We start from the raw sequence: 57671 nt of genomic DNA on the forward strand, positions 1-57671 counted from the left end.
GTGAGAGTGTATATTATTTATTGCACGAAAGCGGTTTAGAAAGTTTTTATGATAAGCTTGGGGACAAGACTCTCCAACCAGCTCAAAAGGTAATAAATAAAAAAGATTTGGCTTTATTTGACACTCCAGCGTTTGCAAAAAAATATATTTATAATAAAGAAGGTTTATGCCAAATTTCTTTAATTTTAGAAGGTATTCATTGTGCTGCATGTGTTTGGCTAAATGAAAAAGTTTTAAATTTTCAAGAAGGTATTTATGAGGCAAGCGTAAATTATACAAATAATCGTGTTAAGATCACTTACGATGATTGTAAGATTTCACCTTCAAAAATTATTTCTTTGATACGTTCTATTGGTTATGATGCTTGTGTGTATGATCCACAAATACAAGAGATGAGATCTAAAAAAGAGCGTAAAACTTACTATATTTCTTTAGTGATTGCTATTTTTTGTACAATGAATATTATGTGGATAGCTGTAGCTCAGTATGCAGGGTATTTTTTGGGTATGGGTAAAGAAATGAAAGGGGTTTTAAATTTAGTTTCTTTTTGTTTGTCGACACCAGTGTTATTTTATACAGGTAGGGTATTTTTTATAGGTGCATATTATGGGCTTAAGAATGGATTTGTTGGGATGGATTTGTTGGTTTGTACAGGAGCAAGCTTAACTTATTTTTATTCTATTTATGCAGCTTTATCAGGCATTGGTGAGACTTATTTTGAATCAGTAGCAATGATTGTTACGATTGTATTTGCAGGGAAGTTTTTAGAGGTAAAATCTAAAAAAACTGCAGGGGATGCTTTGGATAAATTGAATTCAAAAATCCCTAATAATGTTGTTGTTTTGGAAAACAATCAACGAGTTATCAAAACTCCTCAAGAGGTTCAAATAGGAGATATTATTGAAGTATTGCCTGCAGAAGCATTGGCATTAGATGGGTATTTATTAGGTGAGGGTATTTGGTTAGATACGAAATTTGTGAATGGAGAATCTTTGCCTGTTTGGATTTGTGAGGGAGATAGGGTTTTTTCTGGCTATGTGAATGGCAATAAAAGTTTTGTGTATAGGGTTTCAAAAATTTTTGAAGACTCTTTAATGAGCCGGTTGATAAGGATTTTAGAAGATTGTATTGCCCATAAGCCTCATATACAAACATTGGCTAATTCGATATCACAATATTTTTCAAAAGCCGTTTTAGGTATTGGGGCTTTGAGTTTACTCTGGTGGTATTATTTTGGGGGTATTGGGTTTGAACATTCTTTAATCATAGCAATTTCTGTGATTGTGATTTCTTGTCCTTGTGCTTTGGCTTTAGCCACACCCATAGCAACTGTAATTGGTTTGGGAGAGGCTTATAAAAATGGATTAGTCTTTAAGGAAGCTTCTTTTTTGGAAAGAATGGCTAAAGCAGATGTGGTACTTTTAGACAAAACTGGTACATTGACGCTTGGACAACCTGATGTAGTTGAAGTCATAAAAATTAAAGAATTTGATAAAAAGATTTTAAGTGCGTTTGTTTCTTGCAGTAAGCACCCTATTTCTCAAGGTATCCTTAGGTATTTAGGAGAGGTAAATTTTCCTATCAGTGGATTTTGTGAGGTTCCTGCTAGAGGCATTTGTGGGTTTGGAGATTCTAAGAGGCTTTTAGGTGGGAGCTTAGAGTATCTACGTTCTGAAGGAGTAACAGTTTTTGAGCCAAAAATGATTGAAGATACAGCTTTTGCTTATGCTGTAGATGGAGAGTTGGTAGCAATATTTTTACTAAGAGATGTTTTGAAAGAAGATGCAAAAGAATTTATAAATAATATATCACAAAAAAATATTGAAGTAAAAATCCTTAGTGGGGATAAAGAGCCTGTAGTGAAAAAAATAGCTCAAGAGCTTGGTATCAAACATTATAAAGCAGCTTTAATGCCTGAAGAAAAAGTTGGGATTGTGGATTCTTATCACAAGGAAGGCAAGGTTGTTGTGATGATAGGGGATGGGATTAATGATGTTTTAGCTTTAAGCAAAAGCGATGTTGGGATTTCAATGGGTGCTGGCAGTGATATTGCGATTGCTTCTTCAGATATTGTTGTTCTTGATGATAAACTTAAAACACTTTTAAAAGCTTTTGAGATTTCTAAAAAGAGTTATTTAGCTATCAAGCAAAATATTGCACTGAGTATTTTTTATAATATTTTAATGATACCTTTGGCAATGATGGGATTTATTATTCCTCTTTTGGCAGCCTTTAGTATGAGTGTGAGCTCTCTTTTAGTTGTAGGGAATAGTTTACGTATTAAGAGCTGACAGTATTTTTATATAAAATGATAATAATTACTATTTTTATATTATTTTAAGGAAACTTGTTTTAAAATGCTGTTTAATTTAAAAACAAACGCTAAATTATAAATGTCAATATGACATTTTAGAACTAAAGGAACAAAAATGGAAGTAGGAAGTGTGATTGCTCATATGAATGAGCATCATCAAGCAGAATTAGCAGGTCTTTTAAAAAAGTTCGCTCAAATATCAAATCCTCAAAATTCAAAACTTTTGAACGTTGATTCAATGGGGATGGATATAGGTTATGATTCAGATAAGACTTTTAGGATAGATTTTCCCCAAAAAGTTTCTGATATGCAAGATGGCTTGAAGAACGCTATTATAGATCTTTGTAAGAGTGTTCCTAAGACATTGGATATTGATTTAGTGAAGAAGGAAATTGAAGATTTTATCAATGAATTTGGTTCCGTCATTATTTCAAGTATCCATCCTTCAAATCAAGCTATTTGTTCTTATGCCCCTCTTTTGAAGTGTGGAGGAAAATTTTATATCTATATCAGCGAAGTTAGTGAACATTATGAGAGTCTTAGGGCATATCCAAAAAATGTTGAAGTGATGTTCATTGAGGATGAATGCAAAGCAAAATCTGTAATTTTAAGGAAACGATTGAGGTATAAAACTGAAGTCGAATTTATCTCTCGAAACGAAGAATTTGAAAAAGTTTTTGATACTTTTGTAGAGCATACAGGTGGAGCAGGTGGGATTAAAACCATTCGCAATATGATGGATTTTCATCTTGTCCGTTTGAATTTCTCAAAAGGTAGATTTGTGAAAGGTTTTGGACAGGCATATGACATTATTGATGGAAAAATCTCTTATATAGGAGGTGAAGGTAATCCACATAAAATGAAAAATAAATAAATTCCTAATTGTTTAAGTTGTTTTAGCTAAAGGAGAGTTGGTGTGGTTGTGGTGTGGGTCTCCTTTAGTTTGGTTGTTTAGTTTGTAAATCGTGATTTTTAGTTAAAGCAATGAGCCACATTGCTTTAACTTCGCATTATCTTCCTTTTAATAAATGCTGGGTTTTCCCAGTCATTTATTTTATCTTAAATTTTACTACGAGTTTTTTGAATTATTCTTAAAAATATTAAAGAATGAAAATCTATTGAAATCTTATTGATTTATTGAAAATTTAAGGGTGAAAAATCAAAAGTGTTTTATACTTTGAATAAATTTTATCTCAAGGGATAGTAATGAAATATTCCCAAACTGGTTTAGGAATTTTTTATATGGCAGCTTCTTCTTTTAGCTTTGCTTTGATGAATGCTTTTGTAAAAATTCTTTCCCCGCAGCTCTCTCCAATGGAAAATATATTTTTCAGATCCTTTGTAATGGTTATTTTTGTTCTAGGATTGTTTGCATTTTTTCCACCTAATAATTCAAATAAGAAAAAAGGAGGTTGGGGGAAACTTATTTTTAGAGCTGTCATTGGTGGGTTGAGTATGCTTGCTTTGTTTTATAATATTGCCACTATTCCTTTAGGTACAGCGACAGCATTTGCTCAAAGTGTTCCAATTTATACTGTGATTTTTTCAATAATTTTTTTGCGTGAACGACCTAGTATTTCAGTTATTTTTGCTACGATTATTGGGTTTGGTGGTGTGATTTTTATTTCTCATCCAGGCACAGATGGTTTGGGAATGAAAAATGTTTTTGCAGGTATTTTTAGTGGAGTGAGTGCAGCGTTAGCATTTGTTACTTTGAGGAGCTTGCGTGATTATTTTGATGAAAAAAGTGTTGTATTTGCTTTTGGGATTACTATGTCTTTGATAGGAGGTATAGGAATGTTTGTATATATACCACCTCTTTCTGTCGGTTGGAATTTTCCTAATGGGATCGAATGGGTGTATATCTTAGCAATGGGGTTGGCAGGTACTTTTGGGCAACATTTTTTGACTCGTGCTTATATGCTCGCTCCAGCAGGGATTGTCGCACCAATTGATTATAGTCGAATTGTTTGGGGTATAGTGTTGGGATTATTTTTGGGTGATAGTTTTCCTGATTTTATAAGTAGTATAGGGATATTATTGATTTTGATTTCAGGCATTTTGATTGCCTTGCCAGTATTTTTACGTGATATCAAAAGGATAAAAAGTGCATAAAGTGGATCAAATTTTAAAACAAGCTAAAAAAATTGCTATTATAGGTTTGAGTCCAGATATGAGTAAAGACAGCTATATTGTAGGGAAGTATTTGCAAGAAATGGGTTATATTATATTGCCTATTTATCCTAAAGAAGAGTTTATATTAGGGGAAAAGGTTTATAGGGATATTAAAGAAGCCTTAGATGTTCATAAACCTGAAATTGTGGTTGTATTCCGCAAAAGTGAAGCTTGCCAGAGTATTGCTCAAGATGTTTTGTGTGCAAATTTTTTGCCTAAGATTTTTTGGATGCAATTAGGGATATATAATCAGATAGCCAAAGATATGTTGATGTCAAGAGATATTTTTGTAATAGAAAATAAATGTATTAAAATTGAACACCAAAAAATATTAGGAGAAAAAAATGATTGAATTGGAAAAGATACGGCAAGCTCAAAGTAGAATCCAATCAATTATAGAATCAATCCCTCTTTCTTTTGCCCCACGTTTGAGTCAAGAAGTCGGTGCACAAATTTATTTGAAGAAAGAAAACCTCCAAAGAACTGGGGCATTTAAGATACGTGGAGCTTTTAATAAAATTGCAGGGATGAGTGAAATAGAGCGAAAAAATGGAGTCATTGCTTCTTCTGCTGGGAATCATGCTCAAGGAGTGGCGTATTCTGCTAGTCATTTTAGTATTCGTGCGGTTATTGTTATGCCTGAAGCAACTCCTTTGCTTAAAGTCATTGCGACTAAAAGATTTGGTGCAGAAGTGATTTTGGCTGGGGATAACTATGATGAGGCATACGCATATGCTTTGAAATTGTCTTTAGAGCAAAAACTTCATTTTATCCATCCTTTTGCCGATGATGAGGTTATGGCAGGACAGGGAAGTATTGGTCTTGAGATGATTGAAGAACAGCCTGATTTGAATATTATTTTAGTCCCCATTGGCGGGGGTGGCTTGATTGGTGGTATTGCAAGTGTTTACAAGGCACTCAAGCCTAATGTGAAGGTTATAGGTGTTACGGCTAGAGGAGCTAAAGCAATGAGGGAAAGCTTTAAAAAAGGCAAGATACAAAAAATAGAATCTGTTCGTACAATTGCAGATGGGATTGCTGTACGTGATGTGAATGAAAAAAATTATCGCTATATTTGTGATGGTGTGTATGATATTGCTGAAGTTGATGATGAGGAGATAGCAAGTGGGATTTTGTATTTGCTTGAAAATCAAAAACTTGTTGTTGAAGGTGCTGGAGCTACTGGTGTAGCTGCTCTTTTGCATAAAAAAATCAATCTGAAACCTACTGATAAAATAGGTGTCCTTTTGAGTGGGGGTAATATTGATGTGACAATGTTGAATTTGATTATTGAGAAAGGATTGCTTAAATCTGACAGAAAGATGAAATTTAAAGTAATTTTAATAGATAAACCCGGCAGTTTACAAAAGCTTACAGATATTTTGACACAGGTTGGGGCAAATATTGTTCAAATCGACTATGATAGGGTGAGTACAAGTTTGGATTATGGCGATGCAAGTGTTACAATGGCTTTAGAAACCAAGGGTAGAGAGCATAAAGAAGCTATCAGATTTAAGTTATTGGAATATGGATATAGATTCAATGAGATTTTTTAATGGTTACATTTGAAGGGGTTGTTTTATATATAAGATTTTGGCTAGAGAGTCATAGCCATACTAAGAGATCTTTAGATGTTGTTGATATTTTATTTTTCATCATTGCTTGTTTGAGCGTTTCTTTACAATTTTTGATGATAGGACAAATATCAATTAGTTATAAAGAGGCTTATGGTTTTTTTTATGAAAAAAATTTTATATTTGATTTGGTTCGTTTGAGCGTAGAGATTTTTGGTCAGAACGATTATGCTTTGAGGGTTCCTTTTATTTTACTCCATTTTTTTAATATGCTTTTGATTTATGCTATCAGCAGAAATTATCTTAAAAAGCCTACAGATAGTCTTTTTGCCGTTTTGATTTATGCAATGTTGCCGGGTGTTAATTTTAGTGCTATGTTAGTTATTAAAAGTGGATTTATTATTTTCATATCTTTATTGGTTTGTTATATCAATATTCGTTATAAAAAAATTCCTTATATTGTATTATTCTTTAGTATCTTTATTGATAGCAGTTCAAGTGTGTTGTTTTTAGCCGTGACTTTTTATGCTATTAAGAATAAAATGCCAAGAACCATTATTTATTGTCTTTGTGGATTTGCTATCAATATGTATCTATTTAATATGGATATTGGGGGGAGACCTCAAGGGCATTTTTTGGATATTTTGAGTGAGATGGCAATGCTTTTTTCACCTTTTTTATTCATTTATTACAGCTATGCACTTTATTGGGCAATTACAAAGTATGAAGATAATTTGATGATTTATATTAGTGTTACTAGTGTTGTATTTGCACTTTTGCTATCTATCCGACAAAATGTTGATTCTGAGATTTTTATCCCGATGAGTGTGGTAGGGTTGCCATTAATGATTAAGAGTTTTTTTAATGATATGAGGATTCGATTGCCTCGTTTTAGAAGTCGTTATAAGATGCGTTTTTTAATTGTTTTTATCACTTTATTTTTGGAGATATTTATTTTATTTGGCAATAAATGGAGTTATTTTTTTACTTCAAAAGATAATTTTGCTTCAAATTATTATATGGCTAAAGAAATCGCAAAAGCACTAAAACAATATGGTATTGAAGCCATCCATCTCAAAGATGATAAACTTGCATTACGATTAAGATTTTATGGTATCAAAGATAGTAAAGATTTTCGTCTCATCAAGATTCCAAATGGCAGGAAAGGAGATATTGGTATAGAATATATGGGTAGGAATATCCGTTCTTATAATATCATCAAGTTAAAGAAATGAGATCCGCATTCAGTTTATTTGAAATACTTATTGTTGTGGTCATTCTTGGCATACTCGCTTCTTTTGCTTTCTTAAGAAATGATAATACACTCAATCAAGCAGCAAAATCTTTGCTTGAACATATTGCTTATACGCGTCATTTGGCTTTAAATGATGATTTAGTTTTTACAAAATTGAACCAGACAAAAGGACTTGTGAATCGCTTTAGGAGTATCGATCCTAATGGTCTTATACTGCTTAATCCTATGTGGCAGATACAATTTCATTTCACAGGTAAATACACAATGTTTAGTTATAGTATTTATGTAGATACACCTCGTTTTGCACCCACAACACATTATGATGGTCGTCCAATGGATGGAGATATTATTGCCATAGAAGGGAATGATAGGAAATGTTTGAGTGGCTATAATAATAAAAATATTTCTGATATGTGCAAAAACAATTCTAGTGTTTTTGTGAGGTTGCATGAAGCTTATGGATTAGAAAAATTTTATGTACAAGCAGATGAATTTTGCCAAGAGCTTAGGGGAGCTAGGATATATTTTGATCGTTTTGGTAGACCATATTGTGGTAAAAGAGAAGCATTGAGCAGACCTTTTAAAATTATTTTAGAAAAAAATAAGAAAAAAAGAATCATTTGTGTTTTGCCTGTAAGTGGGTATAGTTTTTTGTTGAAATCTGGGGATGATTGTGAAAAGAAAAATAGCTATTCTTTGTGATTTTGATATTGCCAAACGACCGCGACCATTTCGCATGATAAAAATGCTTCAAGAAGAATATAAAATATTTGCCATCAGTAAGGAAGGATCTTTTATACAAGGGATTGAGTGTTTTTCCTTTCCTGCTGCTAAGAGTTCAAAACAACGAACTCAAAAAGAGGATCAAATCATTCAAAGTTATTGTTACAATAGAGAATTTGATAAATTGATTTATACTCCAAATCGTAGGGTTATAACAGATATTTTAACTTCTATACCGGTGTTAGATTTGATTATAGTTGAAGATATTACGCTCTTACCTTTTGCTTCAGATTATGTTTTGAGGCATCCAAATACAAAAATTTTAATTGACTTGAGGGAATATTATCCTCTTGAGTATGAAAATGATTTTTTGTGGTTAGAGACTTTTGGGGTATTTTTTAAATATTTATGTACGCAGTATTTACCTTGTGTTGATTTTGCTATCACTGTGAGTGAGGGCATTGCTATGAGATATCAAAAAGATTTTGGAATTGCTTGTGAAATTTTTTATTCTTTGCCGCCATTTTTTGACCTTGTGCCTTCTAAGCTTTCTTGTCGATTTGAAATCATCTATCATGGATTTTTGAGTCCTGATAGGCATTCAAAAAATTTACTTCAGATTGCCCATTTATTGGATGAAAGGTTTTGTTTGAACATAATGGGTTTGAGCAATCAAAAAGGTTTTATTGAAGGAATGCAACAAGAAGCTCAAAATATTTCAAACTTGAAATTTTTAGCCCCCGTGTGCATGGAAGATATTATTCCTTTTTGCAATCGTTTTGATATTGGTTTGATTACTTTACCTAAAAATGGGTTCAATAATACCTATGCTTTACCTAATAAATTTTTTGAATATATCCAATCAAGATTATGCGTGGTTTCTACCCCAATCTTTGAAGTAAAATCTTTGATAGAGGAGTTTAATATTGGTCAGTGTGCAAATGGATTTGAAGCTGAAGATGTTGCGAGGGTTTTGAATGGACTTGATAAAAGATTGTTAGGAGCTTATAAACATAATGCATCTAACATAGCACAAAAATATAGCACCCAAACCAATCATTCAAAAATAATCAGCATCATTGAGGGTATTTTAAATGCTAAAAAATGAGCAAGATTTAAGAGTGATAATTTTTGTTATAATTGTAAGAGTGAAAACCGAAGGAAAAAAATGAAAACATTCATTTCAACCCCTATTTATTATGTGAATGATATCCCACATATTGGACATTCTTATACAACTTTCATTGCTGATATGCTAAAAAAATACCATGAGCTTTTAGGAGAAGAAGTTTTTTTCCTTACAGGCACAGATGAACACGGGCAAAAGATTGAGCAATCAGCTATAATGAAAGGGAAAACACCAAAAAATTATGTAGATGAAATCAGTGCGAAGTTTCAAGGACTTTGGGATGAGCTGGGTATTGATTATGATTATTTTATTAGGACAACTGACAGTCATCATAAAATCAGTGTGCAAAAAGCATTTGAGAGGATGTTTGAAAAAGGTGATATTTATAAAGGAGAGTATGAGGGGCATTATTGCGTGAGCTGTGAGAGTTTTTTTACTCAAATCCAATCAACATCTGGAAAATGTCCAGATTGTGGTAAAGACACTATTTTGCTCAAAGAAGAGAGTTATTTTTTTGCTTTGAGTCGCTATGAAGAAAGGCTTCTTGAATGGTATAACAAATGCCCTGATTGCATTTTGCCTTTGCACAAGAAAAATGAAGTGATGCGTTTTGTTGAAGGAGGACTTAATGATCTTTCTATTACTCGGACAAGTTTTGACTGGGGGATAAAATTACCTCAGAATCTAAAAGATGAAAAACATGTGATGTATGTCTGGTTGGATGCTTTGCTTAATTATGTGAGTGCTTTAGGCTATGGTATTGATGAAAAGAAAATGGATTTTTGGAAAAATGCTATTCATATTGTAGGTAAGGATATTTTAAGATTCCATGCTGTTTACTGGCCTGCATTTTTGATGAGCTTAGGGTTGGATTTGCCCAAGCATATTTACGTACATGGATGGTGGACAATAGAAGGGGTAAAGATGAGCAAAAGTCTAGGGAATGTCATCAACCCTAGAGATATTGTTCAAGTTTGTGGGGTAGATCCATTGAGGTATTTTTTGATGCGTGAAGTACCATTTGGGCAAGATGGTGATTTTTCAAAAAAGGCATTATTTGAAAGGATAAATTCTGATTTGAGTAATGATTTGGGCAATCTTGTGAATCGTTTGATTGGGATGGGTGAAAAATATTTTTCATTGCAGATTAGTTCTGAAAAACTCACCCAATTTTATCAAAATGAACTTAATGAGTTGAATCTGATTTTGGAAAAGTTGCCCATTTTGATGGAGCAAATGCAAGTAAGTAAATACCTTGAAGAACTTTGGAAAACATTTGTGCTTGCAAATGGTCTTATTAGCAGGGATGAACCTTGGAATTTGATGAAGCAAGCATATATTGAAAAAACACAAGCACTTTTATGTTTTATTGCTAATATCCTTGCTAAGGCTATATTTTTTCTTTATCCGATAATGCCAAATACTGCTAAAAAAATGGCTTCTTGCCTGAAGGTAGATATTTCATATAATAATTATAAAGAATTGATCATGAATAAAGGTATCTTAAAAACTTTTAATATACAAAAAATTGATCCATTGTTCCCAAAAATTGAACTCCCAGTAGAGTCTGATGCTCTCAATTTCCCAAAAATTCAAAATTATAATCAGGCTCCTATTGTAGATATTGAAGATTTTGCTAAGCTTGATATTCGTGTAGGCACAATCATACAAGCAGTTAAAATCCCCAAAAGTGATAAATTATTTAAGCTTCAGATAGATTTAGGAGAAGGCAGATTGCGTCAAATTGTTTCAGGAATTGCGAAGTTTTATCAACCAGAGGATTTGATCGGATCTCAGGTATGCGTCCTGGCAAATCTAAAATCAGTTAAATTGATGGGTGAGTTGAGTGAAGGGATGGTGCTTGCAAGTAAAGATAATGAAGGACTTGCTTTGCTTGCCCCAAAAATACATAAAGAAAATGGAAGTAAGGTAAGTTAGTGAGAGTAAATGAAGCAATAGAGATTATCAATGGAGAGCTTTCAAGTCAGCCTGCTATTAGCTCATTTGAGGGGGTGGCTATTCGAATTTCAGAGGTCAAAAGAGGTTGTCTTTTTATAGCAAAAAATCCTGATGAGATTGATGGTGCTATTGCTTTGGGTGCTTATGGGATTGTTTATGACAAATATGTACAAATGGTGGATGGGGAAATTGCTTGGATTAAAGTAAAATCTGTCTACGATGCTATTATTCGTTTGATTCGTTATCAATTTTTGAGCAATCAGATTGCAATTTATTTTGTTTCTGAGATTGAGTATGCCATTGCTTCAGAAATCATTATTGATCCTAAGATCGGATTTTTTGATAATGATTTAGAAGAGCTTTTGAGTTTTATAAATAAGGATGAATATCTTGAAGGGATTTTTATAAAAAATGAGGCACTTTTAGATTTGGTGCTTGAATACAATCAAGCAGTTCTACCTACAGAACAACCTTTTAAAGTCCTTACTGCTACTTTGTTTGAGACTAAAATACATTATAAACTTGCCCAATATGATTTAAAATTACCTAGTTTATTTTTACCCGAATTGAGCAGTATTATTGATTTATGTGTGATGAATAAAATTATTTTTGAGTTGAGGAATTTTTCTCATATTGCTTATATGCAGCCTTATTTTATAAATGCTTATGCCAAGCTTGTTGGCTATGGGCAGACAGATCGGGTTGTGATAACTGAAAGTGATATTGAAAAATTTAAAAAATATGTCGCTTATATTGCCATTAATGCTAAATGGGGAAAATTGATGTTATTTTTGCCAAAAGGCTATGAAGGTGTTTTTGATATGATGGCTCAAAATGAAGTCTATTTAGAAAAATCTGATTTGAATAGTTTACTCAAACAGGAAAATTATAATTTCGGACTTGTTTTGGGGCTTGAAAATAAAGAACTCATAGATATCATCACTACTCCATATGTTGAGCCGGTTTTACCCCTTTTTTGAGTATATAATGAGCGTTATTTTAAATAGTATTCCGAAGGGTTTTCCTAAAACATTGATTTCATTGAAACAAAAGTTGGATGTTTTATCAGATAAATTACCCCTAGATGGGTTTGAATATTACTCCGACCAGGGCATTAGGGTGAATTTTGAAAATCTTTTAGACAAAGAAGCTCTTGATTTGTTAGAAGAAATTGCTATTGGTTTGAAGCCTTGGAGGAAGGGTCCTTTTTATTTAGGAGATTTATTCATTGATACAGAATGGAGGAGTTATATCAAATGGGAATTGATTGCTCCATTTGTCCAATTAGAGGGAAAAGATGTTGTAGATATTGGATGCAACAATGGATATTATTTGTTTGAAATGGCTAAAATGAATCCAAAGAGTCTTTTAGGCTTTGATCCAAGTATTTTTTATAAAATGCAATTTGATTTTATCAATACTTTTTTGAAGCAAAATATTACTTATGAATCTTTAGGTGTTGAGGATATTAGGCACTATCCTAAAAAATTTGATGTTATTTTTTGTTTGGGTGTGTTGTATCATCGAAGCGATCCGATTGCTGGATTGAAATCTCTTTTTGCTGGATTGAATGAAGGTGGGGAATTGATTTTAGATACTTTAATTATTGATAGTAAAGATGAGGTAGCCCTTTGCCCTAAAAAAACTTATGCAAAGATGTCTAATGTGTATTTTATCCCTTCTATATCTACTTTGTTAGGATGGGGAGAAAGGGTTGGTTTTAGAGAAATGCAAATTTTAGGACAACAAGAAACCACCATCTATGAACAGAGAAAAACAAAATGGATAGATGGTTTGAGTTTGGAGTCTTTTTTGGATGTTGAAGATATGAGTAAAACAATTGAAGGGTATCCTGCTCCTAAACGGGCGTATTTTAAGTTCAAAAGGATAAAAAATGGATGAACAGATACAACAAGATGAAAAAAATATCACACTCAAAGACAAGCCTATTATTTATAATAAGATTGATGTTTCTTTATATGGTGAATTGTTGTCTTTATCAAAAAATAAAGCAGAGGTATTTTTTGTCCCAACTGAAACAATGATTTATGATGATGAGAGTATTCATCCAGGTTTTGTTTTTAGTGCTGCTGCTTATACTGCAATGTGTGCTATTAATAAGAAAAATAGCATCATCATTAGCTCAGAAACAAAGTTTTTAGCCCCTATAGAGTATGGACATGAACTTGTTTTTAAAGCGAATGCAATTCAAGGTGAGGCAAAAAAATGTGAGGTGAAAGTTGAGGGTTTTTTGCTTGATATTAAAATTTTTGATGCTATTTTTTATATAGCCATTTTTGATAAAAAGCTTTTTAGACTCAAGCTCAAAGAGGACAAGGAAGCTTAATGATTATAGTGCTTGTTGTAGATAGTTTTGCAGATAAAAGTAATGGAACTTCAATGACTGCATTTAGATTTGCCAATGCTTTGAGTGCTAGAGGGCATGAGGTTAGGGTTATTGCTCCCCATATTAAAGGAAAAGGCTATTATGCTGTAGGTGAACGTTATATTCCTTTGGTTAGTGAGATTTCACGCAGACAGCGGATGATTTTTGGTAAACCTAATGTGAAGATATTTCAAGAAGCGTTTAAAGGGGCAGATATTGTGCATTTGTTTTTGCCTTTTAAGCTTGAGATCGTAGCACTTAGGATTGCTAGATTGATGAATATTCCTTATATGGCAGCTTTTCATCTTCAGCCAGAACACATCACTTATAATATGAGATTGCAATCTTTGGGATTTTTGAATCGATTTATTTTTTGGCTTTTTAAGATGCGATTTTATCGTCATATCAAGCATATACATTGCCCATCAGCTTTGATCGCTGATGAGATCACCAAAGCAGGGTATGAAGCTAAAAAATATATAATTTCTAATGGGTTTGATGAGCTTTATACATCCATTAAAGAGAAAAAAAATAATGATGGATTTATCCATATCACAATGGTAGGCAGGTATTCAAATGAAAAACGTCAAGATATTTTGATTGAGGCTGTGAAGCTTAGTGCTTATGCCTCTAAAATCAAGCTTCATCTAAAAGGGAGTGGTCCTACAGAAAATAGACTTAGAAAAATGGCAGCAACTCTCCAAAATGATGTCGATTTTGGATTTTCTCAGCCAGAGGATTTATTGAAAATCTTGCATATGAGTGATATTTATGTCCATGCTGCAGATGTTGAGGGTGAAGCTATTGCTTGCTTAGAAGCAATAGCCTGTGGTATTGTGCCTATTATTTCTGATAGTAAAATCTCAGCTACAGGACAATTTGCCCTTGATGAGCGTTCTTTATTTGAAGCTAATAATCCAAAAGATTTAGCAAGGAAGATTGATTATTGGATAGAAAACCCTCAAGAACGTGAAAATATGGGGAAAATTTATACCCAAAGTGCTTCAAAATATTCTTTAGAAAAATCCATGCAAAAAGCTGAAAAAATGTATCATGAAGTCATCAAAGATTTCAATCAAGAAAATTATCACTCATAATCTAATTGTAAGTTTCTTGATTGAAATCTTTGATAGATATATTTTTCAAACAAAATAAATATATTTTAAGGTTAAAATTTTTTATAGTTAGAAATGTATTTTTTGTTATATAATTTAAAATCATTTAATTTTATAAAAAAGGTTTTATTATGGATACCAATGGTTATAGAACAGAAATTGATTACAATTATGGTTATTTTAGAGAACAAAGCCCACTCGCATTCAGATTTGCATGTTTATTACAAGGTGTTAAGCCTCCTGAAATAAGAAACGCTTGTGAATTGGGATATGGAAATGGAATGAATATTAATATCAATGCATCTGCATCCAATATTCAATGGTATGGGACAGATTTCAATGTTTCTCAAGCTAATTTTGCTTCTGATTTAGCCAACATTTCAGGTAATAATGCAAAGCTTTTTTCAGATTCTTTTGAGGAATTTTTTCATCGAACTGATTTGCCCGATTTTGATTTTATTTGTTTTCATGGGGTTTATAGTTGGGTGAATGAGAAAAATCGTGATTTGATTTTGAAATTTGTGGATAAAAAGCTTCGAGCTGGGGGTGCAGTGTATGCGAGTTACAATGTTTTTCCAGGTTTTGCAAATTTGATTCCTTTTAGAGGGTTTTTGAAAAATGTTGCTAATTATATGGTCCCCAAAACAAAAAATCCAGTGAGTGGTATAGGTATAGGTTTTGAACTTTTTGATAAGCTTTCTAGTTTAAATGCAAACTTTATAGCAAATAATCCTAGGCTTAAAGGAAAAGTTGAGCAATTTAAGAAAATGAGTGGGGCTTATTTGATCCATGAATTTATGAATGATTCTTGGGACATTATGGATTTTCTAAAGATTTCTGAGTCATTCAAATCTGCTAGATTAAAATTCCTTTCTTCAGCTAATATATTTTCTATTCTTCAAAATACTATAATATTTACACCTGAACAAAATGCTTTATTGAATTCTATAGAAGATATATATTTTAAAGAATACCTTAAAGATCTCATCCATAATACTTCTTTTAGGAAAGACTATTGGCTAAAAGGAGCTCAAAGATTAAGTGTAGAAGAATGTCAAAAAAGGCTCAAAGAAATAAGAGTCATTTTGACTGTTCCCAAAGATGAGGTTAATTTTTCTATAGAGCTTGATATTGGAAAACTTGATTTAAAAAAAGAAGTTTATGAACCCTTGTTGGATATATTGGGTGATCACACTCCAAAAACAATAGGTCAAATTGAGCAAGAGTTAAAAGGAAAATTTGATGAACTGCAGGGGGGGGGGCTTATTGAATCATTGATGGTTTTGAATATGCTGAATATTTTGCGTGAGGTGCAAGATGATAAGATTATCCAATCTTGCTTGCAAAAAACTTATGCAATCAATAAAGAAATTTTACAAAAAGCTAAAATAAGCAATAATATTTCTTACCTTGCTTCTGCAGCTATTGGTGAAGGGATAGAGGTAGCTCATTTTGAGCAGCTTTTCTTATCAAATTATTCAAATCAAATATCAGATCATAAAGAATATGCAAAAATTATTTGGAAAATATTGGATTCTCAAGGAAATAGGATTATAAAAGATGGCAAAACCCTCCAAACTGCAGAAGAAAATCTCAAAGAATTAGAAGAGCTTTGTAAAAATATTAAAAAAAGATTGCCCATTTATAAGAATCTAAAAATACTTGAAGGTATTTAACCTTCAAAAAGTCATTGGATTTATCTTTTTTATTGTTTGATGATGATTCGATTGTTCTTAGGTTGGATGGGTCTGTTATTGGGGTATTGCATGAGGCTTTGGATTTTTTGTAATTGATTTTTTGAAATCTCAAGAGTTTCTTTGAGGACAAACCAACTCACACCTTCTGTGCAAGGAGGGGTTGTTAATGAGCCATTGAAATGGTAATAACCTACCTTTTCTGGTATGAGTTTACTCAGGTCAAAATCTTTTGGATAGGTAATTTCACCTGGTTTTTTGGGCATTTTTTCCCAAATGGGTGATAAGATTTTATTTGTTTTTCCAACTTTGAATTTGATTCCAATGACTAATAGTTTGCCTTCCTTGTTTTTATGGACAATATGCATTGATAGAGGGTATTGTTTCCCCTGAATTAAATTTTCAGCTGGTGAATGGAAATGGAGTTGGAGTAATTCGTAAGTGTCATTATTGATTTTGACATAATTGCCAGGGTTATAATCTAATTGAATCGTGTGTCCATTATCAGTAGCGGATTTTACATTTTTACCATATTTAAAGATGATTTCTTTAGGGTTTTTTATTTCAATATGACGATCAATATCAATAGGTGATTGGTATTGACCAATTTCGCAGCTTATGTATTCATCAGCAATTTTTCCCCAATTTTTAGGACCATTTTTTCCATCGTAGCTCCATTTTGTGTTATCAGCGATTGCAAGACTTGATAAAATGCAGCTAATAGAAATTGAAACGAATGCTTTTTTCATTTTATTTTTCCTAGTTTAAGTTGTTTATTTTGGCTATTGAATTAGACTCAAAAACTATGTGTATTTTATGAATATTTTATAAATAGATTTTTAGAAAATAATTTTGAATGCAAATGCGGTTTTTAATTTTAACTCTGAGGGCATTGTTGTATAATACAAGCTTATATTTTACTATGGAGAAGGAAAATGTTGCTTTTTACTCCTGGTCCTACGCCCGTTTCAGAAGAAATCCGATTGGAGATGGCAAAACCAACTATCCATCATAGAACATCAGAATTTGAAGCTTATTTTGCTCAAGCTCAAAAAAAACTCAAAGAACTTTTAAAAATGCCAGAAGTTTTAATGTTAGCAAGCAGTGGCAGTGGAGCGATGGAAGCTTGTGTATTGGGTTTATGTAGTAAAAAGCTTTTGAGTATCAATAGCGGTAAGTTTGGTGAAAGGTTTGGCAAGATAGCTAAAGCTTATGCAATAGAGAATGTTGAAATCAAAAATAATTGGGATACACCTGTGAGTGTGGAAGAAGTTTTAGATATTCTTCAAAAAAATCCTGAAATTGATGCATTAAGTATACAGGTTTGTGAATCTGCTGGAGGACTTAGGCATCCTGTTGAGGAAGTAGCTAGGGCAGTGAAAAATTTTAATCCTGATATAATGGTGATTGTTGATGCGATTACTGCAATGGGTGTAGAAGAGATCGATGTTATCCATATAGATGCTCTTATTGGTGGTAGTCAAAAAGCCTTTATGCTCCCGCCAGGAATGAGTATCATTGGGTTGAGTCAAAAAGGTATTCAAAAAGTCGAGCAAAGGAATATTGGATTTTATTTCAATCTTAAGACTGAGCTTAAAAATCAGCGAGCAAATACTACAGCTTGGACTGCACCTACAACTCTTGTGATTGGTCTTGTAAAGTATTTTGAGCAGGTTGAATCAATCGGAGGAATACAGACGATATATGCTCATACTAAGAAGCGAGCTATTGCCACGCAATCAGCACTTGTTTCAATTGGGATGAAGATTTATCCTAAAAAACCTGCTTTGGCTATGACAACAATTTTTAATGAGACTTATGCGAGTGATATACGTAAAGTATTGAAAAGTGATTTTGATGTCAATGTAGCTGGTGGGCAGGATGAACTAAAAACTTCTATTCTTCGTATCAATCATATGGGTATTATCGCTATTAATGAGGCTTTGTGGGTAGTGAATGCTATTGAGTTGGCATTGGATAAGCTTGGCATAAGGAAGTTTGATGGGCAAGCAAATATAGTATTTTTGCAGAATTATTTTGCTTAGGGAGGGCAGATGTATTATTCTTATGGTGAATTTTTGAATGATCTTAAAGATTTGCAGGTAATGGTGGAAAAAAAAATAGGGATTCCTGATGGTATTGTTTGTATTGCTAGAGGAGGAATGGTGATGAGTCATATGCTTTCTTTGGCTTGGAATTTAAGGTCAGTTTATACCATCAATGCAATTTCTTATAGCGATACAAATGTCCAAAGTTCTTTAATTATTGAGAATATGCCTAACATCAAATCCCAATGCGAAAAAATTTTGATTATTGATGAGATTGTTGATAGCGGGAGGAGTTTGGGGGAAATTGTTCAAAAATTAACTTTATCCTACCCCAATCAAAAGTTTTTTTCCGCAGTTATTTTTCAAAAACTTACTGCAGAAATATCTGCAGATTTTTACCTCAAAGAACCTCCTGAATGGATTGACTTTTTTTGGGAAGTGGATATGTTAGAGGGTCGCTCTTGAGTAAAAATATATATTTTATTTCTCTGGGTTGTACAAAAAATCTTGTTGATTCTGAAGTGATGCTTGGCAAACTTAGGGATTATAAAATCACAGATTCATTAGAATTGGCAGATGTGATTCTTATCAATACTTGTGGTTTTGTCCAATCTGCAAAAGAAGAGAGTATCCAGACAATTTTACAAGCTTCAGCAGCGAGAAAAAAGGGTGCTTTATTAGTGGTGAGTGGATGTTTGAGCCAACGTTATAAAGAAGAACTCAAAAACCTTATCCCTGAGATTGATATTATTACTGGGGTAGGGGATTATGATAAGATTGATTTGATGGTTTCTCAAAGAAGGGGTCAAATCTCTGATAATGTTTATTTAGTTGATGAAAATATCAATAGGGTCATCACAGGTTCTAAAATACACGCTTATATAAAAATTTCTGAAGGCTGCAATCAAAATTGTAGTTTTTGTGCGATACCTAGCTTTAAAGGTAGGCTTCAAAGCAGGAGTATTGATTCGGTTTTAAGAGAGATTGAGAGATTAAGTGCTGAGGGGTTTTTAGATTTTACCTTGATTGCTCAAGATTCTAGTTCTTATTTGAGGGATAAGCAGAATGATAAAGGTTTGATTGAGCTTATTGGGGCTATTGATGAGCAAAATTTAGCTAAAAGTGCTAGGATTCTTTATCTTTATCCCTCAACCACGACTTTGGAATTGATAGCAAAAATTGCAGATTCAAAAATTTTCCAGAATTATTTTGATATGCCTATCCAGCACATCAGTGATACAATGCTTAAGAAAATGAAACGTGGAGTCAATAAAGCTAAGCATATAGAATTGCTTGAAGCGATGAGAAAGGTAAAGGGAAGTTTTGTAAGGAGTACTGTGATTGTTGGACATCCTCAGGAGAGTGAAGAAGAGTTTTATGAGCTTTATGAGTTTTTGAAAAATTTTGTTTTTGATAGGCTTAATATTTTTGCTTTTTCTTCAGAAGAAGGCACTTTTGCTGATAAAATGGAAGGCAAGATCCAAACCAAAATCATCAACAAACGTATCAATATGATTAATAAAATCATTTTAAATCAACAAAAAAAGCTCCAAAAAGAGATGATTTCAAATATATATCCCATTCTCTTAGAAGGAAAAAGTCAAGTGAGTGAATATCTTTATAGTGCTAGAGATATCAGATGGGCTCCTGAAGTTGATGGAGAGATACTTATCAATGATAGTGAACTGGACGATTTGAGCTTGAAGTCAGGCTATTATGATGCTATGCTGTCTGAGGCTAAAGATGGATTTATATTTGGAAAAGTGATAAGAAAACTTGGATGTTAAAGCTCAAGTTTATTGATAAAATTCAAAACACTAAGAATCTTTTGGGTTTTTCTGGTGGAGTGGATTCAGTTTCATTGTTTTTTGCCTTGCTTAAAAGTAATATTTGTTTTGATATAGCGATTGTGGATTATCAGATCAGGGATTCTAGTAAGGATGAGGTTGCTTATGCACAAAGTTTAGCTAAATTTTATAAAAAAAAATGTTTTGTATGGCAATCCAATAAGATTGATGGTGATTTTGAGAGAAAGGCTAGAGAGATTCGATATGCTTTTTTTGAAAATCTTATCAAGGAATATGGGTATGAATACCTTCTTTTAGCCCATCATCTTAATGATAGATTAGAATGGTTCTTGATGCAATTGAGCAAGGGTTGTGGGCTTAATACTTTGCTTGGTTTTGAAGGGATAGAGGATAGGGGCAGCTATCAAATTATTCGTCCTCTAATGAATGTATCTAAAAATGAAATCTATGAATATGGATGTTCTTATAAATTTTATGAAGATATAAGCAATCAAGATAGCATTTATAAACGCAATGCTTTTCGTTTATCTTATAGCAATGATCTGATTGAAAAATATGGCAATGGCATCTTGAAGTCTTTTGAATATTTGAGGGTTGAAAAATCTTTACTTTACAAGAAGGAAGAAATTTTATTTTGGGCGGGGATTTATTATTTTAAATGCGATTCAGATATAACAAATCTTTATTGGGTAGATAAAATACTTAAAAAAATGGGTTATGTGCTTTCTGCAAAACAAAGAGAAGAAATTTTGAAGACAAATTTTTCTTTAGGGATTGGTGAAAAATATATTATCCAGAACAATCAAATGTGGATTTTTGTCTGTAGAGAAATGATTAACCCTCCAATATTGCCCAAGAGATTTAAAAATATTACACGAGAGAATAAAATACCTAAAAGAATCCGACCTCAAATTTATCTTTATTTTCATGATAATGGGATTGAGTTTAAAGAAATGCAGACATGTTTGAAAAAAAAATTTGCTGAATATCAATAATTTGAGGGTATATCCTTTATTTTTTGTGTGTTTAGTGATTTTTTAAGCTCTAAATTAAGAAAAAAGATTAAAATTAAGGGTTGTTTCTATCTCTAGTAAAAAGTAGAACAAACACAAAAAGGAGAACAGATGCAGAATAGTGCTACTTTAGAGTATGATTACTCTATCGCCAAGTTGTTTTTGTATTCAACAATGGCGTTTGGTTTTATAGGGATGTTGATAGGTGTTGTATTGGCATTCCAATTGGCTTTTCCAGATTTGAACTATATAGCAGGTGAATATAGTATATTTGGAAGACTCAGACCACTTCATACTAATGGTGTGATATATGGTTTTACACTCAGTGGGATTTGGGCAGCTTGGTATTATTTGGGACAGAGGGTGTTAAAGATAACATACCATCAACATCCTTTCCTTAAATTTATAGGCTACTTGCATTTTTGGCTTTATATTGTATTGTTGGTATTGGCTGTTATTAGTTTGTTTGCTGGCTTGACACAGTCTAAAGAATATGCTGAAATGATTTGGCCTCTTGATATTTTAGTTGTGATTGTTTGGGTGTTATGGGGAGTGAGTATGTTTGGTAGTATGGGGGTTAGAAGAGAGAAAACTATTTATATTTCTTTATGGTATTTTATCGCCACATTCACTGCTATAGCAGTTTTGTACATTTTTAATAACCTTGCAGTACCAACTTATTTTGTGGCAGGTGTAGGGAGTTTTTGGCATTCTATTTCAATGTATTCAGGAAGCAATGATGCGATGATTCAATGGTGGTGGGGGCATAATGCGGTCGCTTTTGTTTTAACTTCAGGTATCATAGGGATTATTTATTATTTCTTGCCTAAAGAATCTGGACAACCTATTTTTTCCTATAAATTAACATTATTTTCTTTTTGGAGTTTGATGTTTGTATATATCTGGGCAGGTGGGCATCATGTGATTTATTCTACCGTTCCAGATTGGGTACAAACTTTAGGGTCAGTTTTTTCAGTTATATTGATTTTACCTTCTTGGGGGACTGCTATCAATATGCTTCTTACGATGAGAGGACAATGGCACCAGCTTAAAGAGTCTCCATTGATTAAATTTTTAGTTTTAGCTTCTACATTCTATATGTTGGCTACTCTTGAGGGACCTATTCAAGCTATCAAGTCAGTCAATGCTTTGGCTCACTTTACTGATTGGATTATTGGGCATGTTCATGATGGTGTCCTTGGTTGGGTTGGATTCACTATTATTGCTGCTTGCTATCATATGGTTCCAAGAATGTTCAAAAGAGAGATTTATTCTAAAAAAATCATGGATATTCAATTTTGGATAATGACGATAGGGATTGTGCTTTATTTCTCTAGTATGTGGGTATCAGGTATCACACAAGGGATGATGTGGAGAGATGTAGACCAATATGGTAATCTTACCTATCAATTCATTGACACTGTTAGAGTTTTATTCCCTTATTATGTCATTCGTGGTATTGGGGGTACATTGTATTTGTTAGGATTTATTCTGTTTATTTATAATGTTGTGATGACTATCACTGCGGCAAAAGAGCTGGATCGTGAGCCAAATTATGCCTCACCTATGGCTGCTTGATAAAAAGGGGTAATGTATGTTTAATTGGTTAGAAAAAAATCCATTCTTTTTTACGGTGGCGTTTTTATTTGTATTTTCTATAGCTGGACTTGTAGAAATTTTGCCCGATTTTGTAAAAGGCTCAAGACCTATTGAAGGATTACGCCCATATACAGTACTAGAAACAGCTGGTAGACAAATATATATCAATAATGGGTGCTATAATTGCCATTCCCAACTTATCCGTCCTTTTCAAGCAGAAACAGATAGATACGGTGCATATAGTTTGAGTGGTGAATATGCTTATGACAGACCTTTTTTGTGGGGTTCTAAAAGGACAGGTCCTGATTTGCATAGGGTGGGTGATAGTAGGACTACTGATTGGCACGAAAATCATATGTGGCAACCTACAAGTGTAGTGCCTGATTCAATCATGCCTGCGTATCATTTTTTATTTAAAAAAGATGTTGATTTTGATACAGCTTATGCAGAGGCTTATACGCAAAAAGTTGTTTTTGGTGTGCCTTATGATACTGAAGGAGGGGTTCCTTTGGGGAATATTGAAGATGCTAAAAAAGCATTCATGCAAGAGGCTGGAGATATTGTCAATGATATGAAGAATCAAAACATTAAAGATGCTTATGCTAAGGGCGAGGTTAAAGAAATTGTTGCTTTGATTGCTTATCTCAATAGTCTTGGACAGGCTAGAATAGAAAAATAAGGGAGTAAAGATGAATTTTGAATCTATAGAGATGATTCGAGCTCTGGTGTATTTTATTTCTACTGTTTTGCTTGTTGTATTTTTGTATGCTTATATTGTGAGTATGTATGTCAAGCAAAAAAAAGGGATTGTTGATTATGAGAGGTATGCAGATTTGGCTTTAAAAGATAATTTGAATGATGAGATTATAGAGCCTAGAGAGAGCAAACAAAACAGCTAATTTAAGGAGAAGAGATGGGTTGGTTGAGTGATAATGTAAATTTATTTGGTTTTAGTGCTGCTATTGTTATTTTGATTTTGACAATCAGCATTGCTGGTTCAATGTATAAAAAAATGCGTGATGCTAAAGCAGATGGGGAGCTTACTGATCACAAATGGGATGGAATTGCTGAGTTCAAAAATAATCTACCTATAGGTTGGGCAGTTTGTTTTATTGTATTGATTATCTGGGGATTTTGGTATATCTTTTTTGGTTACCCTCTGAATTCATATTCCCAAATTGGAGATTATAACCAACAAGTTCAAGTTCATAATCAAAAGTTTGAGCAAAAATGGCAAGATTTGAGTAATGCTGATTTGGTTAATATGGGACAAGGAATTTTTTTAGTCCAATGTTCACAATGCCATGGTATTAATGCTGAGGGTATGCATGGAAAAGCACAAAATCTTACCCGATGGGGAAAAGAAGAAGGCATTATGTATACTGTAGAACATGGAAGTGTTGGACTAGGTTATGATGCTGGAGAAATGCCAGTTTTGGGTTTGAGTAAAGAAGATGCTAAGGCTGTAGCTGCTTATATTATGGCTGATGTTTCTGATGTAAAGCACACAAAATTCCCTACAGATGTTGAGCATGGCAAAGAGGTTTATAATACTGCAGGATGTGCAAGTTGTCATGGTCCAGATGGTAAAGGAATGCCTGGAATGGATAATTTTGCTCCAGATTTGAGCAAGTATGGTACTTATGATTTTGTCAAAAGAGTCCTTGAACATGGCAAAAAAGGACATATTGGTAAAATGCCTTCTTTTGCTTATAGGAATTTTAATGATGTTCAAATCAAGGCAATCGCAGCTTATATAGGTTCTTTACAGCCTTTGAATGATGAATAAGGAGTCAATGATGAATGGATTATTTGGAATCAATGGATTGTTGGGTTATATTGTGGCAGTCGTTTTAATTTTAGCCATAGTATTTTGTTTTGGTGCAATTGCTATCAAGATACAAAAAAATCAGGCAACTAATTATTATAAAATTGAAAATCAAAGTATTATCCAGATGAAAAATACTGGAAATGAAAAGCATTATGAGTTGCTACAACAAAAATAAAAGGAGAAAATATGCATTTCACAACTCTTGAAAAAGTCTTAGCATTTTTTATTGTCTTGTCGATTATTATGGCTATTGTAATTCCTTTTGTGCCTAATCTTTTTTTGTATTTGGTTTGAAATGATTGGGAGTTTCAAGAGATTATTTTTTTGTCTTTTTTTGCCAATATTTTTATTTGCAAATTCTTTTGTTTTTGATAATCAAGATAATCTTTTGATACCTAAAAGTGTTGACTTTGTTCAGGCTGTATCAACAGAACTGAAATATAAAACAGGTTTTTCTCTTTATGTGGATGTTTCTACAGATGCTTCTTTGGATTCTAAAGAAACCAGAGAAGAGCATCAAAATATTATACTTACAACACTTAAGCCTCCTTATGGCATTATTTTTTTTTATCGACCAACCAAAAAAATCAACATTATTTTGAGTAGAGATTCTCAGAAGCTTTTTGATGTAGATCAGGTGTTTTTTGATTATATTGCTCCATTGTTACCAGAGAAAGATATAGATCTAACGCCCCAAAGGATTTCAGCTATTATTTTGAATGGGTATTCTGAGATTGCTGATAGGATTGCTGATAGATATGGTGTTACTTTGGAGAATAATTTTCCTTCAGATAATCAAAATTTATTTGTGCGGGTGATTTTATATTTGATGTTGATTATTTTGATTGGTTTGTTTGTGATTGTTTATTTTTTCAAAAGGGGCAAAAAATGAAAAAAAGCAGGAATTTTTGGCCATATGGTATTTTGGCAGTGATTGTTATTGGTGTTATTCTGCTGGTTTGGCTGGTAAAATTGTCTGTGCAATCCCCAGTAATAGATGATAATGCATATTTTGAAAAATATGATGAAGTGGATAAAAATATCAATTCGTTTATGAAAGACACTAAAATATTTCTTAATGATTATTCTGTGTATATTGGTGCAAATCAAACACCTCCTGAGGATTCTATACATGAGCCTTTAGCACCATATTTTATCAAAGGGCATCGAGATAAACTCAAAGAAGCTCCAAAAGTAGAACTGTTTACAAACTCTCCCAATCAAATTTATGTTTTGCTTGTGCCTAAGAAAATATCTTCTGATTTATCAGGTATAAAAATCAATCTTTTTATGGTACGTTATCATATGAAAAAAGAGCATTTAAATTTTAATGATTTGCATTGTGATAGCCATAATCTCTGTAGGACTCCAGAGTTTGATTTGGATATGGATGGAAGATGGAAAGCAATCTTACAAATTGAGTATACTCAAAATAATAAGACCAAAAAGATATATTTTGAAAAAGAGTTTTTTGCCTCCAAGCATTCATAATACTTATATGAGTTTTGAGGCTTTAATTAGTGTGCTGATTTTAGGTATTGCATTAAAAATTTTTTGGCAGATAAACCATGAAATAGCAGAAAATAAAGCCCTTTCAAATAAAAGCACTCAAATGTTTTTAGCCCAAAAATCAATAACTCAAAAGATTGGTTTGACACAAAAAGGAGAGGATTTTACCCTCACTTCTGAGAAAACCTTTGTTTATAATGGAAAACTTATTGAAGCACTGGATAAAGAGGGATTGATCTATTATCGTTATTTTTATCCGCAGAGATTGGATAAGTATGCAAAATAGAGCTGCTTTTGCTTTGTTTGACTTCCTTATGAGTGTCGTTGTGATGAGTGTGATAGGTATAGTAGGGAGCAAAATGCTTTTGAATGTGCAAAAACAAAATCACATCCACAATCACTTGGCACAAAAAGCTTTATCATTTCAAAATACACTTGATATGATGAGGAATTATTTACTTGAAGCCCAAAAAGAAAGCATCGTTTATAAAGATTATTCACTATCTTGGAAAGATAAGATAAATAATGAGAAAATTCATAATATATCTTTGAGGCAAGATATATTGTATTTGGATGGGTTTTTAGCATTGGTAGGGGTGAAAGAATTTAGGGTTTTTGAGGATGAAAGTGGGTTTGAAATAGTTTTATGTGATTATGGTTCTTTTTGTGCCAAAGGATTGGTTAGGTTATGGGATATATGAGGAATGCATCAGGGATTTTTTATACACTTGGTGTTCTTTTGGGGGTATCTTATATTGGTATGAATACCTTACATCATAGCAGTGTTGGACTTGATTGGGTGAGTAATGCCCATTTGAGGTTTCAATCCTCGCTCCATATCCTTAGTATCGCTAAAATGGCAAGTTTATGTTTAGATAAGTATGGTTTTGAAGAGTGTTCTGCAGATAGATTTATTTTCAATGGGTATGAGGGTGGTTATGATTTGGATACTGATAGTGAAGGTCAATATTGGGCAGATATTTATATTGAAGGTAAAAATCTTAGAACTTCACAGATTTTAAGGACAAGGGCTAAGATTTTATTGAGGAGTGAGGGTGTAAATGCAGGATCATAAGTTTGAAAAGATTTTATCTGAGGCTATAACTTTAAAAGCTTCAGATATTCATATTTTGGCGAATGGAGAAGTATTTTTTAGGGTTACTGGGAGTGTTATTGCTTTTGGAGTTTTGAGCATAGAAGATTTAGAAAATATTATTGGACAGCTTCTGACCGAGCATCAAATACAAGAATGTCAAAATGGAATTGAAATAGATACTTCAATTAGTTATGGTGAAGTTCGTTTACGATTGAATTGTTATCTGACTCAATCTTGTAAGGCTCTTAGTATACGTGTGTTACCCAATAGGATACCAAGCATGCAAGAACTTTTTCTCCCTGAAGTACTAAAAGATATTTTTGCGAAGAAAGAAGGCTTGATTTTAGTGAGTGGACCTACAGGAAGTGGCAAGTCCACTACTATTGCCACAGCTTTAGAATACGTAAATATGAATTTTAATAAACATATTATTTGCATAGAAGATCCTATTGAATATCTGCATCAAAATATCAAGAGTTTTTTTTCATATCGTGAAGTGGGGAAGGATAGTTTGAGTTTTGAGAGAGCTATTCATGCGAGTTTACGTCAGGATCCAGATATTGTGCTTGTTGGTGAACTCAGAGGCATGGATTCTATACGAGCTGCACTTTTAGCAAGTCAAACTGGACATTTAGTCGTGGGAAGCACTCATTCAAGTGATAGCGCAGGGACTTTATCAAGGATCATCAATAGTTTTGAAAATAATCGTTCAGAGATTGCTACTGAATTGTCTTGTTGCTTGCAGGCTATTATTTCTCAGAAGCTTGTCTGTATTGGTAATGGGGTTCTCAGAGGTATTTATGAAGTCCTTATAGCTACACCAGCCATAAGGACACTTATCCGTGAACAAAAATTCCACCAAATTCCTTCCCAAATCGCTATGGGGAAGGAATTTGGTATGGTAAGTTTTGAGGAAAGTATGAAAAAATTAAACATATGAGTAAAAATATATGGAATTAAAATTTGATATTTCTTTGGTAAAAGATTATAAGGCAAAATCTCAGAAAATAAGGGTTATGAGTGAGGCTTGGATTAGAGAGAATGGATATTGTGTTAAGTGTGGATTAGAATTAAATTCTTTCAAAAATAATAAACCTGTTGGTGATTTTTATTGTAGTCATTGTGACGAAGAGTTTGAGCTTAAAAGCAAGAATGGAAAATTGAATGAAACTATAATAGATGGTGCCTATGCAACAATGATAGAAAAAATAGATAATTTTAAAGTACCTAATTTTTTTTATCTAAATTATGATGAGGATTTAATAATACAAAATTTAATAGTTATTCCTAAATATTATTTTACTAGAGATATCATTGAGAAAAGAAAACCGCTTTCTGATAGTGCAAGACGTCAAGGTTGGGTTGGATGTAATATAAATTTGAAATTGATCCCTAAAATAGGTCGTTTATTTTTAATTAAGAACAAAAATGTAATCAGTAAAAATGAAGTATTGGATAGTTTTCATAAAATGCTATTTCTAAGAAATCAAGAACAATTATCAAAAGGATGGTTGCTTGATATTATGCTTTGCATAGAAAGATTAAATAAAGCTGAATTTTGTTTGTCAGATTTGTATAAATTTCAAGATTTTTTGAAAATTAGACACCCTGATAATGGAAATATAAAAGCAAAAATAAGACAGCAATTACAAATATTGAGAGATAACCAATATCTTAGATTTATAAACAGAGGACAATATAAAATCTTATAAAGAATATTTATATTATTTCAATTCTGCCCAGTTTTTACCTGTTGTAATGCTGCATTTTAGAGGGACTTCAAGAGTATAGACATTATTCATTATTTGTTCAATATCTTTAGAAGTTTGATGGATGAGTTCTTTAGGGAGTTCAAAGATGAGTTCATCATGAACTTGAAGAAGCATTTTTACAGGTGTTTTTTTGAAATGATGATGGATTTTTAACATTGCTAGTTTAATGAGGTCGGCTGCACTACCTTGAAATATAGAATTGATACCTTCTCTTAAGTAATTGGCTTTCATAAAATCAGTCGCACTTGTGAAGTCAAAATAACGTCTGTGTCCTAGAAGTGTCTGTGCAAAACCATTTCCTAAAATCTCTTCTTCTTTGGATTTTAAGAAATTTTTTACAGTTGGGTAAGATTTAAAATAACTATCAATATATTCTTTGGCTTCTTTTGGAGTGATTTTAAGGGTTTTGGCAAGTTTTCTAGAACCCATGCCATAGATAAGTCCAAAATTGATTGATTTTGCGACTGAACGTTTCTCTTCAGCCATATTGGGACCAAATATCTTAATAGCTGCTTCTAAATGGACATCTTTGTTTTCTTTGAATGCACTGACTAGGTCTTTATCTTTGCAAAAATGAGCCAGTAGACGTAACTCAATTTGTGAGTAGTCTACGCTAAGGAGTGTATTGTTTTGGTTGCTAATGATAAACCCTTCGCGTATTTTTTTGCCTGCTTCGGTGCGGACAGGGATATTTTGAAGATTGGGTGATTTAGAGCTCAAACGACCTGTTGCAGTGCCTGTTTGTAAAAAAGATGTATGGATTTTATGTTCTTGATTTTGTAATTTGAGGAAGGGTTCGATGTAGGTATTTTTGAGTTTAAATATCTCCCGATATTCCATAATTTCAGAAATGATTGGATGGGAATCAATGAGGCTTTCAAGAGTTTGCTCATCAGTACTATACCCTCCTTTTATTTGCCTGCCTGCCTTGAGTCCTAGTTTGCCAAAAAGGACTTCTGCTAGCTGTTTTGGAGAATTGAGATTGAATTCATAGCCAGCTTTTTTATGGATGTTATTTTGGAGCGTGCTTAGTTTGATAGAAAGCTCTTCTTTGAGTTGTTCAAACCAGTGGACATTGATTTTTATGCCATTGATTTCCATATCTTTGAGTACATCAATGAGTGGGAATTCAATGTTTTTAGCCATATCAATGAAGGTATCAAGATTCTTTTTTTGTAATTCTTCAATCAAGCGATAGTATAAGTTTATGCTTGCGACGGCATCCTCAGATGCATATTTTGCTGCTAATTCAAGATTGATATTAGAAAAATTTTGGTTTTTTGCCACAATATCTTCAAAAGCTATCATTTTATGACCAAACCATCTTTCCATTTGACTATCTAACCCTACGCTCATAACGCTATCAAAGAGCCAAGCAAGTATCATAGAGTCTTTGATGGGTCTTTGAGGGGTGAGATTGAAATTATTTTGTGCAACTAAGATGTCAAATTTAAGGTTGTGTCCAATAAGAGGATGGGAAAAGATTTTTTCTATGGCTTTTTTAGCATTTTGTGTCGATATTTGAGTTTCTATGCCTAAATAGTTATGCCCTATGGGTACATAATAGCCATTTTGTCTATCAAAACAAAAGCTAAATCCTACCATAAACGCAGTATGAGGGTCTAATGAACTTGTTTCAGAATCATATGATATTTCTTGATCTATTGGAATAGAATCAAGGATTTGGAATAATTTTTGTGTATTATTTAGTAAATGAGGGGTATAGCTAAAACTAGAATCTGAAGAAGTCTTGAGACCACCAATACCTTTGGCTTTGGCTTTAAAGTCTTTTGTAGTTTGACTCATTGGCATTCCTTTGAGTCTTTGGGCAATTTTGATGAATTCATATTGTTCTAGTTCATCAACGATCACAGATAAAGGGTTTTGAATGGGCATTTTGCAGGATTGTAAATCAAATTCTTCTAAAAGATCAGTTTTAAGGGTAACAAGTTCTTTGCTCAAATAAGCACTTTCTTTGCCTTCAGTTATGAGTTTAGCAGTGCGGGGACTTATTATTTTAGAAACTTCTTGAAGGTTTTCATACAGATTATCAAGGTTTTTAAAATATTTGATAAGCTTTTGGGCTGTTTTTTCTCCAATACCTTTGATACCTGGAACATTATCGCTAGTATCCCCAACTAGACTTTGAAAATCAATGAATTCAGAGGGTAAAATACCATATTTTTTCACGCATTCTGCCTCTTGAATATTTATTTTTTTTATCGGGTCATAAAGGTAGATATTTTCATTGATAAGTTGATAAAGATCTTTATCATGGCTAATGATACGAACATTTAAATTAAGTTTACTGACTACTTTGCTCAAAGATGCAATAGCATCATCTGCTTCATAACCTTCAAAGCTTAGGTTTAAAAATCCCATTTTATTTATCCATTCAATTGCTATGGGGAGTTGTATCAGCAGATCCTGCGGGGTAGGAATTCTTGTTGCTTTGTAAGCTGGGTATACTTCTTTTCTTTTGTTTTTGCCCTGCCCTTCTAGTGCAAAAACAATATAATCAGAAATGTTTTCTTTATGTAGGCTCATGATCAAATTAGCAAACCCCATCAAAAGACCTGTAGGGAATCCTTCTTCATTTTTTAGTGGTGGTAGGGCATAAAAACTACGAAAAAAAAAGCCAAAAGTATCAATAATTGTTAAAGTCTGCATACTCATATTTTAGGCTTTCTCATAAGGTTCAGAAACTTTTTCTTCAAAAATATATTGATGTTCTTTGGGTAATGAATCAAAAATAGTATGTGCAAGTTCTTGTATTTCCCATAAGGCTTGTCTAGCAGTACGTAATTCTAAGAAATTTTGCAAACTCCTTGCATTGATACTCCAGTGCAATTCAGTTTTATAAGCTTCAGGCATTGCATATTTTGCAAGATCGTTATGGATATTTTGGCATAAGATTTCCCGTAGATTTTCAAGTGCTTTGATTGATGCAATGTTAACAGATTCGCTTTTGGTGAAAACAAGGTATTTTTCTGCTCGTAAAATATTGTCTGCATTGATAGGGAGGAAGCTTAATTCTTCTTTGATTTCTTTGAGTGTATAACGTGAAGATTTTACACTATAGCTTGCCATACGATGTCTAGCAAGCTCTTGTAGACAAGCTCGACTGATGTCTTGTATATAGAAATTATAATAAAGATGTTCTAAAGTGCTAGAATGTTTATTTTTGTTTCCAATCCTATCAATAAGGTTGAGGTCTTTTTCCCCACCATTGTCAGATTTTTCAAAGCTTTGCCAACAAGTTCGGATAGCCATAGAGCAAATATCAAGAGGGGTATAATGTTTTAGGGTTACTTGCATAATTATTCCTTTTTTAGTGTAGAAATTTTACAAATTTATCAATGAGATTTTACTTAATGGATTTTGAAGATTCTTAATAAAGCTGGTTCTAAACAAAGTCTATTAGGGATAAAAAATTTATATTTTTCCTTTCATTTGACCCATCATACTCATCAAATCCTGCATGCCACCTTTTGAACTGAGACGTTTTGCCATTTTTGCAGCATTGTCAAATTGCTTGATAATACGATTGATATCACTCACATCAAGACCACTACCCAATGCAATCCTTTTCCTGCGACTACCATTTAATATATTGGGATTATCTTTTTCTTTGGGAGTCATTGAATTGACCATTGCTTTTATTTTTTTTACTTCATTAGAATTGTCCAAGTCCACATTTTTTAATGCTCCTGCCATATTTCCAATACCTGGTATCATAGAGATGATAGAACTCATTGAGCCGAGTTTTTTTATATTTTCTATTTGGGCAATAAAATCTGTGAAAGTAAATTGTCCTTTTTTGATTTTTTTGCTAATGGTTTTGACTTCTTCTTCATCTAGGATACTTGCTGTTTTTTCTGCTAGTGATTGAATATCTCCTGCTCCCATTAATCTTGAGACAATCCTATCAGGGATAAAAATATCTATATCAGGGATTTTTTCACCACTCCCAATGAAACGCAAGGGGATTCCTAGTTGATATGCAATTGAAAGTGCTATGCCCCCTTTAGTATCGCTATCAAATTTTGTCAAGATAATACCACTGATGTTGATTTCTTGATGAAAAGCACTAGCACTCCTAATACCATCTTGACCGCTAAGAGAATCAGCGACATAGAAAATTTCGTTCGGTTCCAAGATATTTTTGATACTTTTGAGTTCTTGCATTAAAGACTCATCAATTGCAAGTCTACCAGCACTATCCACAATCATTACATCGTATTGTTCATCAGTAGCTTTTTTTTTGGCTGCTTTGGCGATTTCAGTTGGAAGAGCATTTTCAAGTTTGAAAATATCAACTTCAATTTGTTTTGCGAGTTGAGCGAGTTGTTCAACGGCTGCTAATCTAGCCATATCGCAAGCTACAAGCAGTACTTTTTTATTTTTGGTTTTAAGGTAATAGGCTAGTTTGGCTGAAGTAGTTGTTTTCCCACTCCCTTGAAGACCACTCATTAGAACTATAGTGGGAGGTTTTGCTGCATAAACAAAGCCATAATTTCCATTTGTGTTTAATATTTGATTGAGACTATTTTGGAGAGCATTAAGAAAGTTTTGTTTCCCTATACCCGCTTGTTTGGTTCGAGTTTCAATATTTTTTAGGAGTTCTTTGACAACTTTATGATGGACATCATTTTTTAGGAGAGATTTTTTGAGTTCTTCTAATGCTTTTAGGAGAGATTTTTCATCATCATTGAAACGGATTTTATTCAAAGCATTTTTGAAAGATTCACTGAGCGTATCAAACAACTTTAGACTCCCTGTATATTGAGATAGTTTATATATTATTGATTTTATCTAAAAGAGCATTATATTATACAAGGAAGGAGCTTGCATTTGGATTAAAGTGATTAAAATTTCATTAAAAATTTTTAGTTATAATTTTAATTAATCAAAGAATAAAATTTATTAATATTTTTTGTATTTTAAGCAAAAGGAAGGATCAGAAAATGAATTTTGAAACCAGTTTAAAGGAAAAAAATCTTAAAGTAACTCCTCAAAGAATAGCTATTTTAAGAGAAATTGAACAAAATGGACATATTGGCGTGGATGATATTTATAGCAATATCAAAAAGGATTATCCTTCTATTTCACTCGCGACAGTGTATAAAAATATTACCGCTTTATATGAGGCAAATATTTTACGAGAAGTGAAAGCACCTGCACAAAAGCAACGTTATGAGCTTAGCTCTGATCATCATATCCATGTTGCATGTGAAAAATGCGGTAAGCTTGAAGATATTAGAGTTGATGTTTCGAGTATTTCTAATGAGTGTGCAAAAATAACAGGATATACTCTTTATGATACTTCTGCAATTTTTATTGGCATATGCCCAGAATGTGCTTCTAAAACTCATAAAAATAAAAAATAATTTATCTATAGAAACATTATCCGAACATAAAACCTAAAGTGTGATATTATTCATATCCCACATAGGCATTAGGATTGCTAAAGCAAACCACATCACTAAAATACCTATCAATAGAGTCATACTGGGTTCTATATATTGAGTGAATTTATCAATTTTCTCAGTATAAAGTTCTTTATAATGCAATGAGCTGATTTGGAGCATTGTATCAAGATTCCCACTTTGTTCTCCTGCAAGTAATAATCCTTGTGTCATAGAATCAAATAAATTCACATAATGGAGTGCTTGTGTTAGATTAGATCCTTTTTCTATTTGGAAAATAATTTGTTGGAATATATTTTTGATGTGTAAATTCGTAATACAATCATAAGCATTTTTTAAAGAACTTTTAATATCTAGTCCAGATTTTTGTGAAATATGTAGGGCAAATAGAGATCTTTGCAGATCCCTATAAAGGATTATATTCCCAACAATAGGTATTTTTAGGAATATTTGATGGAATGTCTTATTTAGTTTTTTTGATTTTTTTGTGAGGTATTTTAATAGGATAGCAGAACCTATCAAAATGCATCCACTTAAAAATCCCCATTTTTGGAAAAAATCGCCTATTGTGATTAAAATTTTTGTGTTCAAAGGGAGTTCTATACCCATTTCTTCAAATAATAAAATAAATTCTGGTATCACCATTGCATTCAAAATCCCAAAAGCCAATATAAGGCTTAAAAGTACGATTAATGGATAGAATAACTTTTTTTTAAAATGAGAAATATCTTTTTGGTAATCTTGCATGTCTTGAGCTAATATGTTGAAAATTTTGGAAAGATTTCCAGTATTTTGTCCTGCTTGTATCATTGAAAGACTCATTTCCCCAATAATATGATTGTGTTTTTTGAAAGCTTCGCTTAATGATAGTCCAATTTTTAGGTTTTTAAGGATATCTTCATACATTAAGCGGATTTTTGTTTGTTTGCAACTTGCAATACAATGCAATAATATTTCATCAATAGGCAATGCAGCTTCTATCATCATTGCAATCTGTTTGAAATTTGATATTAACTCTTGTTGATTGATAGGTAAGAATTGGGTAAAAATATTATTTGTATAAATTTCTTTGATTTCAAGAGGAGTGATACCTAAATCATAAGCATTTGTTTTTGCATCTTCAGGTGTTTTTGCTTGGGTATAGATACAGATAAGTTCAGTATTTTTGATACCTTTTATGAGGAATTTCATTTGGTGGCTATTCTGCAGATTTCTTCATAAGTTGTGATTCCTTGAGTGGCTTTGTAGAATCCATCATCAAAAAGTGTTTTAAAATCTGTTTGTTTAAGGAATTTTTTGATTTCCAATGAAGAACCATTGGATAATAAAGATTTTATTTTTGGAGTCATTTGGAGTGTTTCAACAATAGCTTCTCTGCCTATGAAACCTTGCATATTACATTCATCGCATCCTTGTGCAGTAAAAAGTGTTGTGGAAAAATTTTCAGGTGGATTTTTATGGGGGATTTTGCAATGTGGGCAAAGCTTTCTCACTAGCCTTTGGGATATAATAGCAATTAGGCTTGTGTTGAGTAAATAAGGTTGTATACCCATATCTAGTAGTCTATCAAGTGTGCTTATACAGTCATTTGTATGGATTGTAGAGAGTACAAGGTGTCCAGTGAGGGAGGACTCTATAGCTAATTGGAGTGTTTCTTGGTCCCTGATTTCTCCTACCATAATAATATCTGGGTCTTGACGCAAAATAGATCGCAAAGCTTGGGGGAATCCAAAACCATAATCAGGATTGATTTGAACTTGATTGGCAAGATTGATTTGATATTCAATAGGATCTTCAATCGTGATAAGCTTTTTTTCAGATGATTTTATTGATTCTAATAGGGCATATAATGTAGTGCTTTTGCCACTCCCAGTAGGACCTGTAATAAGGATAATGCCATGAGGTGATTGGATACTTTTTTGGATAATGTTGAGGTGGTAAGTACTAATGTTTAGCTCGCTGAGATTGATTTGACGATTTTGTTTGTATAAAATCCTTATGACAATTGATTCGCCATACCAAATTGGCAGAGTTGATATCCTGAAATCGTATTTTTTATCATCAAATATAAAACTATACCTTCCATCTTGAGGTAAACGTTTTTCACTGATGTCTAATTTGGATTCTAATTTGATTTTATTGCATAGGAGTTCAAAAATTTCAGATTTTATCCTAGCAACTTCTTTTATTTTCCCATCTTTGCGAATCCTAAAGCTTGTATAATTGGATTTAGATTCCAAATGCAAATCGCTTGCTTTTTGATCTATTGCACTTTGCAAGATGAATTCATAGAGTTCATCAATATTGTTTTGGTGGTCTATGGATTCTGTGATTTGAGTACTAAAATAATAAATTTTTTCTTGGATTTTGATGTGTTCTAATGCATTGTAGAAATCTTTGGGTGAAATAGGACTGAATTTGAAAGCATAAGAAGGGTATTTTTGTTTGATGAGTTCTTCAAATAAGTATTTATTTTGAGATGGTAAATGTAATGTTGCAAGTATGATTTGTTGTTTTGTAGGGCTGATTGAGAAAACAAAGGTTTTTAATTTCGCAGCAAGCTTATATGGAATCAGTATAGATGATTTTTCATCAATTATCCAATTTTCAATATTGAGGAAATCATTCATTTGGTTTTCTTTTTGAAATGATTTTGTGCTTTTTGCATGAGGTCACTTGCTTCTTTTTCTTTTCCTAATTTTGCTAGGCTTGCTGTGTATATTTTCCAGCTATTAATGTCATTTGGGTTGATTTGATTGGCTCTATAAGACCAGATGATAGCATTTTCATAAGCTCCTTTATCATAATATTCTTGAGCAATTCTTAAGCTATGTTGATAAGTAAGGGTTCCTTGAATATTGCCCATATAATAAGTTGGTTTTGGTATTTTAGGGTCAAAATGTATTTTTAAAGAGGGCTTTATTTTAGGTGTAGATTTCAAAGGTTTTGTAATGGTTTTGGTAATTTTTTTATGATTTTCTTGGTATTTTTGGTAAAAATAAACCCCGCCAATAAATATCCCGCAGGCAATGGATAAATAGATAATATAGATTATTTTGCTTAGATTGGGTTTCATTCAATGATGCCTTTTGTTTCGCTATAACCTAAATCAGCTACAGAATCTATTGTAGGCGTGAGTATTTTTGGTGTGATAACAATAATGATTTCTTGGGTCTGTTTGAGTTGTTTTTTATATGAGAAAAAATATTTCAGTAGGGGTATTGATCCTAAGATAGGTACTTTTTTCTCAATACTAGATTGGGTTTTGTGGATAAGTCCACCAAGAATGATTTTTTGATTGTCTTGAAGTTTTACGATTGATGATAGTTGATTGGTGGATAAATTTGGTGGTGATTTGAGTGCATGAGGTTGGTTTTCTAGCATTGAATCTTTTGCTTTTGTGATAGATGGATTGATTTTTAAAATAACATAATCTTTAGCAATAGATGGGGTAACATCTAAAAGTACTCCAGAAAAAACTGTTGGAAATTGCTCACCTGTGTTTTGTACGACTGCAGTATTGGTGCTATTTTGGTAGACTAGATTTTGAGTGTATCTTAAAACATTACCTACAGAGATGATAGCAGGTTGGTTGTTAAGGGTAAGTATTTTGGGATTTGACACAGAGCTGACTTTTCCATATTGATTTAGGAATTGAAGGATTTTACCAATAGTAAGATCTTGAGGGAAAATATTGATACCATAATCTATACCTTCTTTTTGTGCAGAAAATAAGGGCATTGAATTTTGAGGGCTAATGTTGAAATTATAAATTTCTGCCCAATTCACACCAGCTGTATCTACATTATTATGAGCGATAGTGAGGATATTGACATCAATAAGGACTTGGGCTTGCATTTTTTGTTTTAGAGAATTTATATATTCTTGGACCCTTTTGATTTGGGATGGTGCTGCAGTGATGGTAACTAAACCTGCCGCTTTATTTATAACAATGGATTTTTTTGTGTTTTTTTCAGGTTGATTCCTATCGCCAGGTCGGTAGGTTATACCATAGAGTTCATTTTCAAGTTCTCCCCAGAAATTTAACTCATCAATGGAATAGATTTTTGTACCACTGCGTCCAATATTGAGCTTGGTTTGTTCGCTCCCTAATATCATTGCTCGTTGTTGTAGATTATTTTGTGTATCTGCAAAGCTGTTGTAACTTTGATTTTGATAGAGATTATTTTGTGTATCTTGTGAGAAAATTACATCAGTGTTGCTTGATCCTACTCTAGAGGTTGCTACATAATCAATATTGAATGTTTTGGTGATGAGTCTTTTGATTTTAATGTGTTGGTCTTTGATTTCGTAGTCTAGATCAGCACCTTCAGTAATCATTTTGATGAGTGTATTGATATCTTTAGATTTTAGATTCAAGATAAGTTTTTGTGAATCAAGCATTTCTTTTGTTTTTAAATCAGTATAAATTATGCTAAAAAAGCAATCGCTAGCTATTTCTTCAAGAAGTTCTGAAGAGAATACATTTTGATTCAGAGAAATATTAAATTTTTTCTCATCACACAAATCTTGAGCATTAGAAAAATGATGCATCAAATAAAAAAATATAATAATAAATTTTTTTTTCATTTTTTTCCTTTGAATATACTGTGTGTTTTTAAAGTTAATATTTGTCTTTTATTTTTAAGTACTACAAAATTTTTTTCGATTTGAATGATTTGATATTTTGAAATTATTTGTCCGATTTGATACCATTTTCCATTAATTTTGGCTTTTTGATTGATAATCATTTCTAGTTTTGGTTTTGTTAAAATTTGAGGGTCAAAAATATTAGGGATATTTTGTTTAGGGATAGAGATAGGATTGAGTGCAATAGCATAAATAAAAGGATTTACCATCAACAATAAAAATAAATTTTTCATTCTAAACTCCCTAAATTTTTAATATGTACTTGATAGGTTAAATGATCTTTTTCATAAAATATATGAATATCTTGTATGAAAACAAGATATATTTCTTCTAAATTACGTATCCATTCCATAAAATCTTGGAATTTTCCTTGTAAATAAAATGATATGTCTTCTTTGTTATTTTCTATGTTTGATGTGATTGTGAGGTGTAATTTTGTATTCAGATTTTGGATAGCACTTAGTAAATCATAATTATTTTTTGAAAGTTTTTCTAAACTCTTTATGGATTCTGGGTTATTTTGGTTTGAGTTTTTTTGAATATTAAGTTCATCTAGTTTCTTGAGGTTTTGAGAAACCTCTTTGAGTTGAGCTGTGTTTTTTATCAGTATGGATTTGATTTGGTTATAAGAATCTCTTTGGATATTTGACATTTGTTCAATAGGTGGCAGGAAAAAGAAGTGAATAATACAAAAGATTAAAAGTAAAATCAGTATGTAAAATATATAAGTTTCTTTTTTATTTTTTGAGATAAGATAGGCATCAAAGTATCTAAATAATTTATTCAACATTAGAAATCCATACAATTTCAGATGAAGGGTTTTCTTGTGAAATTGATGTGTTGAAGATTTGTTGATGGTCTGTGATGTTAAGGTTTTTTATATCATTGAGAAAATCAATGATATTTTTTTGTGTTTTACTTAAGACTTTTATACTTAGTGCTAAGGAATTTTGTGCAATATCACTCACAAGATACAAGTCTTCAATCAGGATTTCTTTATCCTCTATTTCATTTGCAAGCAAAGCTATGAGATTGTAACGGGATTTATAGGAATTTTGGATTTCATAGAGGGTTTGGAATTTTTGAGGATAAGTATTTTTAGTGTTTGTTTGGTTTGATAAATTTTGTTTGAGTGTGTTGATGGATTCTAATACTTCAAGATTTTTTTGAGCAAGGATTTTGGTTTTGTTTTTTAGATGAATACTATAGATTACCTCATACATTGGATATATCAACATTAATATTGCACAACAAGCGATTTTAAGGAACATTTTGAAACTTATACTTTTTGTGATACAAAAATTGGATTGAGGTTTTAATAAAGGCAAAGAGTTGGTTTGAGATTTTGAAAAATAAAGAAAAGCTAGTGATGCTATGGGTTGTTGATTATGAGTCAGTTCATTTAAAGGACAAATTGTGATAGGTAAAGATATATTTAACTCTGAATCAGTATAAATAATATGTGGTATTACAGAGTGGATTGTTTGTATATAATCAAGGGTTTGTAGTATGGATTGTGGATTTTGACATATGGTATGATGAAGTAGCCTACCATTGTGATAAAAGGCAAGATTTTTCCCAAATAAGAATAAGCTTGATTGGAGCATTTCATTTTCAAGGCTCATTGGTAAGAAAATATCAGGTATAAGGATTTGATTTGATTTCAATTCGGTTGTAGGATAGGCATAAATATGAAAAATTTGTTCGGTTGTTTTGTCTTCAAGTAGATAGACAAGAGAATAGGAAGTATCTATATTCAAAACACCATTTTCAAGGCATTTGCTATAAAGCCAATCAAGGATTTTAATATTTGGTGGTAGAAAGGAGTTATTTTGGATATGGATTTGGTGTTTTATTAAAGAAGAGCTATCCAAGCAGCTTATTTTGATATCATAAGAACTAGGTTTGGTAGGCTTAAGATTAGAATCTAAAAAAATTGAGTCATCAGTTGAGGCAAATATAATTTGATTTTTTTTCTTGAAGGCAATCATCTAAAAACTATTCCTTTTTTATAGAAAAATAAAATCTAATTATTGCAAATTTTTAGTTAAAGATAATTTAAATCATAGAAATGCTTTTAATTCATGGTTGACTTTTGATAATTTGGACTCAAATTCTTGCAGATTTTTTTTGGCTTCTTCTAAAATTTCTTTTGGTGCATTTTGAATAAATTTTTCATTTGAAAGCATAGTATTGAGTTTAGTGATTTCTTTTTCTATTTTTTGTTTTTGAGATTCAAGACGTTTGAGTATAGGTGTAGTGTCAATACCTTCTAAGCTCAAATGAGTTTGACAGTGTTCGCTTACATCTGAGATTGAGTTGGTGGGTTTTTGAGCACTCAGGGAAACTTCTTGTGTTTTTGTAAGCTTAGATACAAAAATTTTAAGTAACGTTTCGTTTTGGATTTTTTTATTTTCATTGAGTTGTATGAAGACTTTAGGGATTGTTTTATTCCCAATTTCTAAGATCATTTTGGTTCTTCGGATAGAGGTTATAGCATCTTTGATGATTTCAAATTCATTTTCTATTTCTTCATTGTGTTGGGTTTGATTGGGATAAGATTGGATCATAATGGATGTAGAATCCTCAAGTGAAGTTCCATTGAGGATATGATATAGGTATTCGGTTAAAAAAGGCATATAGGGATGGAGTAATTTTAACGCATCTTTAAGTATAAGGGCAAGTTCGCTAATAGCTGTTTTATCTGCTTTAGAAAGCTCAATAAACCAGTCGCAAAACTCTCCCCATAAAAATCTATACAAAAGATTAGCTCCATCATTAAAACGATAGGTATCTAATGCCAATCTGATCTCTTTGGTCAAACGATTGAGTCTTGATTTGGCATATTGACCTAAGTAGGTTTGATACGTGTTTGTATTTTTTTTATTTTGCAGGCCGGATTCTTTTAAATACATCATCAAGTAGTTGGTTGCATTGAAAAGTTTGTTGGTGAAGTTTTTTGAAATTTCAATAGCATTGGTAGATAATTTTATATCCCTTCCTTGAACGCATAATGTCGCTAAAGTGAAACGTAATGTATCTGCACCATATGTTTGGATCACTTCTATGGGGTCAATCACATTTCCTTTACTTTTGCTCATTTTTTGACCATTTTCATCACGAACTAGTGCATGCAGATAGATGTCTTTAAAAGGAAGTTTGCCAAGTAGAGATTCTCCACTCAAAAGCATCCTAGCTACCCAAAAAAATAAAATATCAAAACCGGTTATTAATACAGAATTAGGATAGAAATCTATCAAATCATTATTTTGGTATTTTTCATTCTCCATCCAACTTTGGTTTCCCCATCCTAGAGTGCTAAAAGCCCATAATCCTGAACTAAACCATGTATCTAGCACATCAGGGTCTTGAATAAGCTTTGTGCTAGTGCATTTTGGACAGGCTTTAGGAGAGTCTTCAAGACTTGCAAAAATATGATTGTGTTCACAAGTCCATATAGGTATCCGATGTCCCCACCATAATTGACGGCTGATACACCAATCTTTGAGTTCTCTCATCCAAGCATTGTAATTATTTTTCCATTGTATGGGGTAAAAGGATATTAGATTTTGATTTACTTTTTGAATGGATTTTTTGGCAACTTCAGCTTTCACAAACCATTGTTTGGAGATATAAGGTTCAATGATATTGCCACAACGATAGCATTTCCCAATCTGATTGGTATGCTCTTCTATAGCTACAACAAAACCTTTTTGAGATAATTTTGAAATAATCTTCTCTCGTGCTTCTAGCCTTTCAAGTCCTTCAAATTCTTGAGCATAGTGGTTGAGTATACCAAATTTATCAAAAACAGTAATAAAATCTAAATGATGTCTTTTCCCTACTTCATAGTCATTGATATCGTGAGCAGGAGTGACTTTAACACAACCTGTTCCAAACTCCATATCTACATAAGGATCTGCTATGATTGGGATTTCTTTATTGAGCAGAGGTAGGATAGCTTTTTTGCCTATAAAGGATTGGTAACGTTTATCATCAGGATGTACCATCACGGCAGTGTCACCAAAATAAGTTTCTGGGCGAGTTGTTGCTATGGTAAGGTATTCTTTAGAATCTTTTATTGAGTATTTGAGGTAATAGAGTTTTGTGTGATTTTCTTCGTATTCTACTTCAATATCTGAGAGAGCTCCATCGTGTGTACACCAATTTACCATATAGTTATCTTGGATTATCAAGCCTTTTTCATACCAAGTTATAAAAGCTTTCTTGACTGCATTTTTTAACCCTTCATCCATTGTAAATCTTGCTCTTGACCAAGCAGGAGTTATACCTAGTCGTTCCATTTGTGAGAAAATTTGTCCCCCACTTTTTTCTTTCCATTCCCATACTTTTTGAATAAAGGCTTCTCTGCCCAGTGCTTCTTTTTTAATACCTTGTGCTAAAAGTTGCTTTTCAACAATATTTTGAGTGGCGATACCAGCATGGTCAAGTCCAGGTTGATAGAGGGTTTTGTATCCATCCATTCGTTTGTAACGAGTAAGGATGTCTTGGAGTGTGAGTGTGAGTGCGTGTCCAATGTGCAATACACCTGTAACATTAGGTGGTGGCATCATTATAGAAAATTTTTTATCTTTTTTTTGTAGGTTTGCATTGCCTTGGACTTCAAAATACCCTCTTTCTTTACAAATTTGGTAGATTTTTTTTTCGATTTCTTTGGGGTTGTAGGATTTTGTTTCTGAATCTGTACCCATAGGCTTGTCCTTAGAAATTTGGTATAAGTTTTGCTTTTTATAATTATAGCAATAGTAAAATGATTCTAGGAGAAAAATATGCTTTATGATTTGAAAGCACCGATTTTGGGTTTTGAAAATATTTTGCAAGTTGAGTTTGAAAAGATTGATGATATTTTTAGCAAAATCAATAGTCTTGATGAGACACTCAGTATTGTTTTGGTCAATCCTTATATGTTGAGAGAATATTCTTTTGCTGTACCTAAGTGTGTAGAATTGCTTTTAGAATTGGATAAAGATTCTCAAGTTGAAGTTTATTGTGTAGTAGTATTGCAAAAAGATTTAGAATCTTCAATGGTCAATTTCCTTGCTCCTTTGATTTTCAATCCAAAAAATAATACTGCAGCACAAATAGCACTTTCAATTTTGGATTATCCAGATTTTGGAGTTAAAGAAACATTAAAATCTTTTGTCAAGCAAGAAATGGGTGCTTGAATAGATTTTTGAGGGGGTATGATGAATATCGTGATTACAGGTGGGGGTACTGGAGGACATTTATCAATTGCTAAGGCATTGGCAGAGGTTTTTAAGTCTCAAGGCAATGACTTGATTTATATTGGTTCGATCAATGGTCAGGATAGGGATTGGTTTGAGGAAAGTGATTTATTCAAAAAAGCTTATTTTCTTAATACTTATGGAGTAGTCAATCAGAAGGGATTTAGCCGTATAGCTTCTTTGTTAAAGCAAATTCAAGCTATCAAGAAGGCTAGAAAAATATTTCGTGAGCATAAAATCCAGAGGGTTTTGAGTGTAGGTGGATTTTCTGCAGGACCAGCTAGTTTTGGGGCTATTATCTCAGGGATTCCTTTTTTTATCCACGAACAAAATGCGATTAAAGGAACTCTAAATAAGTTTTTAAGTCCTTTTGCAAAAATCATTTTTGGTAGCTTTGCTCATAGTGGGAAAAATTATTTAAAAACTTCTTACCCTGTAAGGGAGGAGTTTTTTTCCAATGCTAGGGTGAGGCAGGAAGTGAAATGTGTGATTTTTTTAGGTGGTTCTCAAGGAGCGAGAGCTGTGAATGATTTTGCACTTTTGGTGGTCAAAAAACTTTTAGCACAAGGAATTAAAGTCATCCATCAATGTGGAACGGGCGATTATGAAAGGATAAAAAGCCTTTATGAAAAAATTGGCTTCCTTAATAATATTGAGCTTTTTGCTTTCAATAAAAACTTAGTAGAAAAAATGACTCAAGCAGATTTTTGTATAGGTAGGGCAGGGGCAAGTAGTGTTTGGGAGTTGGCTGCAAATGGACTGCCTTGCATTTTTATTCCTTATCCTTATGCTGCAGGCGATCATCAATATTACAATGCTTTGGAGTTTCAAAACGAAGGTTTAGGTATTGTGGTGCGTCAGAATGATTTATACCCGCAGGTATTGTTTGATTTTATAGATAGGCTTGAGAAAAAAGGTGAAAATGGCAACAAAGAAATACAATCTCTGAGTGAAAAATTGCAGGCTAAAATTCATTGTGATGGTGCAAATGATATTGCTGTGAAAATTTTGAAATGGTCAATATAGTATTGACATATTGACATCCATATATATATATATAATTATAATATGAATTTTAAAATTGCAAAAGGTTCAGTCATGGATAAAAATAGAATGAATTTATTTAAAGAATTTCAAAATCGTTGGAATAGACAGAATGTTGAAAATATGACTTTGGAGGAGTATTCAAGAGCTGGAGAGAAAGATACTTTTACTTATTGGGTGGAAGAGCACAAAAAAGAAGCATCTTTTGGAAAAATGGGTGGGGGAGGTTCTCAAAAGTTTGGTGTCTATAGTGAGCGTAAGGATCCTGATAGTTATAAGTATGAAAAAAAATATGAAAATGAGCAAAAAGCTTTTGAAGAAATCAAAGAATGTATTATTAAAATTATTGATTTGGCTAAAAATAGAGAATTAGATAAGATTGATGGGATTCCTATTCACAGTAGTTATAAATGGAAAATTGCTTTTTTGTATCAAGATATTAATAATCCCTGTGTTATTCCTATTTATAAAAAAGAAGTTTTGGCAAAAATCTGCAAAGAAGAGTATGGGGTTAAATCTGATAATATGACTATTGGTCAAATGCAAGAAAAGATTATGAGTAAAAAAAGTGATGAAAATATTTTTGATTTTGCAGTTAGGTTATGGAAAAAGTATGGTGAAGAATCAAAAAAAAATAATGTTTGTGTAGAAGATAAAAAATATATACAGAATGCTGAGAGAGATGCTAAAAACATAATCTTATATGGTCCTCCGGGTACAGGGAAAACTTATTGTGTAATCAATAAAGCACTTGAAATTTTAGGAGTAGAAATTCCAGAAAATAGAGAAAAAGCCAAAAAAATATTTGATGAATATATGAGAAATGGTCAGATTGAATTCATTACTTTTCATCAAAGCTATGGATATGAAGAGTTTGTAGAAGGCATAAAGCCTCAAATTGTAGGCAGTAATATAAGTTATCAAATAAAAAGTGGCATATTTAAAAAGATATCATATAGGGCACTTTTTGATAATATCAATATAGATTCAAAGATAAATAAATCTATTGCGCAATTTGAGAGATTTTATAATGATTTTTTTGAAAATGTTCAAATGGGTAATATCAAATCTTTGGAATCTAAAAAGAGTAAAATTTCTATGTATATCAATAGTAAAAATAATAACTTATATGGTATATATGGAGATGGGAGCAAGTCTCATGTAAAAATTTCTGAGGAAATTCTTCAAAAGCTGTTTTTTTATTATAAAGATAGAGACAAATTTTATGGGATGAAACATTTTCATAAAGAAATGTCTGAAGTGTTAGGAAAAAGTTTTGGTTCTTCAGTTTATTGGACCATTTTAGATTATTATTTCAGTAATTATCATCAAAAAAATGAAGAGATTGAGCAAAATGAGGTATTGAATACAGATGAAATACGAGCATTGGTTTTGAATTTTTTAAGTTCTGCAAATAGAGATTTTAAAGAAGAATTTGAAATAAAACCCTATATCCTTATCATTGATGAAATCAACAGGGGGAATATTTCTAAGATTTTTGGTGAACTCATCACTTTGATTGAGCCTAGTAAGAGGATAGGTGCAAAAGAGGAGCTGAGGGTAACACTCCCTTATAGTTCAGAGGAATTTGGCGTACCAAAAAATCTTTTTATCATTGGGACAATGAATACAACTGATAGGAGTATCGCTTTTATGGATATGGCTTTGAGGAGGAGATTTGAGTTTGAAGAGATGATGCCTAATCCTGATTTGCTTGAGGGCAAAGAAATACAAGGTGTAAAATTACAAAAAATACTTAAAGCCATCAATGAACGTATTGAATGTCTTTATGACAGAGAACATACCATTGGGCATGCATTTTTGATGGATATAGATTCTATTGAAGGCTTAAAAAAGGTATTTCAAACAAAAATCATTCCATTATTGCAGGAATATTTTTATGATGATTATGCAAAAATTAATGCCGTGTTGAATAATAATGGAATGATTAAAAAAACAGAAGAAACAAAAATTTTTCAAAAAATAGATGAATTGGATTTGGATATAAATACAGAAAAACCTATTTATTCAATCCTTAAAGCAAGTGATGATGAATGGAAAAAAGCAGAAATTTATAAATCTATTGAAACCAAAAAAAATGATAAATAAAAACACTTTAGAGATAATTGAGTGGGATGAATTTGATGAATATAAGATTTTAGAAATTTTAAAAGATAAACAAAAAACTTCATTAGAAGATAAACAAAAAGCTTCAAAGGTCTTTGAAGAACTTAAAAAATTTGCTTCTTATGAAGAGAATAATCAATTTTTAAAGTTAACTAAAGGAGGTAGATGCCTAAAATCTTGTAATTTTGTGGGTCTAATACAAACAAAAAGTGGTTTTTCTTTGGAAATATTGCCTAAAACATCTGATAGAAATGAAGATAAAATGAAGGCAAAACAATTATTAGAAAAAATGTTAAAAACTCTAAAAAATTTTCCATTTAAAACTATAAATTTTTCAAGTATTAAAACTACTCAAAATTCTTTGCTAGAAATTTTTGTAAAAATGTTTTTAGATGAGCTTAGTGTAGTGATAAAAAAAGGTATAAAGTCTGATTATATTTCTATAGAAGAAAATCGTTTTTATCTCAAAGGTAAAGTGCTGTTTTCTAATCAAATTAGGCAGAATCTTATCAACCAACAAAGATTTTATACAAATGCTGATGAATACATATCTGATATACCTCAAAATCGTCTCATTGTCTCTGTGCTTAAACTTTTTTCAAAAATACCCTTGTCAAACAAGATACAAAGCCTTTTGAATCAATATTTTTTTATATTTGATGGTATTGGGGCTAGTAGAAATGCTGACAAAGATTTTAATCTTTGTGTCAAGTCGCATTCATTGAAGCATTATGAAATAATTTTGTCTTGGTGCAAGGTATTTTTGAAAAAAGAGATTTTTACTCCTTATGCTGGAGATAGTGTTGGGTTGGCTTTGTTGTTTGATATGAATAAACTTTTTGAATCTTTTGTGGCTTATTGTTTTAAAAAATATTCTCAAGGATGGGAGATTAGTTTGCAAGATAAAGGCAAATATCTTTGTAAAAATAATTATAAGGATATTTTTGCTTTGAAACCTGATATTGTTGCTAAACAAAAGGCGGACAAAATAATGATTTTGGATACTAAGTGGAAGAAGATTACTAGCCAAAAAGATATTAATCAAGCTGATATTTATCAAATATGGAGCTATGTGAGTAAATATAAAAAAATTTGTGATAATGTAATGGCGGTATTGATTTATCCGGCTTTTTTAGAAAATTGTTCAGTTGAATCTCCTTTTGTTTTTAAAGCAGATGAAAAATCTAAGTTGCATATTGTTTATATAGATTTAAATAAATTGATTGATGATAAAAAAGCTAGCAATGAAATCAAAAGAATTATGGATAAGTTTCAAATATGAAGTTTCATCAAATATTTTATCTTCATCGATTCAACTCCTCTAAAGGTTCTTTGAGTGTGCAAAGATTAGTTGAACAGGTTGGTATAAATGTTTGTCAATTGGACTATGAGAGTTATGCTAAGTATGATGATAATTTTCAATCATTGTGCTTAGAAACAAAAGAAAATTTGATGCAAGATAAGTCTTTGATGTTCATAGGGAATTCTTTAGGTGGATTTTATGTAGGGATGTTGGCTTTGTATTTTTCTTCACCTGTAATTTTGATAAACCCTGTCATAGAACCTTTGAAAGATTTGCAAAGGGTTTTGAAAAAAACTCACGAGCCTAGTTTGTATGATTTTTCTTTAGAAGTTGTTGCTTCTTATCTAAAAAAACTTGAAATTTCAAAATCAAAATATTGAGAGTTTTTATCCTGTGAAGGAGGACATTTTAGATTTTATGCACAAGTGCGTTTTGGACGATAAAAATTAATGAGGTAAATCGCTCCAAGTGCTATAATGCCGCCAATAATGGTATGAATTTTTGGGATTTCACCCAAAAGAATCCAAGCAAAAAATAAAGCCCCAATAGGCACAAGCAATACGAAAATTCCCCCTTGTGTGACACCTAGCACTTTGATGCCTTTATAAAAAATGGTTGTGGCAAATGTTGTTGAAAGGATTGTTACACTAAACATTGAGATCCAAAAATAACCATCTGTATGCAATATTGGTTCTATATCCTTGAAAAATAAGGCAGGTAAAAAGACAATAGAAGGGATCATTGAACTATAGAAATTGATAGCAATGGGATGAGTAGATTCTGTAGCATATCGTGAGCTTATTGTCAAAAAAGCCCACATCAAAGCAGCCAAGACATAAATGATATTAAAGAGTGATAGTAATGCTTGTGGATTAAAAATATCTACCAAAAATGCCCCAGAAATCAAGCCTAAAAAAAGACCAATTTTTTCTTTCCTCAAAAGAGTGCTTTTTTTAATGATAGTCCAAATGATAGTAGCAAAAATTGGTGCTAATACTTCTGCAATCACTCCAGCACTACCAGCATCGCCATATTGCAGTCCAATGAGCAGGAGATAATTATAAATTGTGTTGAAAAAACCCACTAATAATGTGGGCATAACAGCTTCTTTAGGGATATTAAAGGGAATTTTCAAGCAAAGCATGATAGGCAAGAAACTCAAAGTTACTATGATACACTTTATCCAAGCAATCTGAAAAGGATCAGCTTGTTCAATCATTACTTTAGATGCTATCCAAGTTAATGCCCATAACATCATCGACACAAACATTAGGATTCGCATTAAAGATTCTTTAAGGATTTTTATTGATTTGTTTCAACATCGTTTCAAAAGCTTCTTTTGTCCCTGGTCTGACTGGCTGCATAAGGCTAACAATCAAAATTACAATGCTCGCTAATAAAAATCCGGGTATGATCTCATAGATTTGAAAGAATTGATTGCCAAAATTTTTATAAAGCACTACAGTAATAGCACCAACGATCATTCCTGATATTGCTCCTAACCTCGTCATCCTTGACCAAAAAAGCGATAAGATTATTACACTACCAAAACTTGCACCAAATCCAGCCCAAGCATACGCTACTATATGCAATACACTTGCATTTTTGTCAGTTGAAATAAAAAATGCCACACATGCTACAAGCAAAACTGCAATGCGTGAAACTGTCATTACAAATTTTGGTGAAGCTTTTTGATTGAATATTTTACGATAAAAATCTTCAGCAATGGTAGAGGAAGATACAAGCAGTTGAGAACTTGCTGTACTCATAATCGCTGCTAGGATAGCACTGAGTAGAATCCCTGCAACCCAAGGATTAAAAAGGAGTTGACTCATCACGATAAATATTTTTTCAGGATCATTCAATGAAACATCAAATTTTACAATGTATGCAATGCCTAAAAAACCCATTGTGCAAGCCCCAATAAGGCTAATGACCATCCAAGAGATGCCTATAGTAGTCGCTAAAGGGATTTCTTTGGTAGATCTTATGGACATAAAACGTACCAAAATATGAGGTTGTCCAAAATAACCCAGTCCCCAAGCTAATGAGGAAATGACACCAACAATACTCACACCAGTTCCAAAAGATAGAGCTTGAGGGTTGATTTGTCCAATAAGATTGACAGCTTCACCAAAACCACCTAAATGATAAAGCATCACACAAGGTACTACAATCAAAGCACCCATCATTAACAAACCCTGAATCAAATCTGTCCAGCAAACTGCTTTATATCCACCAAAAAATGTATAAGCTACGATAATCACTGTGCCTATGATTAAGGCATAATTATATTTGATCCCAAAAGTGGCTTCAAAAAGTTTAGCACCGCCAACAAGCCCTGAGGAAATATAAATAGTGAAGAATATCAGAATGACAAAAGCTGAAATGAGCCTGAGGATATGTAAATCATCAGAAAATCTTGTTTCGAAATAATCTGGAATTGTGATGGAGTTAGCGATCACGCTTGTATATACACGTAGTCTTTTTGCTACAAAAGCCCAGTTGATAAAAGCCCCGATGCTTAAACCAATAGCAATATAGCTTTGTGCAAGCCCACTCAAATAGAGTGCACCAGGTAAGCCCATTAAAAGCCATCCGCTCATATCCGAAGCACCTGCTGAAAGAGCACTGACAAAAGGACCCATTGTGCGGTTACCTAAAAAGTAATCTTCTGTTGTTTTGTTTTTTCGATAAAAATAAAAGCCAATATAAAGCATGATTAGTGCATAAATCACAAAAGTCGTGATGATAGGAAAACTTAAGGTTACCGTCTCAAGATTCATTCTAATCCTTTTTTAATGCTCTTGCACCCAGATTACCATATCTGTGATAAGAAATACTTACAGATTTTTCAAAATGATAATAAAGTAACTCAAATCGACCATTGATAAGAGGTTTGGCTGATGCGATAATGATAGCATTTTTTGAAGCTGCTTGATAGATTATATCTTCTTTCGATGGTTTGGTAAAATACCTTACACGATCAAATTGAGAAATTTTTGCAGCAAAATCTTTGTTACTTTCATAATGGATTTGTGCATTCAAGCCTAATTTACTTAAATTTTGTTCTATAGAAGCAAAATGTGTATTGCTTTGTTTTGAATCTATGCTTATTGTAAGGGGAATATTGCAAATATTTGCAGCAATGATAACACCCATTATGTCTTGTAAGCTGTCTTCTTTGCTAATGCGATAACCAATAGATTTAACCTTTGTATAGCAGAAGATATTATCTTCACCTCGAATATGGACATAATCTTTTTTGGTTTCAAATTCATTTTTATTATGATAAGCATAGCTTTTTGCCATCGTGATAGCAGTTTCTAATGCTTCTTTTTGGCTGGCATCTGCATGAGTTTGAAACTGTTCAAGCTTCGTAGCGATAGATGATTGAAGTAAATGGGTATCTGCATCTTCTTGAGAAATATTCATGAATTGAGTGATATAGTTAAAAATACCAACTTTGCGTCCAAAACCAATAGCAGATTTTTTGATACCTCCAAAAGGTTGTCTTAATACCACTGCACCGGTTGTTGATTTATTAATATAAATATTGCCTGCTTCAATATGGTTTATGTAATATTCCCATTCTCTTTCATCTAAAGATTCTAATCCGCTAGTAAGTCCATATCCTGTAGAATTTGCTATAGAAATAGCGTGTGGAAGGTCTTTAGCACACATTACAGTCAAAATAGGCACAAACAGTTCGGTTTTATGTGTGTAATCACCTTCTTTTGTTCCATATTTGATAGCAGGTTTCATCAAATAGGGGTTATTGTCGATAAAGGTTGGTTTGATAGCCCATTCTTCATGAGTTTCTTTTGAATCAATAGCTTTTTGAACTTTATCATTTACTTTATCGGCTAAGGTTCCAATCTTGTTTTTCAATACAAAAGGATCGCCTACACTCATACTTTCTGTAGCATCAATGAGGGTTTTTTTGAAATTTTCATCATTATAAACCTCTTCCTCTAAAATCAAAAGAGAAGTTGCTGAACATTTTTGTCCTGAATTGCTAAAGGCTGAATGGATAATGTTTTTGATAGCTTGATCTCTATCTGCCATTTTGCTCACGATAGTGGCATTTTTACCTCCAGTTTCAGCTGACAATAGGAGAGCAGGATTAGCTTCAAGCATTTTATATGCAGTATCTTCGCCACCTGTTAAAATAGAGAAACTGATAGATTCATCACCTAAGAGGTATTTGCTAATATCAGAGCCTTTTGCTGGGAGATAGATGAGAGAATCTTTTGGAACCCCTGCATCCCAGAAGCATTCACATAACATATATCCTGTGATGCTTGAGAGGCTTGAAGGTTTATAAATAACGCGGTTTCCTGCTGCTAAAGGAGCTGCAATTGTCCCAGCTGAAATGCCTACAGGGAAATTCCATGGAGCGATTACTACACCAATACCTTTGGGTGAAAAGTGTGTATGAGGGTTTTGTTCTTGCAGTGTCCTTAAGCTATAAGGATAGAATTCCAGAAAGTCAATAGCTTCGCTGACTTCAGCATCTGTTTCTGCATATGTTTTGCCTACTTCCAAAGCGGCTATGCCGATAAGATCTCCTCTCCTTTCACGTAGATTTTGAGCTACTTTTGAGAGTATTTTATGGATTTCTTTAAAATCCATTTTAGAAAATCCACTTTTATCTTCTTTGGCTATTTGAAGGATTTTTTCGATGGCTTCTCCATTTGCCTGAGCGACTGAGGCAATTTTTTTATTTTTGATTTTATCTAAAATCTCTGTTTTTTTCATCCCTTCAAGTTGTATCTTTTCGCCAGCTACAGGGTAGATTTCTAGTGCTTCAAGGTTTGTGTATTTTTCTTTTATTTTTTGTGCCCATTCTCTATTTTGAGCGAGGATAAAGTCAGTATCGCTTTCATTTTCGAATTCTTTATGATCATAAGTGCTTTTAGCTTTTTGTGGCAAGAGTCGGTTTTGAACTCTATGGGTAGAGTTGTCTAATCTTTCTATATTTGCCAAAGAATCTAAAAATAATTGTTTTTGTATCTCCCAATTTTTAGAGCCAACTTTAAGGTTAAAGAAATAACGCATGAAGTTATCTTCACTTGTATTTTCATCAAGCCTTCTGACCAGATAGGCAATTGCATTGTTAAAATGTTCTTGATTGCAAACTGGTGCGTATAAGATAAGTTTGTGCATTTGACTAAGTTCATAAGATGCTTGGAGGCTCATCCCTTCAAGCATTTCAAAAGTGAAGCTTTCTTGTGCTTTTTTTTCATAAATTCTGGTGTAGGCATAAGCAATTTCAAATATATTGTGAGAAGCTATCCCAATCTTGATGTATTTATAATTATCCCCTTCCAAAACAAAATCAAGCATTTTGTTGTAATTGGAGTCGGTATCCATTTTTCTGTCAAAAGTTGGAAGCTCCCATCCTTTTTGAGAAGCGATGGTTTCTTCAGATTCCATATTGGCACCTTTTACAAAACGGATTTTGATAGCAGGTTTGCCTGATTTGACTCTTTCTTTTGAAAAAGCATGGAGCTTTTCAAGATACATTAAAGAGTCTGGGATATAAGCTTGCAAAACAATCCCAGCATGGACATCAAATTTTGAGACTGATTCCATAAAAGCTGCAACAGTAAGTTCCAAATCTCTAAATTCTTCCATATCAAGATTGATAAACTTTTCTACACCGTGCTGTTTTTGGTATTCTTGTGCTATTTGATAAAGTTTATCTAATCGTTTAACTACTTCATTTTTAGAATATTCAAAATCAATAATATTTATTTGTGAAAAAATAGTAGTGATTTTGATAGAAATGTATTTAATATGCTCAGATTTTAGAGCATCTTCATATTTGTGCATACGGTATAAAGATTCCGCATTTCCTAAGACTTCTTCACCGATAAGATTTACATTCAGGGTAATACCTTGATGTTCTCTTTTGACTATATGGTTGTCTAGTTTTGATTTTTCTTCATCTAAAACCATTGTTTTAGTGTCTTCACGTATATGATTGACAAAAAATGGGACACTCATATTTGGTGCAAATTTCCCTGCAGATAAGAAAGCCATTAATAAAAATTTCTCATACGAAGAAAAGAAGTCAGCAATGCCATATTTGCCAAGTATGTATTCAATTTCATTGAACCTTGCTTTGTTGTCAAAACATCGAAAACTTCGGTCCAGAAGCTCAATGAGCATTACTTTATTTTTTGGATTTTCTAAGAGTTTTTGCATTTTCTCGTGGAACTTTTTTTCTGTTGAGGAAATATTTTGGGTAATTTTCTCTTGTAATGTTTCTGCTAATTGGATTGATTTGGAAACTAATTCGTCCATGATTTTGTCCTTATATTTTAAATTATATTCTGAGTAACATTATGTTAATTTGTCTTAAAAATTTAATAAACTAGCAATAATTTTAAAATATTTTTTTACAAGAGTGTAAAAATGATACATAAAATAACGAGGTTTTGTGCTATTTTGAGGGAAATAGATTTTCCTCATCCTCAATATTTTAGAATTAATAATAAAGTATGTTACTAATTTACAAAAAATTAAAAAATTAACTTATTTTATTGGAAATTTTTGGATAATAGTGAATATTATAAGTATAAATATTTTTGTATTTAAAAGGAGTTTGAATTGGACAAGGATAAATTGTTTGTTCGTGATCTGAAAACGCGTCATTTGGTGATGATTGCTTTTGGAGGTGCAATGGGGACTGGACTTTTTGTGGGGACTGGGGAAAGCCTACACACAGCTGGTCCTTTGGGAACTTTGATAGCTTATTGTGTTGCTGCTATCATTGTATATTCTATCATGCTTTCTTTAGGAGAGTTGAGTTCATATTTTCCAAATACTGGAAGTTTTGGTGATTATGCTTATCGTTTTATTTCTCCTTCTGCAGGATATTTAGTTTTTTGGCTTTATTGGTTGAATTGGGTTACAACTGTTGCTATTGAGTTTATTGCTGTAGGGTTTTTGATGGGAAAGTGGTTTCCTGATGTGCCTATATGGGTATGGGTAGTTTGTTGTACTGTGATTATTTTTGGTTTTAATTTTTATCGTGTGAAAGTGTTTGGAGAAAGTGAATTTATTTTATCATCAATCAAAGTCATTGCAGTCGTTATATTTTTGATTTTTGGTGTTGTAATGATTGCTTATCATCTATATTTGAATGGATTTGAAATCACTTTTGCAAACTTCTATTTCCATTCAGATAGTTATAGTGGATTCTTTCCTAATGGTTTTGAAGCTGTTTTTGTAACGATTTTAGCTGTAAATTTTGCCTTTACTGGGACAGAGGCTATTGGTGTTGCAATTGGTGAGACAAAAGACCCTGCTAAAGCGATGCCTAAAGCGATCAATGCGACTTTGTGGCGTTTGATAGTATTCTTCATAGGTTCTGTATTTGTTATTGCAACCTTTATGCCTATGAATAGTGCGACAATCACTGAAAGTCCATTTGTTGGTGTGCTTGAAATGCTTAAAGTTCCTTTTGCAGGTGATATTATGAATATTATCTTGATTTTTGCTTTGCTCTCTACTGCTAATACAGGTCTTTATACTTCTGCAAGAATGATTTGGGGGTTGGCAGAAAAAAAATTATTACCAAAATTATTTGCCAAAATCAACCATAGAGGTATCCCTATAAATAGTCTATGCCTTTCAATGCTGGTTTCTTTATTGGGATTGTTGACTTATTTTTATGCACCCAAAAGTGTTATTAATAATCTCATTGCTGTGAGTTCTCTTGCAATGATGTTGGTTTGGGTAAGTGTTAGCATTGCACAATACAGATTCCGAAAATGGTATTTAGCTCAAGGGAAAAAAGTTGAAGACTTGCCTTATAAAACACCATTGACACCAGGAATTCAAATACTTGGAATAATTGGTTGTGTATTTTCTATCATAGGAGCTTATTTTGATGTGAATCAAAGAGGTGCTATTTATGGGACAATTATTTTTTGTGTAGTGTTTTTGATTATTTATTTTATCACAAAGCATTTGACAAAGGAAAAGCAAGGAATAATTTAGATTTGAAGTGTTTATACTTCAAATCTAAAAGGCATTTTTGCGTGACGTTCGATGTCTTCTGCGACCTGCATACACAAATCCGCACGATAATCAGATGCAAAAAGTTGTACTCCTTGAGGGATATTACCATTTTTAAGACCTGTTGGTACGCTCATGCTTGGATAATTTAAACAAACAAGTGCGAGTAAAGGTATTTGAGCTGGCATTATCACTTCTTTAAAATAATCATTTCCCTTAAGATCATCACCATGTGTGAATGGCTCTTTGCCAGAAACAGGAAGTATTATCACAGGATAAACATCTAAGATTTCATTATAAATCCTTCGCAACTGATCTCTTTTTGCTATGGCTAACATATATTCACGCATATCTTTAGCACCAGGACTTCCATATATCATACCTTGCCAAGCTTTTTTAACATCTTCGGAGCCATAATCATCGACATAATGCCCAATCATTGTGGTTTTTTCCGCGATGAGGATTTTACCCCATACTTCAGCAGCAATATCAAATTCAGGTAATTGGATTTCTTCGACGATATAGCCATCTTCTTGAAGCCATTTGGCAGTTTTTATTAAATTTTCTTTCACGCTTGATTGAATTTGCATTCCATTGATTTCTGTTACAAGAGCAATTTTTTTGTTTTTGGAGTCATTGTAGGTTAGTGGTGCAGGAACCCAAACTTGGTCATAAAGGCTTCCTTTTGATAAAACTTCTAATGACAATCGTATATCATTAACTGTCCTTGCAAGAGGACCTTCAATAGAAAAAAATTCACTCGCAAAAGTCCTTCCTCCAGGACTACTTGGGTCAAATTGAGGGATTCTACCCCAAGTAGGTCTCAAACCAACCACTCCAC

The 57671-nt window shown here is 32.5% G+C and carries 52 protein-coding genes and 1 pseudogene (2 of these 53 cut by a window edge); 37 read left to right on the forward strand and 16 right to left on the reverse strand.

What is annotated here, in order from left to right:
• The 14 genes and pseudogenes from BKH44_RS03000 to BKH44_RS03065 form a co-directional block, all read left to right on the forward strand.
• A protein-coding gene (locus BKH44_RS03000; protein ID WP_095269932.1) for a heavy metal translocating P-type ATPase crosses the window boundary here: on the forward strand, positions 1-2291 show its 3' portion. It extends 94 nt beyond the left edge of the window; only the last 2291 of its 2385 coding nucleotides appear in the window; the start codon falls outside the window, past its left edge; its stop codon occupies positions 2289-2291.
• 138 nt (positions 2292-2429) lie between these two features.
• Entirely contained in the window at positions 2430-3188 is a 759-nt protein-coding gene (locus tag BKH44_RS03005; RefSeq protein WP_095269934.1) for a HugZ family heme oxygenase, read from the forward strand.
• 332 nt (positions 3189-3520) lie between these two features.
• Complete coding sequence (locus tag BKH44_RS03010; protein WP_095269936.1) at positions 3521-4429, forward strand: DMT family transporter; 909 nt, start codon at positions 3521-3523, stop codon at positions 4427-4429.
• Complete coding sequence (locus BKH44_RS03015) at positions 4422-4841, forward strand: CoA-binding protein (RefSeq protein WP_257842576.1); 420 nt, start codon at positions 4422-4424, stop codon at positions 4839-4841. The genes BKH44_RS03010 and BKH44_RS03015 overlap by 8 nt, the downstream gene beginning before the upstream one ends.
• The gene (ilvA, locus tag BKH44_RS03020) at positions 4834-6045 is read left to right on the forward strand and encodes a threonine ammonia-lyase (RefSeq protein WP_095269938.1); all 1212 of its coding nucleotides are present in this window, start codon (positions 4834-4836) and stop codon (positions 6043-6045) included. The genes BKH44_RS03015 and ilvA overlap by 8 nt, the downstream gene beginning before the upstream one ends.
• Positions 6045-7298: a glycosyltransferase family 39 protein gene (locus tag BKH44_RS03025; RefSeq protein WP_095269939.1), complete on the forward strand. Its 1254-nt coding sequence runs from the start codon at positions 6045-6047 to the stop codon at positions 7296-7298. Before ilvA ends, BKH44_RS03025 begins: the two co-directional genes overlap by 1 nt.
• The gene (locus BKH44_RS03030) at positions 7295-8020 is read left to right on the forward strand and encodes a type II secretion system protein (protein ID WP_095269941.1); all 726 of its coding nucleotides are present in this window, start codon (positions 7295-7297) and stop codon (positions 8018-8020) included. The genes BKH44_RS03025 and BKH44_RS03030 overlap by 4 nt, the downstream gene beginning before the upstream one ends.
• Positions 7992-9149: a capsular biosynthesis protein gene (locus BKH44_RS03035; protein ID WP_095269943.1), complete on the forward strand. Its 1158-nt coding sequence runs from the start codon at positions 7992-7994 to the stop codon at positions 9147-9149. The genes BKH44_RS03030 and BKH44_RS03035 overlap by 29 nt, the downstream gene beginning before the upstream one ends.
• A gap of 36 nt (positions 9150-9185) precedes the next feature.
• A pseudogene (gene metG / locus BKH44_RS03040) lies at positions 9186-11108 on the forward strand (methionine--tRNA ligase); the annotation flags it as partial.
• Positions 11108-12109 carry a hypothetical protein gene (locus tag BKH44_RS03045; protein ID WP_095269947.1) on the forward strand — a complete coding sequence of 334 codons (1002 nt, stop codon included), beginning with the start codon at positions 11108-11110 and terminating at the stop codon, positions 12107-12109. The pseudogene metG and the gene BKH44_RS03045, both read left to right, overlap by 1 nt.
• Before the next feature lie 7 nt (positions 12110-12116).
• Positions 12117-13031 (forward strand): tRNA 5-methoxyuridine(34)/uridine 5-oxyacetic acid(34) synthase CmoB, encoded by a 915-nt coding sequence (gene cmoB, locus BKH44_RS03050; RefSeq protein WP_095269950.1) that lies wholly within the window; start codon positions 12117-12119, stop codon positions 13029-13031.
• Complete coding sequence (locus BKH44_RS03055; RefSeq protein WP_095269952.1) at positions 13024-13476, forward strand: thioesterase; 453 nt, start codon at positions 13024-13026, stop codon at positions 13474-13476. Before cmoB ends, BKH44_RS03055 begins: the two co-directional genes overlap by 8 nt.
• On the forward strand, positions 13476-14612 hold the full coding sequence (locus BKH44_RS03060; protein ID WP_095269954.1) for a glycosyltransferase: 1137 nt from the start codon (positions 13476-13478) through the stop codon (positions 14610-14612). Before BKH44_RS03055 ends, BKH44_RS03060 begins: the two co-directional genes overlap by 1 nt.
• 149 nt (positions 14613-14761) lie before the next feature.
• Complete coding sequence (locus tag BKH44_RS03065) at positions 14762-16306, forward strand: methyltransferase regulatory domain-containing protein (protein ID WP_095269956.1); 1545 nt, start codon at positions 14762-14764, stop codon at positions 16304-16306.
• Positions 16307-16335: 29 nt separating this feature from the next.
• On the opposite strand, the gene BKH44_RS03070 is transcribed toward BKH44_RS03065, so the two are convergent.
• Positions 16336-17073, reverse strand: a complete 738-nt coding sequence (locus tag BKH44_RS03070) for a carbonic anhydrase family protein (protein ID WP_095269958.1) — start codon at positions 17071-17073, stop codon at positions 16336-16338.
• Between the two features lie 186 nt (positions 17074-17259).
• On the opposite strand from BKH44_RS03070, the gene BKH44_RS03075 reads away from it, so the two are divergent.
• From BKH44_RS03075 to BKH44_RS03150, 16 genes are all read left to right on the forward strand, one after another.
• Entirely contained in the window at positions 17260-18369 is a 1110-nt protein-coding gene (locus tag BKH44_RS03075; RefSeq protein WP_095269960.1) for an alanine--glyoxylate aminotransferase family protein, read from the forward strand.
• A gap of 9 nt (positions 18370-18378) precedes the next feature.
• A complete protein-coding gene (locus BKH44_RS03080) occupies positions 18379-18837 on the forward strand; it encodes a phosphoribosyltransferase family protein (RefSeq protein WP_095269962.1) in 459 nt (152 codons plus the stop codon).
• Positions 18834-20159, forward strand: a complete 1326-nt coding sequence (rimO, locus tag BKH44_RS03085) for a 30S ribosomal protein S12 methylthiotransferase RimO (RefSeq protein ID WP_095269964.1) — start codon at positions 18834-18836, stop codon at positions 20157-20159. The genes BKH44_RS03080 and rimO overlap by 4 nt, the downstream gene beginning before the upstream one ends.
• Entirely contained in the window at positions 20153-21175 is a 1023-nt protein-coding gene (gene tilS, locus BKH44_RS03090; RefSeq protein ID WP_095269966.1) for a tRNA lysidine(34) synthetase TilS, read from the forward strand. Before rimO ends, tilS begins: the two co-directional genes overlap by 7 nt.
• 129 nt (positions 21176-21304) lie before the next feature.
• On the forward strand, positions 21305-22771 hold the full coding sequence (ccoN, locus tag BKH44_RS03095) for a cytochrome-c oxidase, cbb3-type subunit I (RefSeq protein ID WP_095269968.1): 1467 nt from the start codon (positions 21305-21307) through the stop codon (positions 22769-22771).
• 16 nt (positions 22772-22787) lie between these two features.
• Positions 22788-23471: a cytochrome-c oxidase, cbb3-type subunit II gene (ccoO, locus tag BKH44_RS03100; protein ID WP_095269970.1), complete on the forward strand. Its 684-nt coding sequence runs from the start codon at positions 22788-22790 to the stop codon at positions 23469-23471.
• Between the two features lie 31 nt (positions 23472-23502).
• Positions 23503-23691 (forward strand): cytochrome c oxidase, cbb3-type, CcoQ subunit, encoded by a 189-nt coding sequence (locus BKH44_RS03105; protein ID WP_095270042.1) that lies wholly within the window; start codon positions 23503-23505, stop codon positions 23689-23691.
• A 14-nt stretch (positions 23692-23705) separates the two neighbouring features.
• Complete coding sequence (gene ccoP / locus BKH44_RS03110; protein WP_095269972.1) at positions 23706-24581, forward strand: cytochrome-c oxidase, cbb3-type subunit III; 876 nt, start codon at positions 23706-23708, stop codon at positions 24579-24581.
• Between the two features lie 10 nt (positions 24582-24591).
• Positions 24592-24798 carry a DUF4006 family protein gene (locus tag BKH44_RS03115; RefSeq protein WP_095269974.1) on the forward strand — a complete coding sequence of 69 codons (207 nt, stop codon included), beginning with the start codon at positions 24592-24594 and terminating at the stop codon, positions 24796-24798.
• Between the two features lie 120 nt (positions 24799-24918).
• Complete coding sequence (locus tag BKH44_RS03120; RefSeq protein ID WP_095269976.1) at positions 24919-25515, forward strand: hypothetical protein; 597 nt, start codon at positions 24919-24921, stop codon at positions 25513-25515.
• Positions 25512-26114: a hypothetical protein gene (locus BKH44_RS03125; RefSeq protein WP_095269978.1), complete on the forward strand. Its 603-nt coding sequence runs from the start codon at positions 25512-25514 to the stop codon at positions 26112-26114. Before BKH44_RS03120 ends, BKH44_RS03125 begins: the two co-directional genes overlap by 4 nt.
• A complete protein-coding gene (locus tag BKH44_RS03130; protein WP_095269980.1) occupies positions 26080-26418 on the forward strand; it encodes a hypothetical protein in 339 nt (112 codons plus the stop codon). The genes BKH44_RS03125 and BKH44_RS03130 overlap by 35 nt, the downstream gene beginning before the upstream one ends.
• Positions 26408-26833 carry a hypothetical protein gene (locus BKH44_RS03135; protein ID WP_095269982.1) on the forward strand — a complete coding sequence of 142 codons (426 nt, stop codon included), beginning with the start codon at positions 26408-26410 and terminating at the stop codon, positions 26831-26833. Before BKH44_RS03130 ends, BKH44_RS03135 begins: the two co-directional genes overlap by 11 nt.
• Complete coding sequence (locus tag BKH44_RS03140) at positions 26821-27207, forward strand: hypothetical protein (RefSeq protein ID WP_095269984.1); 387 nt, start codon at positions 26821-26823, stop codon at positions 27205-27207. The genes BKH44_RS03135 and BKH44_RS03140 overlap by 13 nt, the downstream gene beginning before the upstream one ends.
• Positions 27194-28168: a PilT/PilU family type 4a pilus ATPase gene (locus tag BKH44_RS03145; RefSeq protein ID WP_095269986.1), complete on the forward strand. Its 975-nt coding sequence runs from the start codon at positions 27194-27196 to the stop codon at positions 28166-28168. Before BKH44_RS03140 ends, BKH44_RS03145 begins: the two co-directional genes overlap by 14 nt.
• Positions 28169-28178: 10 nt before the next feature.
• Entirely contained in the window at positions 28179-28940 is a 762-nt protein-coding gene (locus tag BKH44_RS03150) for a DpnI domain-containing protein (protein WP_095269988.1), read from the forward strand.
• Positions 28941-28952: 12 nt separating this feature from the next.
• Here the strand turns inward: BKH44_RS03150 and polA are convergent, their stop codons facing one another.
• The 3 genes from polA to ffh form a co-directional block, all read right to left on the reverse strand.
• Positions 28953-31670 carry a DNA polymerase I gene (polA, locus tag BKH44_RS03155; protein ID WP_095270044.1) on the reverse strand — a complete coding sequence of 906 codons (2718 nt, stop codon included), beginning with the start codon at positions 31668-31670 and terminating at the stop codon, positions 28953-28955.
• A 9-nt stretch (positions 31671-31679) separates the two neighbouring features.
• Entirely contained in the window at positions 31680-32318 is a 639-nt protein-coding gene (thyX, locus tag BKH44_RS03160; protein WP_095269990.1) for an FAD-dependent thymidylate synthase, read from the reverse strand.
• 117 nt (positions 32319-32435) lie between these two features.
• The gene (gene ffh, locus BKH44_RS03165; RefSeq protein ID WP_095269992.1) at positions 32436-33767 is read right to left on the reverse strand and encodes a signal recognition particle protein; all 1332 of its coding nucleotides are present in this window, start codon (positions 33765-33767) and stop codon (positions 32436-32438) included.
• A gap of 200 nt (positions 33768-33967) precedes the next feature.
• Here ffh and BKH44_RS03170 point away from each other — a divergent pair, with 200 nt between their 5' ends.
• Positions 33968-34390, forward strand: coding sequence for a Fur family transcriptional regulator (locus tag BKH44_RS03170; protein ID WP_095269994.1), 423 nt, complete (start codon positions 33968-33970; stop codon positions 34388-34390).
• Positions 34391-34423: 33 nt separating this feature from the next.
• Here the strand turns inward: BKH44_RS03170 and BKH44_RS03175 are convergent, their stop codons facing one another.
• The 8 genes from BKH44_RS03175 to BKH44_RS03210 form a co-directional block, all read right to left on the reverse strand.
• Complete coding sequence (locus BKH44_RS03175; protein ID WP_095269996.1) at positions 34424-35620, reverse strand: type II secretion system F family protein; 1197 nt, start codon at positions 35618-35620, stop codon at positions 34424-34426.
• Positions 35617-37059, reverse strand: coding sequence for a GspE/PulE family protein (locus tag BKH44_RS03180; protein WP_095269998.1), 1443 nt, complete (start codon positions 37057-37059; stop codon positions 35617-35619). The genes BKH44_RS03175 and BKH44_RS03180 overlap by 4 nt, the downstream gene beginning before the upstream one ends.
• Complete coding sequence (locus BKH44_RS03185) at positions 37056-37505, reverse strand: hypothetical protein (RefSeq protein ID WP_095270000.1); 450 nt, start codon at positions 37503-37505, stop codon at positions 37056-37058. Before BKH44_RS03185 ends, BKH44_RS03180 begins: the two co-directional genes overlap by 4 nt.
• Positions 37502-39019 carry a pilus (MSHA type) biogenesis protein MshL gene (locus BKH44_RS03190; protein WP_095270003.1) on the reverse strand — a complete coding sequence of 506 codons (1518 nt, stop codon included), beginning with the start codon at positions 39017-39019 and terminating at the stop codon, positions 37502-37504. The genes BKH44_RS03185 and BKH44_RS03190 overlap by 4 nt, the downstream gene beginning before the upstream one ends.
• Entirely contained in the window at positions 39016-39312 is a 297-nt protein-coding gene (locus BKH44_RS03195; protein WP_095270005.1) for a hypothetical protein, read from the reverse strand. Before BKH44_RS03195 ends, BKH44_RS03190 begins: the two co-directional genes overlap by 4 nt.
• Positions 39309-39869 carry a hypothetical protein gene (locus BKH44_RS03200; protein ID WP_095270007.1) on the reverse strand — a complete coding sequence of 187 codons (561 nt, stop codon included), beginning with the start codon at positions 39867-39869 and terminating at the stop codon, positions 39309-39311. The genes BKH44_RS03195 and BKH44_RS03200 overlap by 4 nt, the downstream gene beginning before the upstream one ends.
• A complete protein-coding gene (locus BKH44_RS03205; RefSeq protein ID WP_095270009.1) occupies positions 39859-41070 on the reverse strand; it encodes a hypothetical protein in 1212 nt (403 codons plus the stop codon). The genes BKH44_RS03200 and BKH44_RS03205 overlap by 11 nt, the downstream gene beginning before the upstream one ends.
• Before the next feature lie 72 nt (positions 41071-41142).
• Entirely contained in the window at positions 41143-43791 is a 2649-nt protein-coding gene (locus BKH44_RS03210; RefSeq protein ID WP_095270011.1) for a valine--tRNA ligase, read from the reverse strand.
• A gap of 78 nt (positions 43792-43869) precedes the next feature.
• On the opposite strand from BKH44_RS03210, the gene fliW reads away from it, so the two are divergent.
• The 5 genes from fliW (at position 43870) to BKH44_RS03235 (ending at position 49179) form a co-directional block, all read left to right on the forward strand.
• Complete coding sequence (fliW, locus tag BKH44_RS03215) at positions 43870-44265, forward strand: flagellar assembly protein FliW (protein ID WP_095270013.1); 396 nt, start codon at positions 43870-43872, stop codon at positions 44263-44265.
• Between the two features lie 21 nt (positions 44266-44286).
• Positions 44287-45351, forward strand: a complete 1065-nt coding sequence (gene murG, locus BKH44_RS03220) for an undecaprenyldiphospho-muramoylpentapeptide beta-N-acetylglucosaminyltransferase (protein ID WP_095270015.1) — start codon at positions 44287-44289, stop codon at positions 45349-45351.
• A 72-nt stretch (positions 45352-45423) separates the two neighbouring features.
• Entirely contained in the window at positions 45424-47478 is a 2055-nt protein-coding gene (locus tag BKH44_RS08950) for an AAA family ATPase (protein WP_257842577.1), read from the forward strand.
• Positions 47420-48778, forward strand: a complete 1359-nt coding sequence (locus BKH44_RS03230; protein ID WP_180674095.1) for an McrC family protein — start codon at positions 47420-47422, stop codon at positions 48776-48778. The genes BKH44_RS08950 and BKH44_RS03230 overlap by 59 nt, the downstream gene beginning before the upstream one ends.
• Positions 48775-49179 carry a YqiA/YcfP family alpha/beta fold hydrolase gene (locus BKH44_RS03235; protein WP_095270019.1) on the forward strand — a complete coding sequence of 135 codons (405 nt, stop codon included), beginning with the start codon at positions 48775-48777 and terminating at the stop codon, positions 49177-49179. The genes BKH44_RS03230 and BKH44_RS03235 overlap by 4 nt, the downstream gene beginning before the upstream one ends.
• Positions 49180-49214: 35 nt before the next feature.
• Here BKH44_RS03235 and BKH44_RS03240 read toward each other — a convergent pair whose 3' ends face one another.
• From BKH44_RS03240 to BKH44_RS03250, 3 genes are read right to left on the reverse strand one after another with little or no spacing between them, the layout of a single operon-like run.
• Positions 49215-50081, reverse strand: a complete 867-nt coding sequence (locus BKH44_RS03240) for a DMT family transporter (protein ID WP_257842578.1) — start codon at positions 50079-50081, stop codon at positions 49215-49217.
• Between the two features lie 10 nt (positions 50082-50091).
• Positions 50092-51585: a sodium/proline symporter PutP gene (gene putP / locus BKH44_RS03245; protein ID WP_095270021.1), complete on the reverse strand. Its 1494-nt coding sequence runs from the start codon at positions 51583-51585 to the stop codon at positions 50092-50094.
• A gap of 1 nt (position 51586) precedes the next feature.
• The gene (locus BKH44_RS03250) at positions 51587-55111 is read right to left on the reverse strand and encodes a proline dehydrogenase family protein (protein WP_095270023.1); all 3525 of its coding nucleotides are present in this window, start codon (positions 55109-55111) and stop codon (positions 51587-51589) included.
• 306 nt (positions 55112-55417) lie between these two features.
• Here BKH44_RS03250 and BKH44_RS03255 point away from each other — a divergent pair, with 306 nt between their 5' ends.
• Positions 55418-56812 carry an amino acid permease gene (locus BKH44_RS03255; RefSeq protein ID WP_257842579.1) on the forward strand — a complete coding sequence of 465 codons (1395 nt, stop codon included), beginning with the start codon at positions 55418-55420 and terminating at the stop codon, positions 56810-56812.
• Between the two features lie 11 nt (positions 56813-56823).
• Here the strand turns inward: BKH44_RS03255 and BKH44_RS03260 are convergent, their stop codons facing one another.
• Positions 56824-57671, reverse strand: partial view of an amidase gene (locus tag BKH44_RS03260; protein ID WP_180674096.1) — the 3' portion only. It continues 598 nt past the right edge of the window; 848 of the gene's 1446 nt are visible here — the last part of the coding sequence; the start codon falls outside the window, past its right edge; it ends in the stop codon at positions 56824-56826.

Origin of the sequence: Helicobacter sp. 13S00477-4 (assembly GCF_002272785.1) — a bacterium.
Classification (GTDB): domain Bacteria; phylum Campylobacterota; class Campylobacteria; order Campylobacterales; family Helicobacteraceae; genus Helicobacter_J.

Excerpts from the sequence above, each read along its gene's own strand:
- BKH44_RS03005 (WP_095269934.1), top strand. The coding sequence starts at position 2,430 with ATGGAAGTAGGAAGTGTGATTGCTCATATGAATGAGCATCATCAAGCA.
- BKH44_RS03010 (WP_095269936.1), top strand. The coding sequence starts at position 3,521 with ATGAAATATTCCCAAACTGGTTTAGGAATTTTTTATATGGCAGCTTCT.
- ilvA (WP_095269938.1), top strand. The coding sequence starts at position 4,834 with ATGATTGAATTGGAAAAGATACGGCAAGCTCAAAGTAGAATCCAATCA.
- BKH44_RS03025 (WP_095269939.1), top strand. The coding sequence starts at position 6,045 with ATGGTTACATTTGAAGGGGTTGTTTTATATATAAGATTTTGGCTAGAG.
- BKH44_RS03030 (WP_095269941.1), top strand. The coding sequence starts at position 7,295 with ATGAGATCCGCATTCAGTTTATTTGAAATACTTATTGTTGTGGTCATT.
- cmoB (WP_095269950.1), top strand. The coding sequence starts at position 12,117 with ATGAGCGTTATTTTAAATAGTATTCCGAAGGGTTTTCCTAAAACATTG.
- BKH44_RS03055 (WP_095269952.1), top strand. The coding sequence starts at position 13,024 with ATGGATGAACAGATACAACAAGATGAAAAAAATATCACACTCAAAGAC.
- BKH44_RS03060 (WP_095269954.1), top strand. The coding sequence starts at position 13,476 with ATGATTATAGTGCTTGTTGTAGATAGTTTTGCAGATAAAAGTAATGGA.
- BKH44_RS03065 (WP_095269956.1), top strand. The coding sequence starts at position 14,762 with ATGGATACCAATGGTTATAGAACAGAAATTGATTACAATTATGGTTAT.
- BKH44_RS03070 (WP_095269958.1), bottom strand. The coding sequence starts at position 17,073 with ATGAAAAAAGCATTCGTTTCAATTTCTATTAGCTGCATTTTATCAAGT.
- BKH44_RS03075 (WP_095269960.1), top strand. The coding sequence starts at position 17,260 with ATGTTGCTTTTTACTCCTGGTCCTACGCCCGTTTCAGAAGAAATCCGA.
- BKH44_RS03080 (WP_095269962.1), top strand. The coding sequence starts at position 18,379 with ATGTATTATTCTTATGGTGAATTTTTGAATGATCTTAAAGATTTGCAG.
- tilS (WP_095269966.1), top strand. The coding sequence starts at position 20,153 with ATGTTAAAGCTCAAGTTTATTGATAAAATTCAAAACACTAAGAATCTT.
- ccoN (WP_095269968.1), top strand. The coding sequence starts at position 21,305 with ATGCAGAATAGTGCTACTTTAGAGTATGATTACTCTATCGCCAAGTTG.
- ccoO (WP_095269970.1), top strand. The coding sequence starts at position 22,788 with ATGTTTAATTGGTTAGAAAAAAATCCATTCTTTTTTACGGTGGCGTTT.
- BKH44_RS03105 (WP_095270042.1), top strand. The coding sequence starts at position 23,503 with ATGATTCGAGCTCTGGTGTATTTTATTTCTACTGTTTTGCTTGTTGTA.
- ccoP (WP_095269972.1), top strand. The coding sequence starts at position 23,706 with ATGGGTTGGTTGAGTGATAATGTAAATTTATTTGGTTTTAGTGCTGCT.
- BKH44_RS03115 (WP_095269974.1), top strand. The coding sequence starts at position 24,592 with ATGAATGGATTATTTGGAATCAATGGATTGTTGGGTTATATTGTGGCA.
- BKH44_RS03120 (WP_095269976.1), top strand. The coding sequence starts at position 24,919 with ATGATTGGGAGTTTCAAGAGATTATTTTTTTGTCTTTTTTTGCCAATA.
- BKH44_RS03125 (WP_095269978.1), top strand. The coding sequence starts at position 25,512 with ATGAAAAAAAGCAGGAATTTTTGGCCATATGGTATTTTGGCAGTGATT.
- BKH44_RS03135 (WP_095269982.1), top strand. The coding sequence starts at position 26,408 with ATGCAAAATAGAGCTGCTTTTGCTTTGTTTGACTTCCTTATGAGTGTC.
- BKH44_RS03140 (WP_095269984.1), top strand. The coding sequence starts at position 26,821 with ATGGGATATATGAGGAATGCATCAGGGATTTTTTATACACTTGGTGTT.
- BKH44_RS03145 (WP_095269986.1), top strand. The coding sequence starts at position 27,194 with ATGCAGGATCATAAGTTTGAAAAGATTTTATCTGAGGCTATAACTTTA.
- BKH44_RS03150 (WP_095269988.1), top strand. The coding sequence starts at position 28,179 with ATGGAATTAAAATTTGATATTTCTTTGGTAAAAGATTATAAGGCAAAA.
- polA (WP_095270044.1), bottom strand. The coding sequence starts at position 31,670 with ATGCAGACTTTAACAATTATTGATACTTTTGGCTTTTTTTTTCGTAGT.
- thyX (WP_095269990.1), bottom strand. The coding sequence starts at position 32,318 with ATGCAAGTAACCCTAAAACATTATACCCCTCTTGATATTTGCTCTATG.
- BKH44_RS03170 (WP_095269994.1), top strand. The coding sequence starts at position 33,968 with ATGAATTTTGAAACCAGTTTAAAGGAAAAAAATCTTAAAGTAACTCCT.
- BKH44_RS03175 (WP_095269996.1), bottom strand. The coding sequence starts at position 35,620 with ATGAAATTCCTCATAAAAGGTATCAAAAATACTGAACTTATCTGTATC.
- BKH44_RS03180 (WP_095269998.1), bottom strand. The coding sequence starts at position 37,059 with ATGAATGATTTCCTCAATATTGAAAATTGGATAATTGATGAAAAATCA.
- BKH44_RS03185 (WP_095270000.1), bottom strand. The coding sequence starts at position 37,505 with ATGAAACCCAATCTAAGCAAAATAATCTATATTATCTATTTATCCATT.
- BKH44_RS03190 (WP_095270003.1), bottom strand. The coding sequence starts at position 39,019 with ATGAAAAAAAAATTTATTATTATATTTTTTTATTTGATGCATCATTTT.
- BKH44_RS03195 (WP_095270005.1), bottom strand. The coding sequence starts at position 39,312 with ATGAAAAATTTATTTTTATTGTTGATGGTAAATCCTTTTATTTATGCT.
- BKH44_RS03200 (WP_095270007.1), bottom strand. The coding sequence starts at position 39,869 with ATGTTGAATAAATTATTTAGATACTTTGATGCCTATCTTATCTCAAAA.
- BKH44_RS03205 (WP_095270009.1), bottom strand. The coding sequence starts at position 41,070 with ATGATTGCCTTCAAGAAAAAAAATCAAATTATATTTGCCTCAACTGAT.
- BKH44_RS03210 (WP_095270011.1), bottom strand. The coding sequence starts at position 43,791 with ATGGGTACAGATTCAGAAACAAAATCCTACAACCCCAAAGAAATCGAA.
- fliW (WP_095270013.1), top strand. The coding sequence starts at position 43,870 with ATGCTTTATGATTTGAAAGCACCGATTTTGGGTTTTGAAAATATTTTG.
- murG (WP_095270015.1), top strand. The coding sequence starts at position 44,287 with ATGAATATCGTGATTACAGGTGGGGGTACTGGAGGACATTTATCAATT.
- BKH44_RS08950 (WP_257842577.1), top strand. The coding sequence starts at position 45,424 with ATGGATAAAAATAGAATGAATTTATTTAAAGAATTTCAAAATCGTTGG.
- BKH44_RS03230 (WP_180674095.1), top strand. The coding sequence starts at position 47,420 with ATGAATGGAAAAAAGCAGAAATTTATAAATCTATTGAAACCAAAAAAA.
- BKH44_RS03235 (WP_095270019.1), top strand. The coding sequence starts at position 48,775 with ATGAAGTTTCATCAAATATTTTATCTTCATCGATTCAACTCCTCTAAA.
- BKH44_RS03240 (WP_257842578.1), bottom strand. The coding sequence starts at position 50,081 with ATGCGAATCCTAATGTTTGTGTCGATGATGTTATGGGCATTAACTTGG.
- putP (WP_095270021.1), bottom strand. The coding sequence starts at position 51,585 with ATGAATCTTGAGACGGTAACCTTAAGTTTTCCTATCATCACGACTTTT.
- BKH44_RS03250 (WP_095270023.1), bottom strand. The coding sequence starts at position 55,111 with ATGGACGAATTAGTTTCCAAATCAATCCAATTAGCAGAAACATTACAA.